The following is a 44,362-nucleotide window of genomic DNA, read 5'->3' as shown; positions in this document are numbered from 1 at the left end:
ACCGCCCTACGCGCCGACTTCACCGCCCTCACCCCTTGACCTCCATAGGAGCATCGGGATGGCGCAGGGCCGTAGGTTAGATGGGCGGTTTAGGAGGGTGATCGCCCTTATTTTCGGAGTTTCCCTCAGATTCACGAAGGACTAGATCCGTGGAAGGGGTGCCACGGGAGAAATCCAGCCAGTAGCCAGCAAATTCGGCCGGGGCACGGACAATCAAGCGATGCATACCGTTGCCAATGGGTGTCACTTGCACAAGACGACTGTCGCTCTTCGAAGTAACACCCACAGGCTGATTAAAATCCGTCTCCGGTGATAAGCGAAGCGCCTCCATGATGTTGTGTGCTATGCGTTCTACAGTTGCGCTGAGGAGTTCGAATACGTCGCCGGAGGGGTCAAGCCTGTAAGCGCACCATGCCGCTACATCATCGATTGGTCCCGGAACCTGAGCTGCTGTCGCGGCTTCGGTGGCTCCCTTGCTTGAAATGCCAAGCACATCCTCAAGAGTGCCCTGAGGGTGCAGCCAGAGGTCTGCATCTCTCCATATGGCTAAGAGTTTATCTTTTCGAACCACATGCCCTTCTGCTTCAAGGCTATCCGCCAGCCAACGACCGCGACTTCTCGGCTCTGCCCCCACTTGAGCCCGATCTGATGCGCGGATGAAAGGTCTAATCATCTCGATAGTTTTTGGCATGTCCGCCGCGAAGTCCTCGATATAACGCCGCACGACTTCCGGCGAGTTGTCCAGTGCCCTCTGGATCTCCGGAGAGAAGCACGCATCAAGGTCAGCAATGGCCCTAACGTCAAGTCCGAGCTTCTGTGAAATTTCGTACCAGAGGGCTACAGCCCCACTTCCGCCGCAGGCGACGAAGTCAGTCTGCGCTACCACTTCCTGAGGCTGCGTCCGTTGTAGTGAGGTAGTAAGGGCGGCAACGTCGTGCGGCCCCTCAACCAGCACCGGTCTGGGCGAAAAGACTAGCTGGCTGATGAGATCAGGATTTTGCTTTAGAGATGCCGTCACTCGCTCCACTTGAATCGGCAAGACGTAATCAGAAATTCGGAGGGGTTGAGATTTGGGGGCGAAGTACCAGATGGCCGCAAGGTCTTCTGCCGACTTGGGGCGCAGGAGACTCGGCTCATGCGTCACTATAATGGCCTGTCGTCCAGTTGCCCGGCACTGCTGTTCCAACTCGCCAATCCAAATTCGCGCCAAGGAGGGGTGCAGATGCAATTCTGGCTCATCAACAACAAGGCAGCGCCAGTCCGATCTGTAGGCAGCGGTAAGCAGAACAACTAGCTCCCGTAAACCGTGGCCCTCGTCTCGAAGTAGCGAGTACTCAATGTCTCCTACTCGAACATAGGGGTCCAGAAATCCTGCATCCTCCCGCAGTTCGATGATCCGTCCGAGCGCTCGGCGAATAAAGGCTGCTACTTTGAGCCAGACCTCCGGCTGGTCCCTTAATGCATATAGATTTTGGGTGGCGTAGATGACTCCTGCGTAATCTGCATTATTTGCAAAGTTATCTATGTTCTGCCGCTCTTGGCCGCCCAGCGGCACACCCCTGTAATTGTTTTGATTAGGTATGGTTCCCCAGCTGAAATCCGACGCTTTCATTAAGCCAAGCAGTCGGTCGGTTGCTAGCAATCGCCCGCCGTATGCGCGTGCAATGGCGGCAGCTGTCTTTGACTTTCCAGTCCCGTTCCGACCCACAAAATACGTTATGGGATGCGTTGTCCCGCCGAAGTTGATGTAAACACCTTCGTTTGGCTTGCTTGGGCCGCCAAACACTGAAGTCGGCGTAAGAGTGATCATAGGCAAGGCAGAGGGAGGTGTGGTGGGTGGTGGCGTTTGGTCCGGATTTCCCCCAGACATGATGGGTGACACGATGCCCTCCCGTTCAATCAGCATGGCCGCCCAGACCGCGCTATCTTCATGCATGCCTTCATTTCCGTACCGAGGCTAGGCGTAGGTGGTGAGGAGAAGGTGGCTTTGCGGGCGGGCGTGGATCAAGTTACATCAACTGGCGTATGCGAGAGAGCGTGGGTGACTAACTGAGTGACGATCGGCGCATCCATGGCCGCACCTTCGTGGAGAGTGACGCACGCGAGTCCCAAGGAGCAACGTGGAAGATGGTTGTCGTGTTGTAACGGTCGCACGTCACCTCTGCGCTTGGATCAAGAGTTGTCTGCGAGGTAGCGGAGGCAGTTTTGGCCAAAAGCGGTTAGCTGCCAGAGCGGTTGGTAGTCAACGCGCCCTAGCCCCTCGTCATACACCATGCCGAGCCCCGCGAGCTTCGCGATCAGGGCGGACAGCGCATCACCGACGCCAGACTCGGCCGCCAGTTGGTCGTTGCGCCAGACCGCGAGGTGCGAGCGTCCTGGGGTGCTGGACGCCCTCCCGAGCATGTTGTTGAGCATGGCATCTTGCGTGTCTGGCGAGGGTAGAAAGTGGGGTCCCGGACGGGAAAGCACCTCCATGACACGAAGATGTGGTCCCTCGATCTGGCGCACTGCATCGAGCATGACTGCCGTCTCATCGATGAGGTCGTGTCGGTACGCGCCATGAGCGTAGATCCGGGCCAACAAATCGATCTTGCGGTCGTCAAGCGCTCGCGATGCAGCCTCAGTGGCCAGGCCAAGAACCTCAAGCTTCCGGGGGTCGGCGAAGGCCTCGTCGACGAGTGTCTCGACTGTGGTATCTGCCTCCGTGGCGGCGATGGCACCGAAGCGCTCGACACGCTCAGCTCGAACCTGCCATTGGCGAGCCCCGAACTCGACCATATTCTCTGTGACTGCACCCGCGAAGGCCCCTACGGGAACAGCGCCGATGGCCAAGACCGGGTTGCCCGTCACCAAGCCAGCCGCAGTCAGCAGGCCACCGACGGCGGACCCAACAGTGTTGCCAGCTGTCTTCGCTACAACCGACCATGCTGGCTTCTCTACTTCGCCCATGGATGTCATTGTGACGGCGGGAAGCGAAAGCACCGCGGGCGGAAGGTGCGCTGGCTTCGGGCGGTTCGACGAGGACCAGGCCCAGGCCGTCACCAGGCCGTCGGAAGCCGATCGTGAGTGACCAACAACGACCACTGGTGTCGACATCTGCCCAGGTGGCAGGCGTGGTCGACCCGATGAACAGGCCGGCCGCAGCCGCCTTACCTGTAGTTGGTGAACTGAGGGGTAGGAGGATGGGGCCTCTCAGGCTCGTACCCAGAACTGCCAGTCATCAGGCGCAGCAGGCCACGACGGATCGGGACGCCAGCCCTGGGGCGGGACCCAACCTGCGGGCGGGGGCGGCCATCCCGGCGGAACCACGAACCGCCACTGCTGCATTGCGGCAACATCGCGCCCGGGGCTATCTGCGGTTGCCCGCTGTGCTGGCCGGGCTCCTTCAGCCGCTGGCGGCGCATCCAACCACGCATCAGTCAGCGAGCTGGCCTTGCACACGTTCAGCGTGACGTCGGCCTTGACCCGGTTGCCCTTCAGGACTGCACGAGCGGCCGTCAACATGCCGAGTTCCGAGAGGTGGGCGAGCACCGGCAACATCTCTGCTGACGTTGCCGGGCTCAAGGTGCCAGCGGGCTCCCCGTTGACTCGAACTTCTACCAGCGTTCGCGTCGATCGAGCCCGCTGCTGCTCAACCTGGTGCAACGTCACATAGATCCAGCACTCGCCCTTCGGGCTCACCAACTGAGCCAAGTGAGTCATGTGCTTCTCTTCGCCCGTCACCTGGACTATGCGGCCTTGAGGGAGCACCACGTGCAGGTCTGCCGGCGGCATGTTCGCTGGAACGATCATGTGCGGGTCAGCGAGGTCCAGGGTCACCGATCCCACGAACTGGGGTCGACGGCGCCCGTCCCAGTCTTCCTCTTCCCGCCCCCAGATGCGGGCTCGGACCTGGGGGGTCCAGCCCTGGTTGACGAGCGCCGTGAGGGCCGGCGAGTAAACCTTGGCTTGGTCTTTGGGCAGATACCCAAGGGTTTGCCCGCCATAGACGACCTTGACGGCGTTCGGGTCGAAGCGGTTGGTGGGCTCCGGGATGAGGTGCACGTCCTTCTCTACCTCAGACCCGTACTGCTTGAAGTCCGCGCCGAGTGCCGCTCGAATCTCCTTGGCGTAGTTGGACTCGCCTACGACCTCCTGGCTGCACCACCCTCGCTGGCCCCACAGGTCAAATGGTCGGATCATTGGCGGAGGCTACCGCCCCCGACCGAACCCTCGTCAGCCCAGAGCTGTACAAGTGTCAGGTATTCGACACCGCGTAGCCGAGACGTTAGACCGAGAGGCAACGGAAGCGTCGATGCCCGGGTCGGAGGGGTGACCATAGCCGGGCCGCACAGCCATGACTGTCGACAGCAACGCTGACAGCAACCGCCCCGGACGGCCGCACGCTGGCGGAGCCAGGCACGGGACGACGTTCGGAGCTTGTGGCCGTTCCCGGATATGTACGGACGCGGTGCACAGAGCTTGTAAGCGAGACGTCGCGACCTTCAGAGCACGACCGGTGCTTACCTGGGAAGCGGGTTGGCGACGTAGACGCCCTTGCCCTGCCGGCCGTCGATCAGCCCTTCGGCCTTGAGCAGCAGCATGGCGGCCCGGATCACGGTGTTGCTGACCTCGTAGTGCTCGCAAAGGGCGGCGAACGAGGGCAGCTTGTCGCCCGGCTTCAACTGGCCGGAGCTGACCTGCTCGCGGATATCCCGGGCTACCTGTAGGTAGGCGGCTTCAGACATAGGTGGTGCTCCCAGCTTGGCGGCTGGTGCAAGCAGACCACAACCCTGACTCGACTTACAACGCTATGTGTCGTAGCTGTTGACCCTGCGCACATTGCGTCCTAAGTTGCTCGTGGGGCTACCCAGCTTGGCGGCCGGGTCGTCCTGCCGTGGGTGCCCTGTCTCCGGACACGGCTGACCGGGTGCCCACGGGATCCCAAGCGTCGGCGGGAGGCGTGATGACCAGACCGAACGATGCAACTGGTTCGACCGCAGGTGGCATGCGGGGTGCCGGTTACCACCAGAGGCAGGACAACAGCCGGCGGCGCGTGTCCTACGACGAGTACGTCCTGGCGGCGGCGCTGACCCTCGCCCGCCGGCACCGGCCCGTCTGGTCATGGCAGCACTGGCGGCGCATCTGCCGCTGCGGCGGCGACCTGCCCTGCCGAAGCCGTCATCCCATCCCGATCAACCGCGGCCACTGGCCCAGCCAGGACGGGCCGCGATGACAACCCACCTCCCGATCACGCCGGGCTGGACGTGCGGCGGCTGCGGTGCCGACTGGCCCTGCCACACTCGCCGTCGAGAGCTGCGAGCGGAGTACGACCGTGCCCCGGTGCCACTCGCCCTCTACCTGGCAGCCCAGCTCGTCGACGCGGCCGAGGACCTGGGCCACGTCCCCGCCGGCCACCTGCACCACCGATTCCTCGGCTGGACCCGATGAGCATCCTGCGCCCCGGCGACGAGAAGTTCCACTACAGCGACGGCTCCCACAAGTGGATTCCGCCAGGCCCGGACTATGACCAGGAGGTCTGGGACGAGCAGGTCCGCCAGCACAAGCACGGCCACCTGAGGAACGAGCGCCCAAAGGTCCGCATCCAGCGCCTCGCCTGATGCCAGCAGTACAGCAGCGAAGTACAGCAACCGTGCCAGCCGAACCGGACCGAGAAGCCCGCCAGCAGTTCGGATGACCTCGCACCGCACCCCATCCGGCCGGCCCGCCGGCAATCCATAGGTTCAGGGTTCGAGTCCCTGGCGGCCCACTCACACGCAGGTCAAAGGCCCTGACCGGGCTTCCGAACGTCGCGATCAGGGCCGGTACGGCAGCGAAGTAGAGCAGTAGGCCGTTCATCGGTCGAGCGTTTGACCGAGCCGCTTGAGCGCGTCGCGGGTGGCCGTCGAGGACACCACCGTGTAGAGACGGCCGTCTGCCGGCCGGTGTGGGAGGACTTTCTGTACGTCTATCAAGGCGGCCCTTGACGGGCCGCACGCGCCGCCGCCTGGGCGCGTGGCCTGCGCTCCGCTGTCGCTTCACGCCGGCCACGCAACACGCCCGGCGGCTGGCGCGGAGAGCGGGAAGCCCGGGGGCCGCCGCAGACGGTAGGGCCGAGAGTGGTTGAGGTTCGTGGGCCGGCAGCCGGCCGCGCCGCGTCCGGGCGACGCGGCGCAGGGAAGGGCACGCCGGGTCCGCGGGGCGAGTCGCGGCAGCGGACCGGTCGCGGTTACTGCTGCCTCCGGCGGGGGCGCAACGACTCCAGGATGGCCGGGGCTCCGTGCGCGCGTTGCGGTCCGTGGGGTGGTTGCGCAGCGCCATCCCGCCAGCCGCCGACCCGGGCAAGCGGCTGGTCCAGGGTGCCGCCTCGCGGATACCGGTGACGTCCGGGATCAGTGCGCTGCTTCCGGTCGCGACGACGACCGCATGCTGGCGGTGAGCGAGGTCGTGGTGCCGTCCTCGCCGGTCACCTCGACGACCCGGTCGGAGCGGATCCGCCCCTGGCCGCGATACAGCGCGATCCCGGCCGAATCGAGCCAGGAGACCTGCCCGTCGTCCTTCCAACTCGAGGCGAAGGAGTCGCGACGGCGGAGCACGGCTGCCGCGTCCAGGTCGCCCGTCACCGCCTCACGAGCGCCGGGCAGCTGGCGTGCCGCCCGGAGCGCGGTCGCACTGCGCAGCAACGCCTTGGTCGGCATGCAGGTTCAGTAGGAGCACTCACCACCGACCAGTTCCCGCTCGACGATGGCGGCGGTCAGACCGCCCTGCACGACCCGATCGGCGACGTTCTCTCCGACCGGCCCCGCGCCGATGACGACGACGTCGTACCTAGCGTTTCCATGTCAGTTCGCCTTGGCGGCGCGGCCGAGGCGGATGGCCGAGATGAGGAAGAAGATGGCGCCGGGGATGGCGTAGCCGATCGCGTTGGTCAGCGCCGGGTTGTCGGCGGAGGCGGTGGCGATGAACGACAGACCGGCGAGTACGGAGATGCCACCACTGATGATCATCGGCCACTGGCCGCCCATCCCGCGGCGGGTGACACCCACGATCAGCTGAATCAGCCCGGCCACGACCGCCCAGGCACCCCACACGCGCAGGACCGCCGGGATGCCGGACGCGCCGGCGAAGGCCAGGCCGATCGCGGCGAGCAGGCTGACCGCGACGTTCACGTACAGCAGGGTGGGCGATCCGGTGGCGCGTGACGCGCGGGCGTCGATGACGGCGGCGGCCACGTCGAACAGCGGGTAGAGCACGAGCAGTGTCACGGTGAGCGGGCCGAGGTGCTTGGCGGTCGTGAACATCACGAGGGCCCAGACGATCGCGAACGCGAAGCGGACGAAGTACAGCCGCCGCAAGGCGGACGCCGTCGTCGAGAAGCCAGGTGCGGCAACGGTGGTCATGGTGGTCCTTTCGGTGGTTACTGAGGGGAAGCCGCGACCAGCGGGCGCCGTGGTCGGAAACACCACGCGGGAGAACGTTCTGTCTTGCCAACGATAATGACGGTGGCGCCGACGTGTCAAGACAGAACGTTCCACCCCCCGCCTACCCGCGACTGGTTCGCACTGGGCGCGGCCATCGAGCCACCCGCAAGGACTGGCCGGAGCCCGATGGACCGAAGGTCAAGACCGAACGTTCTATCGCTACAATGGGCTCATGGTGCGTAGCGAGACCGACATCCGGCCGTCCGAGGCGCGACAACGGCTCCTCAACACGGCGACCAGGATTTTCTACAGGGAGGGAATCCACTCGGTCGGCGTCGATCGGATCATCGCCGAGGCGAAAGTGACCCGGGCCACTTTCTATCGGCACTTCCCCGGCAAGGAAGATCTCGTCCTCGCCTATCTGCAGGCGGCCGATCAAGCCATCCGCGGCCAAGTGGACACGGCCATCACCGCCGGCCTACCGGCGCCCGACGCCCTCCGGGCCGTTGCAGAGTCGATCGCCCGGGGCATCCAGTCCGCCGGCTTTCGCGGCTGCGCCTTCCTGAACGCCGTGGCTGAATATCCCGATCCCGACCACCCCGTGCACCGAGCTGTCCTGGCGCATCGGCAGTGGTTCCTCGACACGATCAACACCTTGATGGCGAGCATCCAGAAAACCGAGGCCGAGCCCGCCGCGCGGCACTTCGTCATGCTCCGCGATGGCGCCATGGCGGCCGGCTGCCTTTTCGACCGGGTACTGATCTGCGAGACCTTCCTCCGCGGCGTCGAGGGACTCATCCGGACTCACGCCGCACGCCAACCATCCTCAGCTGCGCTTTAATCTAAGTCCTTTGACCCCGGCTCGCGCAGTTGGCGGGCCAGCAGTGCCGACGAGGTCGGTCGCCGCCAGCGCAGCGTCCAGCCCTCCGGGGAGCGGGCCGCAGCCCGGTGCGCCACGTCATCACGTCCGTCAGCCAGTGGCGTGATCTCACGGAAGCGGTGCGAAGGTCCAACCGAAGGCACGCCTACTAGGCGGGCGACGGCCGCTCCCCGGGCCGTCGCCACACCCGAACCATGTCGGCGACGACGATCCCGGCCAGGACTCCGGCGGCCGCGATCCCGGACGCCAGCGGGGACAGGCGGACCAGCGCCGGGGCCAGCGCGGCCAGCGCGAGCAGTCCGACCAGTCGGGACGGGGGCACCCGCCGGACCACGGCGTACTCGCCAGCGGCGCGCCCGGCCAGGAACAGCGCGGGTCCGCCGAGGATGACCGCGAGCCAGGCCGGGTCCAGGTGCCCCGACGGGTGGTCGATGACGAGTTCGTAGCCGACGGCCGTGGTTACGATGCCGGCCACCACGACCAGGTGGGTGTAGATCCCGAACTCAACGATGCGGCCTCGGCGTGGATGGCCGACGATCCGCGGGACCAACGCCTCGCCGGAACGGCCGAAGTAGATCCGCCACAACAGCACGGTCGTGGCGAAGGCCACCACGAACGCCACGGTCCGGCCGGCCTCGAGCGCGCCGCCGCTGAAGGTCACCCCGGTGAGCAGGATCGACTCGCCGAACGCGATGAGGACGAACTGCCGGTAGCGCTCGGCCAGGTGCTCCACGGCGATCGCCCACTGCCAGATGCGGGACCGGCCAAGGCCCGGAGTGGGCCAGCCGAGGGCGAGTCCGGCGTACTCGAAGGCCAGGGCCAGCGTCCACACCGCCACGCGGGCCATGGGGAGGATCGCCCCGACGATCCACAGCACGGCGGACACCGCGTGCCAGCAGACGATTCTGAGGCCGATGCGCCACTGCTCGTGGCCGCGGAGCAGGAGCATCAGGGCGAGCGGGCGGCCGACCTGGACCGCGACGTACGCGCCGGCGAAGAGCGGGGCTCGGCCGCTGAACGCATTGTCCACCGCCACCGCCATGAGCATGCAGCCGAACATGACCCCGACGATGATCAACTGGATCGCGGTTCGTTGCGGGTCGTACCGGCTGGTCACCCAGGCGGCGAGCGACCAGACCAGCCACAGGGCGAGCACCAGCAGCGCCGTCTGGCCGACCTCGGGCAGGAGGATCCGCCGTTCCTTGGTGAGGTCTTCGACCAGCCGCTGCGAGACCCGGCCCAGCGCGAAGACGAAGGCCAGGTCGAGGAAGAGTTCGAGGAACGTCGCTCGCTGCGGCCCATGGCCGGGCCTGCGCAGTCCCTCATCGCCCTTCGCGGTGGTCATCGGCCGCCCGTTTCCATCCGCTCTGTACCGGTCCTGAAGCAGTCGTACCACGCCGCGGGGAGGCTCGACGCCGACTCGGCGGAACCGCCGCCGCAGCGGCTAGCTGTCGGTGGTCGGCTTGTCCGTCTCGTCAGGGCATGCTCGCGTATCGAAGTGGGAGCGGAGGTCGGGGCCGACGCCACGCAACGTAGGTCACGATGGCGAACGTGATCACAAGTACCGCCGCGACAAGGACGATCAACCATCCGGATCGATCGCCAGCCTCGCGCACTCTGAGGCAAGGGTCGCTCTTGGCGTGCTGGACGCGGATGCGGTCACCGGTACCCACAGCACGGTTCGCGTCGACCGTAACGCGCAGGCGTGATTGACACACCTCGCCACGATTTGTCGTGAACTGAACCGTCAGGAAGGTTCTCGCTCCCTGTCCAGCGCCTCAGCTACTGCCTCTGATCCCCGACGCTCGTCTGCCATCGACCATGTGGCTATCGCCGTGAGCGCAACCGCAAAGACCAGACCGAACGTCGAGAACAACCGCATGAAGTTTCGGCTTGGCCGTCGGCGGTTCATGGCCGGACTCTGGAGCAGGTCAGCAACGAGGCTGGCACGGTCAACAGGGCCACCGCCGGGTGACCGGCAGCCCAGGTTGTGGGCCGTTGCCGGGCCGTCTGGGCCGTCACCGGGCCGTCAAACGCCGACCACAGATGACCAGCGACGACCAGCAGCACCGGAAGAAACAGCAGGTCAGCCGCCATGTAACGGCGGCTGACCTGATGGGCGACGGACGAGTCGACCTGTACGCCGGATTCTGGGTGGGCTCAACACGGGGAGCCACCACAGCCGGCCGGGCTGAAGGATCTACGGGTCGGTGCCCGTCATGACGCAGGCCGTACGATCTGGCGATGACTGGCATGCCATGGCCGCTAACGCTGCTTGGTCTGCCGCTGTGGTTCGGTCCCCCATTCCTGCTGCTCATCACGGTGAGCCGGGCGCGCGTGGTCCGCATCGCATCCGGTGCGATGTTGGCCGCCGCTCTGACGTTTCTCTATGCTGTCGTCGGCCAGCTGCTACAGGGACCGTGGTTGCCGACATGGATCGAAGGGCTGGTCCTCTGGGGGCCGACCACGCTGGTGGTGTGCGGTGCAGCCGTCCTGGCCGATAGGTGGATGTCGCGGCGTCAAGCCTCCGGCGTCGGTACGGGATCCGGTGCGACGGGCTCGGGACCGGTGGCCCGCCGGAGGGCGGGTCCGTTGCTGGTGGCGGCGTTCGTTGGCTGGTCGGCGTGCTGCGGCGGTTGCGTGCTCAGTCCAGCTACCGAGTTCGTCGACCTGCGTATCGACTCGCCGACACCGGGGCTCGTGCTGCCGATGCCGGCCGATCTGACGTTGGTCTCCGCCGGCCGCGACTGCGGCTCGCAGTTGTGCTCCGAGGTCTACCGGGTCGGCTCGCCCGACCAGGCCAGCGTGCCCGAGCTCACGGACCGGCTCTGGGCACACCTGGTGGGCACCAAGGGTTGGGAGCGGCTGCGTCCCGATGCCGGGTGCCAGCGACCCGGGTGGTTCATCCAGGAGGAATTCTGCCTATTTGTCGACGTCGAACAGGCTGGATCGGTCGCCGTGCTTGAGGTCCACGTGACAGGGGCCCTGACGGTCGCCTGACCGACTCGGAAGGACACATGAGACATCCCCAGTCGCAAGCAGAGCCAGACCTTCCACCCCCGGTCAGAAAGGCAGTGAGGAGGCAGCGAAACGGCCGGCGGGTGTCGACAACATGCGACAGCAATCAGCAACGTTGCCGCGTTTCGGAGTGCAAGAGAGCAGGGGATGACATCCGACGGTGCCCAGTGCCCGCGTTCGGGACGAAGGGGTCGGTCTACCTCGCCGACACGTCGTCAAATGCTGCCGGCTGCGCCGCCCGTTCCTTAGCTAGGTCGTCAATGATCCAACGCAGTGCCGACACGGCGTTGGAGTACCGAAGGTAGCGAGAATTCTGGTTGGACTTGGGCTCGCACTGCTCCCGCATCCGTCGAAGCTCACCAATCATCTGCTGCAACCGGTCCTCGTCAGTCATGGCCGAAGCCTGCCGGGTAGCGATCTGGGCGGCAATAGCTCGGTACTTCGATGCCCTCACTCGTCGCGCCGCGCTCGCCGATCGGGAGAGGATCAGGCCGCGTAGCTGGGATCGGCGACCGTCTCGGCGATGCGGGTCAGCCAGTGCAGGTCGTTGGCCCGAGATTCTGGACTGGCCCCGGAGTTGAGGATGCTGTCCAGAAATACGGCGACGTCGTCGAGGTGCCGTTCGCTGCGGTAGTAGCTCAGCATGGCCTGGTCCGGTTCCAGCGGCCCATAGCCTCGACGGAAGAGTTCGGCGCGGTGCGCGTTGATCGGGTGGTCGCCGAAGTCCTGGCTGTAGACGAACATCAGGTCCCGCTCGCGCGGCGCGAGGATCGGCGCGTCCCAGTCGACGACGTGCAGTGGACCGTCGCCGTCAGCGATCAGGTTGCCGGGGTGGACGTCGGCGTGGCAGATGACGTGTTGACCTTGCGTCACGCGGGAGCCGAGGTCATCGACCGTTTCCGACAGCCGATGCAGCGCGGCACCGTACCGGTCCCAGAAAGCGCCCAGTGCCTCGCTCGCGGCAGCCTGCCCGCCGAGAGTTTGCAGCCGCTCGCCCGCGCTGGATCGGTAGGTCTCGACCGGCAGGACCGCGGTGATGTCGGCGCTCGGCGTGACCGCGTGCAGCCGACCCAGGAACTCGCCGTACTCGATCCACTGGCGGTCGGTGAGGCCGCTGCCCCACAGACTGCCGCCGTCGTGGAACGGGTAGAGCAGCAGCCGGTAGTCCCCGAACCCGCGATCGGTTCCACCGTCCGGCAGGTCGATCGGCGCTACGACCTGCCTGACGCCTTGCGCTCGCAGAAAGCCGGGTAGCAGGACGGCCGCCGAGGTGAACTCGCCGCGGCGCATCTTCAGGAAGTAGCGCTCGCTGTCGGACGTGTCGACCCGGTACGCCCATGCCTGCCCGTCCAGCCCGACCGGCATGAACACGAGACCGGCGATGTCCATGGCCCAGGCGGCGGCCACCTCAGCCGCCAGCAACCGTTCGTCGACGCCAGGCTTGTCGATCACGGTCGGAGCGTCGCAGCCGGCAGCCCGGCCGGCAAGGCGGTTTCGCCGGCACGGAGTCTCGTACGCACGACGCGTCAGCCCTCATCCTCGTGTCGTGGTCCGACCAGCCGCCTACTTCAGGCGCCGGGACGAGATGTTCTCCTGGGCCAACAGTCGCAGCGACGCGACGAGGTTCTCGCCGAGGATGGTTCCGATCACCACGCTCTCGGCGACCTGGTCGGGATCGGTCCGGGAGGCGACTGCCGCGACCTCCAGCTCGGTGAACCGCTCAACGGCCTCCGCGTAGGGGTCCAGGAGGTCGACCAGGTGATCCTGGCCGAGCGATCGCAGGACGCTGATGGTCTCGACCAGGGTGGCGATCGCAGGTGAGTCCGGCTCGACGGCCCAGCCGCGCCGTTGGATGAGTTCCTGCACCTGCGCAGCGGCGGCCGTGCGTGCGCTGTCGCCGGCGGTCAGTTGCCGACTCGGGGTGATGGCCCGGTGCACCACCCCGATCCGTTGGTGCAGGGACAGGGTGTCGGAATCGAGCGCTTCCAGCACGGCTCTGACCCGGGCCACGGGAACCTGGCCCAGGTCGATCATGGCTCGGATCAGGCGAAGTCGATTCAGGTGATGCTCGTCGTAGCTGGCCTGGTTGGGGCTGGTCAGCTCGCCGGGCGGCAACAGACCCTCCCGTAGGTAGTACTTGATCGTCGGTACCGCCACCCCTGACTGCCGACTCAGCTCCGCGATGCGCATCCCTTGACTTCCCCTCTTCCCTGATGGAGAGTAGCACTATCCATAATCAGATAGTTACGCTATCCATTGAGAGAGAAGATCATGCTCGAAGCGATTCTGGTGACGGCCCTGCTGGGCTTCCGCCTACTGGGTGCGCTCGGTGTCCGCCGGTTCGCCACCTGGGCGGCCAGCGCGGCACACGCGATGGCGGTCATGCTCGTCGTCACCGCGTCCGCGCATTTCGTTCCGGCGAGCGTCACCGTGATGCCGAACCACGCCGACCTGGTCCGGATGGTGCCGCCAGTCCTGCCGTTCGCCGATGCGCTGGTCTACCTGACCGGCGTGCTGGAGCTGCTGGGCGCCGTGGGCCTGGTGTTGACCGCGGCCCGCTGGGCGGCCGGGATCAGCCTTGCCGCGCTCTACGTCCTCCTGCTTCCGGCGAACGTCTACGCCGCCGTCAACGATGTGCCGTTCAACGGGGGCGAGCCGACTCCGCTGTGGCTGCGAATCCCAGAGCAGGTCCTCTACATCGCCATCGCTGTCTGGGTCGCCCGATCGGCCGACAGCACCGTGGCCCGACGCGTCCTGCACCTGCCGCACTCCGACGTCGCAGGATCAGCGACCGTTGCCCGATAGCCCCTCGTCAAGCTGTTCGGAAAGGAGTTCGTCGTGCAGACCATGGCTCTCAGCACCGAGTCCCGCATGATCGCCGGGGTGGTTCTCCTCACCATCGTCACCATCCAGGTCGGCGGCTGGTTCATGACCCGAATCGCGCGGGGCGCTGTGCCGATGACCGACTTCCAGCGGTCCTTCGCGCGCGCCGGGCACGGCCATGCCGGCGTACTGGTGATCCTGAGCCTGGTCGGCCTGCTCTATGTCGACGCCACGGGCCTCACCGGCGCCCTGCTGTGGATCGCCCGGTTGGGACTGCCCGTCGCCGCGATCCTGATGCCCGCCGGATTCTTCGCCGCTTCCGCCGGCAGGAACGCCACCGGACCCAACAGACTCGTCTGTGTGCTGTGGACCGGCGCGCTATCCCTGGCTGCGGGTGTGATCAGCCTCGGCATCGGGCTGCTGACCGCCTGAGGAACCTGGTGGCCGGCTTCCGGCTACGACCACCTACCCCCACTCCCGGCGCACCGGAGGCTCCTCCGGCTCCTCGTGCGGAAGCTCGGTGTCTGTCGTCTCGACCTGCTCCTCCCGCTCGACCCGGGGCGGCAACTTGCCGAACCTGTCGTGTCGCCGGGCTTTGAACTCCTCGTCCGCCGCCCGGTCATCGCCTTCCCGGTCCTCGCTCATCGCCGACCCCCCTCGTCGAGTCCCATTGTCCCCGCCGAGGCAGCCAGAGGTGCAGAGCTCGGCAGGACGCGGCCGAGACGACGCGCCGCTCAGCCGAGCCACAGAGCGGAACCGATGACGAGCACGGCCAGCACGATCAGGACCGCGAGCAGCGCCCCGTTGCCCCGCGTCGGTCCGGACCGGGTCATCCCGTCGGCGAACCGCGAGATGTCCTGCACCTGCCCCGCCGCCGTCAGCCCGACCGTCTCCTCCACCTCCGGCAGCGGCAGCGGCCCCGACGCCGGCTGGGTCTCGCAGTGCGGCTCGATCCGGGGCGGCAACTGCCGGTAGCGGTCGTCTATGGCCCGAGTCTCGGGTCGGATGTCAAGCAGAGCGGGGCCCTGGGCGCAACCAAGATCACCGATGCTTCCGAGCAACAGGTGCGGACGGTCCGGGCGTTACCAGCCGTGGGGAGGAAATGGTCGCCGCTTCGTCACCTGTCGGCGGCACCCGGCCCCTGGTTTTCTCAGCGGTGAAAGATCACCAGAGAGAGCAGGGCTGACATGTCGATCCTCCGCCATTCCCTCGCCGCCACGGGCGCGCTTCTCGCCGCCGGCGCCGTCACGCTGGTCGACGCGTCGCCGGCGCTGGCCAGCACGCCGTCGAGCTGCTCCAGCGTCCGCCAGATCGGCACCACCCGGGTGCTCACCGTCGGTGGCGTGCAGGCGGCCTCGGTCAAGCAGTACTACGGCTGCGGCTACAACTACGCCTACATCTACGTCTGGGAGCAGTACCGCGCCACCCACTCGAACTGGGACCTCTACGTCCACGTGATCAACGAGTCGGACAGCGGCAGCGACTACGGCGTGGGCCAGTTGAGCAACACCACCCGCGCCGAGTTGTGGGGCGCGCCCGCCAACACGGCGGCGTACTGCACCCACGTGACGGGCTACCTCAACAGCACGGGTGGCTCGACCAGCACCGTCTGCTGACCGCACAGCCATGAGGCGGCCGGCCGGAAGCGCCGGCGGGCCCGCCCCACCACGGGAAGTGTCCTGCAGTGCGAACGGCCGACACCGCGTTGGCGACCCATCGGTAGCATTCAGCGGCGATGGTCCACAGCGAGCAGTCGGTGACGCACGGCCCGGGCACCACCCTCGGAATCGACGGCTGCACCGACGCCGTCGAGGTGGGGCGGGGTGGCTTCGGCGTCGTCTACCGGGCCTGGCAGCCCGACTTCGCCCGCTGGGTGGCGGTCAAGGTGCTCGCCGCCGACTGGCACGGCCCGTCCCGCGCCCGCTTCGAGCGGGAGCTGCGGATGCTGGGCCGGCTCTCCGACCACCCGCACATCGTCACGCTGCACCAGGCCGGTCGCACCGCCGCCGGCAACCCGTACCTGCTGATGGCGTACGAGGAGGGCGGCTCGCTGGGTGACCGGCTGCGCGACGGCGCGGCCGGCGACTGGCGCGCGGCGGTCGCCGGCGGCATCGCGGTGGCCGGCGCGCTGGAGACCGCGCACCGCGCGGGCGTGCTGCACCGCGACGTCAAACCCGAGAACATCCTGATCTCCGGGTACGGCGAGCCGAAGCTGGCCGACTTCGGGCAGGCCCGGCCCCGCTCGGCCCGCCCGACCGGCGCGGACGGGAGGGTGACCGCGAGCGTGCTGCACGCCGCGCCCGAGGTGCTGCGCGGCGAGCCGGCGTCGGTGGCCGCCGACGTCTACGCGCTCGCCTCGACCGTGCTGCACTGGATCCGCGGCGCCCCGCCCTTCGCGCCCGCCGACGGGGAGTCGGTGGACTCGCTGCTGTGCCGGATCGCCGTCGACCCGGTGCCGGACCTGCGCCCGCTCGGCGTACCCGACGGGGTGTGCGCGGCGTTGGAGCGCGCGCTGGCCAAGGATCCGGCGCGGCGGCCCGCGACGGCCGCCGCGTTCGCCGAGGAGCTGCGGGCGGCGCAGGTGGCGGCGGGCCTGCCGGTGAGCCCGTTCGTGCTCGGCCCGGGCGGTGACGACCCCGCCGGGCCGTGGCCGCCGCATCCCGCCGCCGGCGAGGCCGCGCCCCTGTCGCTGTCCGACCGCCGCCGGGCCGCCCTGGCGCTGTCGGCCACCGTCACGCGCCGGCCGTCGCGGGTACGCCGGCACGCGCTGACCCGCTCGCTCGGGCTGCTCGTCGCCCTGGCGACGGTGCTGGCCGCCGGGGGATCGCGGGCGCTGCCCACGCCCGCCCCGGTGGAGCTGCCGGCCCAGGTGCCCTTCGGCGAGCTGGAACTCAATGCCGAGTCCCCCGAGCAGGTGGTGGCCGTCGGCAACCGCGCCGACCGGCCGGTGCGGTTGACCGGACTGACGCTGACCGGGCCGTCCCGGGGCGATCTGCGGATCGTCGCGGACGGGTGCACCATCCGACCGCTCCCGTCGGGGGACCGGTGCGCGGTGCGGCTGGTCGCCGTCCCGCACGCCGCCGGGCCGATCCGGGCGTCGCTCGAGCTGAGCGTGGACGGCCGGCGGCTCGCCACCCCGGTCGTCGGCACCGGCCGACCCCGGCCCGCCAGCCGGGACGACGCGCCGCCCGGCCCCTGCTACGCCGACGCCTACCAGGTCGGCGCGTCCGCGTACGGGCACGCGGGCGGGCTGCGGGCGATCTCCGTCAAGCAGTACTGGTCGCCGAGCTGCCGGGCCACGATGGCGTACGTCTGGGTGTGGAAGCAGTACCGGGACAATGCGGCCACCGGCGGCGGCACCTGGACCGTCGACGTGGGGGTACGCGCCGACCGGCCCACGCCCGCCCGTCAGCACGCGGTCGGGCAGCCGTACGAGCTGTGGACCGAGCCGTACCCGTCGGCGGGGCGGTGCACCACCGCGACGGCGACGGTCACCGCCGACCGGTCGCAGGTGGCCACCACCGCGACCACCGAGCCCTGGTGCGACCGGTGACCGCCGGATACCTCGAGGTCCACGGGGTGGGCGCGGTCCGGCTGGTGCCGCTGACCACCGACGCGTTGACCATCGGCCGGGCGCCCGGCAACGAGCTGCCCATCGACAGCAAACTGGTCTCCCGGCTGCACGCCCTGGTGGAACGGTTCCCGTCCGGCTGGACGATCCGCGACCTCGGCAGCACCAACGGCACCACCGTCAACGGCGCTGCGGTGCGCGAGGCCCGGCTGCTGCGCGACGGCGACCGGGTGGAGATCGGCCCGGCCCGGCTGCTGTTCCGCGCGCCGGCGGAACTCACCGGCACCCGGACGGTGGGCGTCGAGCCGCCGCCGGCGCCCCCGGCGCTGACCCGGCGGGAGCAGGAACTGGTCGAGGTGCTCTGCCGCCCGTACGTCGAGGGCGGCACCGCCTTCCCCGAGCCGCCCACCGTGCGGGCGCTGGCCACCGCGCTCGGCGTCAGCGAGAGCGCCGTGAAGAAGCACCTGACCAATCTGTACGACAAGTTCGGGCTGGTCACCAACGACGAGCGGCGCCGGTTCCGGCTGGCCGGCGAAGCGGTGCGCCGGGGAGCGGCGGGGCTGCCCGGCTGACGTACGCGTGCCCTCCGGACCACGTCCCACGCGGCCCGGAGGGCACACCCCCCTGTTTCCTCCAGGCGTGTCGGGCCCCCGCGAAGGGTCCGCCGAAGTCGCCGGCGCACGCCTCCCCTGGTGCGCCGGGCGCCGGCCGGAGGACGTGGCCGACAGCGCCCACCAGGAATCACACCAGGCCGGGCGGCGCGGCGACAGGTGTCCGAACGGGGAGGGTTTCCGCCCGGGAGCGCTACCCTGACCCGTCGTGTCGGTGATCCGGCTGCGGTGCGCCGGCGGCTGCCGTACGACGGGGGCACGACCGTCGCCGAGGAGGTACGCGATGACCCGTCAGCGGGAGACCGTCGAGGTCGATCCGGTCCTGTTCCGAGCCGTGTACGACTCGCCCGCGGCGCTGCCCGGACGGCACCGGTGGGTCACCCCGGAACACGACGTGCGCCGGATCGAGAAGCTGCTCGGGATGCCGGCGGCGAGCATCGGGGCGCCGCTCTGGGTCAGCGGCGACGAGCCGGACTGTCCGAAGTGCGGCCGCCGGCAGACCTGGTTGGACATCATCTCCTCGGCTCTGAAGGGTGTGCACGACAAGGCGATGATCGCCACCGTCATCCTCGGCGACCGCAAGTACGTCAACACCGAGGTGCCGGACGGCATCGCCGGGGTGCACTGCGTCGACTGCCACACCCCGATCGAGGGGCTGCGCAGCTTCAAGTGCCACAACTGGGCGTACGCCTTCGAGGCGCTGGAGGCGGTGCGGGAGCGGATGGCGAACGGGGTCAGCCGGCCAGTTCCCTGACGTGGCGCAGCCCGGGCTGGCCGTCGAGCAGCACCTCACCGACCGGCGTGAAACCGGCCCGGCGCAGCACCGTCAGCGAGCCGGCGTTGTCCAGCGTCGCCGAGGCGGTCAGCCGGATCAGCCCGTACGCGTCGCGGGCCAGGTCGCACACCTGCCGTACGCCGGCGGTGGCCAGGCCGCGCCCGGCGGCCCGTTCGGCGACCCGGTAGCCCAGGTCGGCCGCGCCGTCGGCGACGTCGACCAGGTTGAACCGGCCCAGCACCTCACCGTCGTCGTCGACCAGGAGGTGGAAGTGGCAGCGGCCGGTCTCCTGCTCGGCGAGCAGTGCCGCGTGCCGGGCGTCGAACCCGGCGAAGTAGTCGTCGCCACGGTCCGGCACGCTGCGGGCGAAGTACGCCCGGTTCTCCCGCTCGAACTCCAGCAGCGCGGGAGCGTGGTCGGGCGTCAGGCGCTGGAGTGCGGGCACCCTGGCCCGCCGAGCCCCGATGCTCACCGGTCCGCAGCGCCCTGCTGCCGAACGAGCCCGGCGTGGAAGATGGCGATGCCCAGGAGGGTGGCGATCGCCGCCACCACCATGGCGGCCTCCCGGAACCCCTCGGTCAGCGCGAGGGCGACGAGGACCAGACCGGCAACCAGGGTGAGGAACGCGCCACCGCGCACCGCGTTGTCCTGCATCAGTGATTCTCCTCATTTGATCTTGTTGGGGGTGCCGGCCTGGCGAGCATCGAGAATCCCACATGCGGTGCGGGTCATGGCGACGGCTTGCACCAGCGGGACATGGCCGCGATAGCGATAGTGCCTGACGGTGCTTCTGGGGAGCATTTCGCCCCACTGCTCGGCCCACCCCGGCGCCACCACCGTGTCGTGATCGTTGACGAGCACGCAGGTGGGTGCACGCCGCTGCGGGGCGGTCACCGGCAGGATGGCGGACCAGCCGTCGGTCGCCCGTCCAGCGATCTGGCACTGCCCTGCGAGGGCACGAAAGAAGACGGGAAGTCCGCTGTCCGGAGCCCAGTGGTCGTAGCTGGCGCACATGCCTGCGACGTAGGCGCCGAGCTTCGGAGAGATTTTCTGCGAATCGAAGCGTTGCAGAAGCTGATCGGCAAGCCGCCCGATGGTCGCCCAGTCCCGGTCGTCGAGGGCCGGCAGGGCGGTGAGGGTGCGCCACAGCCACCTCTGGTTCGCGTCGAGGTCGTAGGCCGCCGCGATGGCAGCGAGGTCGACGTCACCAGCACCCATCGGTCGAGTCCGGCCGCCGATCATCCGGCCGCCGACGCGGGCCGCGGCGTTGCTGACGACCTGTGAACCAGTCAGGCGGCAGTCCAGCCCCAGTGCGCGACATTCGTCGGCGTAGCTCCGGTCGAGCGACTCCGTGAGGACGTCGGCCCGCTGTTTGAGCAGCGCGCGGCCAGTCTGGCCCGGTGGCGCGATCGGAGCGTTCAGAAGAAGCCACGCATCCGGCATCGTACGTGCGGCGGCCACCGCGGGCAGGGCTCCGAAGGACTGCCCGACGACACCCACCAGAGGCCGACCTTCAGCACTGGTGATCGCCTTGACAGCGGCCTGGTAGGAACTCGACGTCCACACCGGGACCTTGCACCGGCCCTCGTCGACAGCGACTGCCGCCGGCCGCCCGGCCGACACCTCGGCGCCGAACTGGTTCAGTCGTCCGAGACAGTCCTGTGGTCGATCGCGTCTGGTCCAGGGCTCGCGGAGCAGCAGGACGTCGTATCCGGCAATGGCGGCGGGAAGCCCCAGCGAGTCGATACCGCTACGGGTGAAAAGATCGACGCCCGGACCACCGAGCTCCACCAGGACGAGCCCGCGGCCGGGACCCGAGGCGGCTGCCAGAATGGCGTACTCCGTGATCGACCCGCCGCCGAGCTCCACGGACCCGCAGCGAATGTGCTCGATGCTGCAGAGTCGCTTGTCGGAGCCGGTCCGCACCTCGGCGGAAGCTGTGGGAGCCGGGCCGCCGGTGTCTGTCGACTGCCAGTTCGGCGCGAAGATGGCGAGCAGCCCGACCACGGCCAGGATGAGAGCCACTGCGACAAGTGCCCGAAGGGGGGCTTCCCCGAGGCGCTGCACGCCCCGGGGAAGCCGGCAACGACGTTGCATGATTCCGGGTAGCCGATCCTCTAGCAGTTCGCGCTCTGGTTGGTCGAGGCACAGTCCTTCGTGTCCTCGGTGAACCCGTGGTAGAAGGCGACCTTCTGGAAGTCATTGGCCGTGAACTTGCCACCCTGAGCCCGAGCTGCGATCCAGTTGAAGGCGCCCTCGCGGGTACCCTTCGGCTTGCCGACCAGGCCCGGATCCCAGTTGAAGCTCATGTCTCCCGGGCTGCTGTTCGCGATGGCCACGCTGTAGCGGTCGCAGTCGAGGAAGGACACGCCACTGGAGGCACCGAGGTAGCTCAGGCTCAGGCTCAGCGGGGTGGAGTTGCAATCGCCCTTGTGGTTCCCGGTGGCGGGAGACCAGTCCACCCAGTGGTGCAAGGGCGTCGAGGTGGACGGGAACGACTTGATGCCGAAGTACTTGATGCCGTAGTCCGGCCCAGTGATGTTCTTCGTGGTCACTCGAGCCTTACGCTGATAGCTCCAGTAGTCGTACTTCCGGTCCTTCTCGCCCGTCATCTTCGACTTCGACCAGGTCGCCAGCATCTCCCCGGCGGCGGTCCTGAGGATGTACTGGCCACTGCCCTGCGGCGTGAAGGAGTTGAAACCAGGCCCATCGGGAACGATGACCGAAGAGTCGTCGAAGGTGATCGTCCCCGTAACGCTCGCCTCGAGCAGAACGCCGGGCGCCTCCCCGTCAACGGACCCCTGGTGTTCCTCGCTGACCTGGACCTCCTCGACGCGGTAATCCCGCGGGACCACCATCTCCACCGTGTCCAGGGTCGTCGCATCGTCATCGCGGTCGAGCTTCAGGTAGTCGACATAGCCGGCGTCGTAGTACAGGCCGTCGGAGGCCGCTTCGGCAAGGAACTCCTGCCGAAGGGCGGCTCCGCGCGTTCGATCCGTCTCGGCGATCTGATACTCCGTCGCAATGGAGTGGTCCACGCCGTCGCTCGGCTGCGACGTGTACGTCACCGTCGAGCGCTCACCTGCAGATTCGCCACCCGGGTCGGCCGAGGCTCCGCCGATGGGAACCACGATCACGCCGACCGCGGCAGCCATCGCCATCGCGACGGCCGTGGCCGCGAATGGCCGGACACCCAAATTGAACACTTCCTTCACTGATGCTCCTTCGGGAGAAACGGATCGCCACCCCGCCACAAGGCAGGCAGCGACTCCTTCCCGGGGGCAACACTTCCCCCGTGAACCTACGGCGCATTCACCTACGCCTAAACGGATCCTAGGAGTGAGGAGTGCACATCAAGTGCCCCCAAGCATTTATTGATTTAAATTCTTGAAAGTGGGCTGGCGCATCCCCACGCAACCTTGCCAGGTCAAAGCAGTTGCGCGTCGACGACGATGCCACGCCAACAAATTCAAGGTCAGATCGCACGTATCGAATCCGATTCCGCATGCACACCGGAAAGAATCGAATAACTGAGGAACAAGCACCACATCAACCCAAGATCTACCATATGACATAAAAGCGAGACTAATGGCATTCGCACCAAACTTCGGGCAGGGCGCGCTCTCCTCTTTCACAGCGCCGGAGAAGGGAATGGCGTTACGCGAGGCGGCAATCCCACAACTGCCCGAGCACGGTCGACCCCAGTGCGGTCGTCACGCGCGGCGGGCGGGACGCCGGCCGGCCGGGGACGGCGGCTCGGGGCCCGGGTCCGGCACCGGCGGCATGGGCCGGGTCACCGCCGTCCGACCGGTGACGGTCACCGGTTCCCCGGCGTGCCGGAGCGTGACCTCGACCTCCGGGGCGGCGTCGGGCAGCTCGTAGCGGGCCTCGTCCCGGGTGAGGGTGACCCGCAGCCGCTGCCCGCGCCAGCGCAGGCCGAAGGCCAGCCGGTCGAGCCGGGCCGGCAGCCGGGGATCGAAGCACAGCTCGCCGCGCTGGTCGCGCAGCCCGCCGAAGCCTTCCACCACCGCCGTCCAGGCGCCGGCCAGCGCGGCCAGGTGCAACCCGTCGCTGGTCTTGTCGCCCAGATCCGCCAGGTCGTGCAGCGCCGCCTCGGCGAACAGGTCGTACGCCAGGTCCAGGTGCCCGATCTCGGCGGCGAGCACCGCCTGCGAGGCGGCGGAGAGCGACGAGTCGCGGACGGTCCGGGCCTGGTAGTAGGCGAAGTTGCGCCGCTTCTCCTCGGCGGTGAACTCGCCGGGGCAGCGCTGCATGGCCAGCACCAGGTCGGCCTGCTTGACCACCTGCTTGCGATAGAGCTCCAGGTAGGGGAAGTGCAGCAGCAGTGGGTAGTCGTCCTCGGTCAGCGCGGCGAAGTCCCACTCGGGCTGCTCCGTGAAGCCGGCCGCCTGCTGGTGCACGCCCCGCTTGCGGTCGTACGGGACGTAAACCGCGTCGGCGGCGGACCGCCAGCCGGCGATCTCGGCCTGGTTGACGCCCAGCTCCTCGGCGCGCCCGGGGTGCCGTTCGGCGGCGTCGGCGGCGCCGAGCAGGTTGCGCCGGGCCATCACGTTGGTGAAGAGGTTGTCGTCGACCAGGGCGGCGTACTCGTCCGGGCCGGTGACGCCGGTGATGTGGAAGGCGCCCTCGTCCGAGAAGTACCCGAAGCCGTGCCAGAGCCGGGCCGTGGCGACCAGCAGCTCCAGCCCGACCCCGGCGAGCAGGTCGTCGTCCCGGGTGGCCGCGACGTAGCGCAGCACCGCGTCGGCGATGTCGGCGTTGACGTGCAGGGCGGCGGTGCCGGCGGGCCAGTAGCCGGAGCATTCCCGCCCGCTGATGGTCCGCCACGGGAAGGTCGCGCCGGGCAGCCGCAGCTCGACGGCGCGCTCCCGGGCCTCGGGCAGGTGGGCGTGCCGCCAGCGCAGCGCCGACCGGGTCACCTCCGGCGCCAGGTACGTCAGCACCGGCAGCACGTAGCCCTCGGTGTCCCAGAGGACGTGCCCGTCGTAGCCGTTGCCGGTCAGCCCTTTCGCCGGGATGGTCCGGTCGCCCTCGGCCCGGCCGGCCTGCAGCAGGTGGAAGACGGCGAACCGGATCGCCTGCTGGAGCTCGGGGTCGCCGTCGAGTTCCACGTCGGCGGTCTGCCAGTGCCCGTCGAGGGCGCCCCGCTGGTCGGCGAGGAGGGCGTCGAAGCCGTGCTCCCGGGCGGCGTCGGCCTCGGCGACGACCAGGTCGGCCAGCTCGTTCGCCGCCATGCCGTCGACCGGCGTGCACTCGTGCGCGGCGTACTTGGTGATCCGCAGCCGGTGGCCGGGGCGCAGCCGGCCCTCGACGCACATCCGCAGCCGGTCGGGCGTGCAGTCGTCGGAGGTGGCGAAGCCCTCCGGTATCTCGGCCTCGTGGGTGACCGCGACCGCGACCCGCTGGGCGCTGCGGTCGGTGCGGTGCAGCAGCACGCCGGAGCCGCCGTCGCAGCGGTGGGCCTCGGCGTTCAGCGGGTCGCGGATCACCGAGGCGGCCCGGGGATCGTGGCGCTCCGGCACCCGCTCGTTGGCCTGCACGTCCGAGCAGAGCCGGAGTTCGACCGGCGCGTCGCCCAGCGGCTCGACCTCGTAGCGGACGGCAGCGATCGCATGCCGGGGCAGCGACACCAGCCGGGTGCTGCGGACGCGGACCCCGTGCCCGCCCGGCGAGATCCACTCGGTGTCCCGGCGCACCACGCCGGCGCCCAGGTCGAGCACCCGCTCGTGGGCGCGCAGCGTCCCGGTGCGCAGGTCCAGCGCGTCGCCGCCCACCCAGAGCCGGATCAGGGCGGCGTTGGGCGCGCTGACCACGGTGTCGCTGCGCTGCGGGAAGGCGTACCCGTTCTCCGGGTAGCTGAGTTCGCGCTGCTCGTGGAAGCCGTTGAGGTAGCTGCCGGACATGCCGTAGGGCTCGCCCTCGTCCAGCGTGCCGCGCCAGCCCACCCAGCCGTTGCTGAGCGCGAAGACCGACTCGGTCTCGCCGAGCCGGTCGCTGTCGGCCGCGGTACGCCGCACCAGCCAGTTCTCGTCACTACGCACGGAACTCCCGTTACCCGTGGTCGGCGGCCACCCAATCCGCCCGGGGCTGTGAAGTCGCTGAGACGAAGGTCAGAGCCAAACCCTCACCATCGCACGGTGCCGGCCGCCTCCGTGATTCGTACCGTCTGCCCAAGGTGAACGGGGTATGAACATTTGGTGAGGTGAGGCATGGTGCAGACCGGCAAGATTGATGTTCCCGACATCAGCGTGGAGTGGTACCGGGACATCACCGAGGTAGCTGACTCCACCCCGGCGCCGGTGCAGTGGTTCGCGGTGCACTTCACCGAGGCGGCGATCCTGCTCCTCGGCGCGCTGTTCCTGCTGGCCGCTGCGCCCCGGCTGCTGCGCGGCAAGCCGTGGGACCGGGCGGTCGCGCTGGTCGCGCCGGTCACCGTGGTCCTCGCGTACGCGTGCAGCGAGGCGCTGAAGACGGTCTTCGACGAGCATCGGCCCTGCCGGGGAGCCGCGACCGTGCTGGCCGGGCACTGCCCACCGGTCGGCGACTGGTCCTTCCCGAGCAACCACGCCACCATCGCCGGCGCGCTCGCCGCGGCCACCCTGCTGCTCTCCCGCCGCCTTGGGCTGGTCGCCGCGCCGCTGGCGCTGTTGGCCGCGCTCTCCCGGGTCTTCGTCGGCGTGCACTACCCGCACGACGTGGCCGCCGGCCTGATCCTCGGCGCCCTGGTGACGCTGGCCGGCACACCGCTGATCGCCCGCCCCGTCGCCGACCTGCTGGCCCGCCACACCACCCACCCGGACCGACTCCCGGCCACCGCCGACCACCCCTGACCCGGCGCCCACGCGCCACCGGCCCGGCCGGCAGCTCGACCGGACCGCGGCTCCGCTGGACCGCGGCTCGGCTGGACCGCGGCTCGGCTGGACCGCCGGTGATCAAGAAGTTTGCGTCTCAGGAAAGGGCTCTCCCTGACGCAAACTTCTTCATCACCGAGGGCTGCGACGGGGGCCGGGGTGGGTGAGCGGGTGGGTGAGCGGGTGGGTGGGTGGGTGGGTCAGGTGGGGAGGAGGAGGGCGGCGCAGGTGCCGAGGATCAGGAAGGGGCCGAAGGGGAGGTGGCTCGACCAGCTGACCCGGCGGGCCAGCAGCAGCGCGAGGCTGACCACCGCCGAGAGGGCGAAGGTGAGCAGCAGCCCGGCGACCAGCACCGGCCAGCCGTACCAGCCGAGCAGCATGCCCACGCTCAGCGCCAGTTTCGCGTCGCCGAGGCCGAAGCCGCGCCGGCCGAGCAGCAGCGTGGTGGCGGCGAAGGCCAGCCCCAGCGCGGCCCCGGCGGTCAGGGCGCGCAGCCACGGGCCGGGCCCGGGGCCGGTCAGCGCGGCCACCGCGAGCAGCGTGGCCGTGCCCGCCGCAGCCGGCCAGGTGAGCCGATCGGGGAGCCGGTGCACGGCCAGGTCCACCAGCGCCAGCGGCACCGCCCAACCGAGCCACCAGGCGAGCGCTGCCCGCTCGGCGAGGGTCGCCCCGGTCAGGACCAGCACCGCCAGGGCCGCGACAACGGCCAATTCGACGCTGCCCGGCGGCGCGCCGATCCGGGCCCCGCAGGCCGGACACCGGGCCGCCGGGCCGAGCCCCGGGCGCCCGAGCCCGATCGGCGCGCCGCAGCCGTCGCAGTCGGCCCGCGCCGGCGACCCCACCGGTACGGCGTACCGGGCGACGGCGAGCCGGAGCACCGGGGTCACGGCCAGGGCGGCGAGGACGCGTACGGAGAGTGATTCCGGCCCCCGTTCCGGGTGATGATCCACCGTCGACGGCGGTGGTGGATCGCTTGCGTCGGCCGGGCCGCGGTATTCGCGGGAATCCCCTCCAGTGGTTTTTTCGATGAGGGGACGGATCGGGCGAGACGCATCGACAGGTGCCATATCTTCGGGCCCGGCTGGCGGAACGGCGGGCAGGCCCGGCCGACCGTCGGCACCCGCGCCCCGGCCGGATGCGGCGACCCGCCCCAGCGTTCCGGACTCGCCCTCGGCCACCCCTGACCACCTCCGCTCATCACCCAACGTGTTCGGATGAATTGCCTCTGTTGCATCGGCGGACGTGAGCCTATGCTCGCCCCTTGGGTACGGCGCAACCCCCGTCAACAGCGTCGGAGGCCAACCGAGACATCAGGTTCCACCATTTCGTAGAAGATCCGCACAGGTAAATGCGACAGCGGTAAATCGAGGTCCGGACGGCATCATCCGGGCGCGCTGGCGCATGCCCGGAGGCCACCGGAGACGGGCCGCCGGGTGGCACCGAGGAGGGCACGGCGTTGCGTACACGGCATCCCCGCCGATGGACAACCTGCCTGGTCATCGCCACGGTGGTCGGGTCGGCGGCCGGCTGCGGCAGCGGGTCGGAGACGGCCGCCGGGCCCGCCGCCCGCAAGGCCACCGCCGAGCCCCGGCACTCGGCCGAGGAGGAACGGGCCGCCGAGCGGGCCGCGCTCGCCGCCTATTCCGGGTACCTCACCGCGTCCCGGGAGGCGAGCCGCGACAGCGACCCCCGCCACCCCGCACTCGCTCGTTTCCTGGCCGATCCGCTCCTCACCCGGGTCCGGGTGGCGATCGGCCAGGCCCGGACGCACGGCGCGATCCGCACCGGCACGTTGCGCTCCGACCCCACCGTCACCTCCGTCAGCCTGGACGCCGCCCCGCCGACCGTGGAGATCCAGGACTGCCTGGACGCCACCGGCTACCGGCTGGTGTACGCCAAGGACCGGCGGGTGGTGCCCGGCTCGGGCGGTGGCCGCCACCTCGCCACCGCGACCGCCACCCGCTACCCGGACGGCCGCTGGCTGATCAGCTCCGGCGCCGCCCACGAGGACCAGCCGTGCTGACCTGGGGAGGAGGGTGCGTCCCGGCCCGCGGACTTCGGGCCGGGACGCCCCGGCGGCTGCTCAGCACGACGCTGCTCGCCCTGCTGGTCGCGCTCGCCGCGCCGGTCCCGGCAGCCGCCGAGGGGCCGGGGCCGCAGTGCCCGCCGGGGCAGAACGACTGCAGCATCTGGGACGACGACCCGGGCACTCCCGGCGACCCGGGCGGCGGCGGGGACACCGGCGGCGATCCGGGCGGCGGCGCTGCCCCGAAGTGCCAGTGGAACGGCAAGCCGCTGCCCTGCTACAACGAGTTCCTCGGCTGGTTCAACAACGCCGACGGCTGCTACTACAAGCTGGCCGAGCCGCAGCCCGAGGCCCCCGAGGGCCAGCAGTGGTACGTCCGCACCTGCAACGGCGGCGACCTGGGCAGCCAGACCGTGGTGCTGCGCGACGCGCCGCCGCCCGGGTACGGCACCCCGCCCGACCCGGAGGAACTGGCCCGCCGCGCGTTGGCGTCGATCTCGCTGCTGCCGCCCCGGATCGCGGTGGCACCCCGCCGTAACACCGGCCCCGGCCTGGTCGGCCTGCCGGTCTGGATGTGGGCCAGCCCCGGCGCGAACTACTTCGGGCCGATCAGTGCCGCAGCGGAGGACCGCGGCCTGCGGGTGGAGATCACCGCCAAGGTCGACCGGATCGTCTGGACCATGGGCAACGGCGTCAAGGTCACCTGCGCCGACGAGGGCACCCCGTACGACCCGAAGGGGCGCCGCGCCGGAAAGACGTCGCCGGACTGCGGCTACGACTCCGGCTACCCGAAGGCCGGCACCTACCGGGTCAGCGCCACCGCGTACTGGTCGGTGACCTGGCGCGGCGGCGGCGAGAGCGGCGTGATCGCCCAGACCCGGACCAGCGGGACGACTCCGATCGAGATCGACGAGCTTCAGGTGGTTACCCGATGAGCCTGGTCACCCGCAACGGCACCCCGGTCGACGCGCCGGTCGCCCCGCCGAAGGTGCTCCGCCAGCGCCGGACCCGTCCCGGCCTGCTGGGGCTGGCGGTGCTGCTGATCGCGTTGGGCGGCCTCGGCGCGGCCTTCGCGGTCACCTCGGTCCGGGCCACCGGCAGCTACCTGGCGGTCGCCCGCCCGGTCGAGGTCGGCCGGCAGCTCAGCGCCGACGACCTGGTCAGCGTGCAGGTCTCCGGCGGGGCCGGGCTGTCCCCGGTGCCGGCCGGCAAGCTCGACGAGGTGGTCGGGAAGCGGGCGGCGGTGTCGCTCACCCCCGGCACGCTGCTGACCATGGGGCAGCTCACCGACGCCCCGCTGCTCGGCGAGGGGCAGCAGCAGATCGCGCTCGGCTTGAAGCAGAGCCAGGTGCCCGCCCGCAAGCTCCATCCCGGCGACAAGGTGCTACTGGTCAGCACCCCCGCCGACAACGACGACAGCCAGGCGCCGGGCACCCGGTTCACCGGCACGGTGATCGACACGGCCACCCCGGAGAACGACGACGTGGTGGTCTACGTGGCGCTGCCCGTCCGGGACGTGCCGGCCGTGGTGGTGCTGGCCGCCCAGGAGCGGATCGCCCTGGTGCTGGTCGAGGCGGCCTGACCATGGCGATCATCGCGCTGGTCTCGGCGAAGGGCTCGCCCGGAGTCACCACCACCGCGCTGGCCTGTGCCCTGAGCTGGCACCGGCGGCTGGTGCTGGCCGAGTGCGACCCGGCCGGCGGCACCATCCTCGCCGGCTACCTCGGCGGCGCGCTGGACGGTCCCCGGGGCATCGGCGAACTGGCCGTCGGCGAGCTGCGCGACGGCAACCTGGAGACCGCCTTCTGGTCGCAGCTGGTCGACCTGGACGCGCCGCGCCGGGAACGGCTGCTGCTGCCGGGCGTGGTCGACCCGGCCCAGGCGGGCAGCGTCAGCCCGCTCTGGCAACGCTTCGCCGACTTCTTCGGCAGCCTGGAGAAGGGTCAGCCGCCGTACGACGTGATCGTCGACTGTGGACGGCTTCAGGTGGCGGATCCACCGTGGCCGGTGCTGCGGGCCGCGGCGGTGGTGCTGCTGGTCACCCGGGCGCAGCTGCCCGATCTCTCCGCCACCCGGTCGATGATCCGGGCGATCGAACGGGACTTCGCCGAGCACCGGGTGCCTCCGGGCACGCTGCGGCTGCTGGTGGTCGGTGACGGGCACGGCAAGGGCGAGATCAGCAAGGCGCTCCGGGTGCCGGTGATCGCCACCCTGCCGGCGGACCCGCGTGCCGCCGAGGTGCTCAGCCTCGGCGGCACCGTACGCGCCGGGCGGCCGTTGATGCGCGCGGCCGGCGCGCTGGAGGTGCCGGTCCGGGCGCTGCTGGACCGCCGCCGGGCCCGGCTGGCATGGCCCGCCGCCCAGGAGGTGCCGGATGTGGTGTGAGCGGCCCGGGGAGGCACGCCATGCGGTTTGAGCCGGTCTCCCACGACCCGCGTCAGCAGCCGGCGGCGACCTCGACGATGCCGCCGCTGCCCCCGGTGAACGGCCGGCACCACCAGCCCGCGCCGCCCGTCGCGCCGCCCACCCCCACCCCGCCGCCGCGACCGAGGGTGGACTTCGCGGTGGTCCGCGAGCTGCGCCGGGAACTGAGCGAACGGCTCACCCAGTGGCAGCGCGGCCGGGAGTTCGACGCGAACGCCGAGGAGGTCGAGCGGGCCCGGCTCGCGGTCGCCGTGGTCTCCGGGTACGCCGACTCGGTGCGCCGGGCCGGCACCCCGATGGCCGCCGACGAGGAGCGGATCCTGCTCGACCAGGTCACCGCCGAGCTGGTCGGGCTGGGCCGGCTGCAGACGCTGCTGGTCGACGACACCATCGAGGAGGTGCACATCCTCGGCTGCGACCAGGTGCGCATCACCCGGCACGGTGGGGGCGTCGACTGGGTCGAGCCGATCGCCGACAGCGACGACGAACTGGTGGAGATCCTCCAGGCGGCCGCCCGCCGGGCCGGCGCGACCGAGCGGTCCCTGTCGACGTCCAAGCCGACGCTCGACCTGCAACTGCCCGACGGCAGCCGCCTCGCGGCGGTGTTCCTGGTCAGCCACCGCCCGTACGCGGTGATCCGCAAGCACAACACGCTGGACGTCAGCCTGGAGGAGATCGCCGGGTCGCGCCCCGACCTGGACGAGATGATCGACCCGCTGCTGCGCGACTTCCTGCGTGCGTCCATGCGGGCCGGGCTGAACATCATGGTCGCCGGGCTGGCCGGGGCCGGGAAGACCACGGTCATCCGGGCGTTGATGGACGAGATCCCGCCCGACGAGCCGTACGTGCTGCTGGAGGAGAGCCGGGAGCTGCTGCCGGCCCGCCGGGGTCGCAAGCACCGGGCGGTGATGAGCTTCGAGTCCCGCGAGGGGCACGGCGAGCGCGGGATGGACGGGCGACCGGCGGGCGAGGTGAGCATCGCCGACCTGATCCCGGTGTCGCTGCGGATGGGCGTGCTGCGGATCATCGTCGGCGAGGTCCGGTCCCGGGAGATCGTGCCGATGCTCCAGGCGATGACCACCAGCCGCGGCTCGATGTGCACCATCCACGCCCGTACCCCGGCCGGGGTGAGCGAGCGGATCATCGAGCTGGCGCTGGCCCACGGCCGGGAGATGACGGTCGACCAGGCCCGCCGGATGGCCGGCAACGCCCTCGACCTGATCGTCTACGTGACCGTCGAGGACGAGACCGCGATCGGCGGGCGCAAGCACCGGTTCGTCTCCCACGTGGAGGAGGTGATCGGGGTCGGCGAGGGCAACCGGATCGTCACCACCAGCGTCTTCGGCCCCGGCCCGGACGGTCGGGCCGTCCCCCGCCACCTGCCGGAACGCATCCGCGACCAGTTGCTGCGGGTCGGCTACGACGCCCGGCTGCTGACCCGCTTCATCGAGGCCGGCACCGGCGCCTGGCGCCGCCCCCGACACAGCCGACTCGGCCCGGCGGTGCGCCGGTGACCAACATCGAGCTGCTCGCCGTCGTCTCCGGGGCGGCCTGCGTCGCCGGCCTGGTGCTGGCCGTCGTCGCGCTGGTCGGCACCCGGGCACCCGCCCGTTCGGCGCCGGGGGCCGGGCGGGGACTGCGCCGGCTCTGGCTGGGCTCGGGCGCGGGCCGTCGCGCGCAGCGGGCGCACCAGGTCCGGCTGGCGGTGGCGGTGGCGGCGGGCGCGCTGGCCTTCCTGCTCACCGGGCTGCCGGTGGTGGGGCTGATCGTGGCGGTGGCCGTACCGGGGGTGCCCTGGCTGTTCTCGGTGGGCCGGGCCGAGGAACGGGCGATCGCCCGGATCGAGGCGGTCGGCGAGTGGACCCGCCGGCTGAAGGACGTCTCCGCCACCGGCCAGGGCCTCCAGCAGGCGATCATCGGCACCATCGCCACCGTCCCCGAGGAGATCCAGGAGGAGGTACGGCTGCTCGCCGCCCGCCTCCAGGCCGGCTGGACGGCCCGTACCGCGCTGCTCGCCTTCGCCGACGAGATCGGCGATCCGGTCTGCGACCAGGTGGTGGCCGCGCTGATCCTGCACCTGACCGACCGGGGCGAACGCCTCGGTGACGTGCTCGGGTCGATCGCCTCGGCCGCCGCCGCCGAGGTGGGCACCCGGCGCGAGGTGGAGGCCAAGCGCACCCAGCCCCGGTTCGCGGTCCGCTTCCTCACCGGGATGACCCTGGCCGTACTGGCGTACGGGCTGCTGAACACCGAGTACGTCCGCCCGTACGGCACCGTGTTCGGGCAGTTGGTGATGGCGGTGCTCAGCGCGGCCTTCGTCGGGCTGCTGATCTGGGTGCGGTCGATGAGCCAGCCCCCGCCGCCGGCTCGCTTCCTCCCCGCCCCCGACCCGGAGGAGGCGGTCGCGTGATCGTCAACTGGCAGCTCGCGATCGCCGTGCTCGGCGGGGCGACGGTGGGGCTGGGCCTGTTCCTGGCGGTCCGGGAGGCGTTGCCGGCCGCCCCGGCGCTCGGTCCCGCGCTGCGCCGGCTGCACCAGCCCCCGGGCACCGTCGCACCGAGCCGGGGCCCGGACTGGTTGGGCGGCTTCTCCCGCTGGCTCAGCCCGCCGCACCGGCAGCTCGCGCTGATCGACAGGACCCCCGAGCAGTACGCCCTGTCGGTGCTCGTCTCCGCCCTGATCGGGTTGGCCACTCCGACCGTACTGGGGGCGGTGCTCTTCCTCGGCGGGGTACGCCTGCCGGTGGTCGTACCGGTGCTGGGCAGCATCGGGATGGCGCTGGTCTGCGGGTTGCTCGCGCACCGCGCGGTGCTGGCGCGGGCGGACGCCGCACGCGACGAGTTCCGCGCGGCCGTCTGCACCTATCTCGACCTGGTGGCGCTGCAACTGTCGGCGGCGCACGGCCCGGTGCAGTCGCTGGAACGGGCGGCGGCGGTCTGCGACGGCTGGGTCTTCGACCGGATCCGCGAGTCGCTGCGGATCGCGCAGATGCAGATGCACTCGCCCTGGGACGAGCTCCAGGAGCTGGCCGAGCGGATCGGCATCCCGGAGCTGGGCGACGTCGGGGCGATCATGCGCTCCTCCGGCAGCGAGGGCGCGCAGGTCCACGAGACGCTGCGCAGTCGTGCCGACTCGCTGCGGGACCAGATCCGTACCGACAACCTGGCCCGCGCCGAGGGGGTGACCAGCCGGCTGGACATCCCCGGTTCGCTGCTGGTCTTCGTCCTGCTCGGTTTCATGCTCTACCCGTTCGTGGCCCGCCTGTAGGCCCCACCCCCGACAAGGAGCACGCCATGCAACTGATCGCCTACCTGCACGCCACGCTGGCCGCACGGTTGGCGGAGCTGCGCCGCGAGGGGGACCGGGGCGACAGCCCGGTGCCGACCGCGGTGATCATCTTCGGTCTGGTCGCGGCGGCACTCGCGGTCACCGCTTTGGTGATGACGCGGGCCACCGACTGGATGGACAGCGTCCCCGCCGCGCCGTGATCTCTCCGACGAGCTGGCCGGACGCACCCCGGACCGGCCGGGCGGCCCCCACCGCCCGGCCCCGGGGCGCGTCCGGCCGTCCGCACCCCGGACCGGCGACCCGGACCGCGCGCGCCGTCCCGGCCCCGGACGCCGCCGGGCCGGGCTACCCGATTCGGTCCGGCCACGCCGCAGAGCCTGACCAGGCCACCCCGCCCGGCTGGGCCGACCGGAACGGCGCGGCCGGGCGGACCGTGCCGCTCGCCGTGCGGGCCGTGCGGCGACGGCTCGCCGCCGGGGGTACGGACCGGGGCGCGAACCCGGTCGAGCTGGCCGTCGTCATGCCGGCGGTGCTGGTGCTGCTCTTCGCCTCGGTCCAGGTGGCCGCCTGGTTCGTCGCCCGGTCCACCGCGCTGAACGCCGCGCAGAGCGGGGTGAACGCGCAGCGGGTGCTCCAGGCGCCGGCCGGGGCGGGCGAGGCCCGGGCCACCCGGTTCCTCGGCGCGGCCGGTGACTGGCTCGTCGGCTGGGACAGCCCGGGGCCGACCTGCGTCACCGGACCCACCGAGGTCACCTGCACGGTCACCGGCCGGTCCCTGTCGGTCATCCCGGGCGTCAGCTTCCGGGTCCGGCAGACCGCGCACGGCACCGTCGAACGCTGGACGAACCCGTGAGCGCCGCCGCGGACGGCCGCGCCCGGGGCTCGGTCTCCATCGAGGTGGCCGTGCTCGCCCCGGCGTTCATCGCGCTGATCGTGCTGGCCGGGGTGACCGGGCGCACCGCGATCGCCGACGAGGCGGTGGAGGCAGCCGCGCACGACGCCGCCCGGGCCGCCTCGATCTCCCGGGACCCCGGCACCGCCCGCGACGCGGCCCGCGACGCCGTCCGCCGCCAGCTCGACTGGCGAGGCCTGAACTGCGCCGGCGCGCCCCGGATGACCTTCAGCGGCTCGGTGCGCGGCCGGTCGACCAGCTTCGACGCGGCGTACCGCAGCCCGGCCGGGCAACCGGCGAGCGTGACGGTCTCGGTGACCTGCGTGGTGTCCCACCGCGACCTGCGGCTGCCGGCGCTGCCCGGGATGCCGCTGCGCACCACCGCCTCGGCGACCTTCACCTCCCCGCTGGACCGCTACCGGAGCCGGGGATGACCGGTCGCGACGAGGGGCGGGTCAGCCTGTTCCTGGCCGTCGCGATGACCGGCGTGCTCGCGGTCATCGGCGTCGCGTACGACGGCGCCGGCCAGCTCCGGTCGCTGCAACGCGCCGACGACCTCGCCGCCGAGGCGGCCCGCAGCGGCGGCCAGGCCGTCGACCGGGCGCGCGCGATCGAGGGCGGCCCGAAGGAGATCGACGAGGGCGACGCGCGGGCGGCCGTCCGCGACTACCTCTCGGCGGCCGGCGCGACCGGGCACTCGGTGAGCTTCCCCGTGGTCGGCGGCGAGAAGCAGATCCGGGTACGCGTCACCGTCACCTACCGCCGGCACCTGCTCGGCCTCTTCGGCATGGACGACACCGTCACCGTCTCGGGTGAGGCCACCGCGCGGGCGCTCACCGAAGCACCGTAGGAAGGGAAGGCCGCCATGACCGCATCGCGTGGCTCCGCCGTTCGGCGGACCGGCCAGTTGCTCACCGGGTTCGGGTCGCTGGTTGTCCTGGTCGCGCTGCTGGTGGGCGCACCGGTGGCGCTGCTCGCCTTCGCCGGCAATCCGCTGCCCGACCACCTGCCCACCCTGTCGGAAGTCGGCACGGCGCTGACCAGCCGGGACGACGGTCGGTTGTTCCTGCGGGCGCTGGCCGTGGTCGGCTGGTTCGGCTGGGCGACGTTCGCCTTCTCCGTACTGGTGGAGCTGGCGGCGCAGGCGACGCGGCGACCCGCGCCCCGGCTGCCCGGGATGAGCCGGCAGCAGCGGGCCGCGGCGGCCCTGGTCGGATCCGTCGCGCTGATCATCGCGGCGAGCCCGGCGGCCAGCGCGGCGGCGGCCATGACGTACCCGGCGACGGCCGGCACCGGGCACGTGGCGACGGGCGCGACCGTGGTCCTCGTGGCACCGCCCGTCGGGTCGACGGGGACGGTCCCGGAGGGTGCCGACGCGGAGGCTGACCGGCCGCAGCCGGCCCCGCCGGTCTACCGGGTCGCCAAGGGCGACTATCTGGGCGAGGTGGCGGAGCGCTACCTGGAGGACTTCGACCGCTATCGGGAGGTGGCCCGGCTCAACCGGCTGCAGGACGCCGACCGGATCCAGCCAGGGCAGCTGATCAAGCTGCCCGCGCGGGCCGAGGACGACGGCGTGCGCAAGCACGCGACCGGACGGCTGGTGGCGGGCCCGTCGTCGCCGCGCAAGCCGTCGCCGCATCCGCCGGCCGCGTCTCCGAAGCAGCCGCCGCGCAGCACGCCGGTCCCCGACGAGCAGGCCGGGCCGGGTACGCCGGGCGGCCAGGTGGGACCGGGCGGGATTGACGCGACGCCGGGTCAGCCGGCCCCGCAGACGATGCCGCCGCAGGTGGAACGGCCGGCAGGGGCGCCGCCGGCGATGGCGGCCGGGGCGTCGCGGGCCACCGACGACGAGGGGATGAACCGGCCCCTCGCGGTCTCCGCGGTGCTCGCCGTGGCCAGCATCGTCGGCGCGCAGATCGGCGCGGTGCTCGGGCTGCGCCGCCGCCCGGTCCGGGCCGCCGCGGCCGCCCGCGCGCTGGTCTCCGGCCGCCACCGCCGCGACTGACCAGGGGTACGTGCGAGGTCAGGGCAGCTTGGTCTGGAGGATGCCGTCGACCACCCGGGTCGGCAGAAGCTGCTGGTCGTTCGCGGCCGGGCCGTGCACGACCTCGCCGCCGTTGAGCCGGAACGCGGAGCCGTGCCACGGGCAGACCACGCAGGTATGGCCGCCGATCTCCTGCACGTCACCCTCGCCGAGCGGGCCGCTCTGGTGCGGGCAGCGCTCCAGCATCACGGTGACGTCGTCGCCGTGCCGGTAGAGGATCACCGAGACGTCGTCCACCTCGCGGGTGATCAACTCGCGCTGCGGCAGCGTCGCCAGGTCGGCGATGGCCTTCCATTCGTCGGTCATCCGGTGCAGCTCGGAGATGCTCTGGCTGACCTGGGCGCCCTGCTTGTACGCCAGGTGCCCGCCGATGTACGCCCCGGTGCTGGCCGCGCTCAGCCCCAGGTACGCCAGCGCCCGCCCCATGCCGTGCCGGCCGCGCATCCGGGCGGCGAGCGAGCTGGCGTAGAACACCAGCGCGACGGAGTTGGAGGCGGCGTGCACCAGCCCGACGCGGCGCTGGTCCCGGGCCAGGGCGGCCCAGTCGTTCAGCCCGGCGACGGCGGCCGGGAGGGCGCTCACCGTGCCCAGCCCGACCAGGGTGGTCGCGGCCTTGCGCTGGCCGGGCAGCAGGTCCAGCACGGCGGCGCTGATCCAGGCGCCCACCGGCACCTGCACCATCGCCGGGTGCAGCGGATGGCCCAGCCAGACGCCGTGCAGCAGGTCACGGACCCGCTGCCCGCGCAGGGTCGACTGGACGGCCCGCTGGAGCCGGTCGCCGACCGGGTCCAGCGCGGCGTTCTGCTCGATCTTGTTCATCAGCGCTCGCACGTTCCCCGACTTCCCGGCAGATGCGGGCGCAAACCGGGCGACGGGGACGAATTCCGCCGCCCGGTCCACTCAGCGCCAGTCGTCGACCTCGGGGTGGAGGTGGCCACAGCGGGGGTACGGCCCAGGGCCGCACCCCCGCTGGATGTCAGCAGTACAGATTGACGCCCGGGTCCACGCCCAGGATCTGCGCGAACCGCTGGTAGGTGGTGACCCGGTTCTGCACGGTGGCCGGGTTGCGGCCGTCGCACTCCAGGGCGCCGTTGATGCTGCGGATGGTGCCGCCGAAGCCCTGTGAGCCGAGAATCGCCGAGTGCGCGGGCTGGCTGTTCGGACCGTTCTGGGTCATCCAATACCAGACGCCGGTCTGCCACGCCACCGACGACTCGTTCTTGACCCGGTCCGGGTTGTTCAGCAGGTCGATCCCCAGCGCGTCACCGGCGGCCTTGTAGTTGAAGTTCCAGCTCAGCTGGATCGGGCCCCGACCGTGGTAGGCCGACTGGCCCGCCGGGCAGCCGTAGGGCTGGGAGCGGTCGCAGTACAGCGGCCAGTTCGCCTGGTTCTGCTCCTCGACGTAGCGCAGCTGGCCCGACTCATGGTCGATGTTGGCAAGAAACGCCGCCGCCTCACGCTTGCGCGCGGTGGCATCGCCGGTGCCGGTGAACGCCGGATACTTGCGGGCCGCGTCGATCAGCCCGGCGTACGAGTAGAACGGGATGCGCAGCGGGAACATCTGGTTGTACTGCGCCTCGCTGACCGGGAACCCGTTGGTGCCGCCACCCGGAGGCGGAGTGGTGCCGCCCCCGCCGGAGCAGGTGTACGGCTCCCAGTACCAGGTGCTGATGACCGGGTCGTACCCGGGATTCTCGTGCTTCGCCCGGTAGTGGTTGCCGTTGGTGTAGCGCACGATCGAGCCGGCCGGGTAGAAGGTGCCCGCCGTCCAGTTCGGGTAGTTGCAGGTGCCGCCGCCTCCGCCACCACCGCCTGCACCGCAGGGACCGTTGTCCTGCCACACTCCGGAGCCACCGGTGCTGGGCGTCTCGTACTGCGTCCACCACTTCGCGGTCCAGTTCCGGCCCTGGTGCGAGACGCGCATGGAAGCGGTGTAGACCGCACTGTTGTTGTACGGCGCCGCGCAGGCTTCGGCCGCAGCCGACGGCGTGGTCGGCAGCAGCGCCGCAGCGGCACCCGCGACGGCCACGCCGACCGTCGCGATGATTGCCATCAGGCGTCTTCTGAACATGGTGGGGGCCACCTTTCGGCAGGGTCGTGGACACGACGGAAGCAGAGCATCGAGTCCCTTGGATATACCGCAGGCGAGACCTTACTGTAAACAAAGTTCTATATTCAATCCCCTTGCCTGGGTGGCGGCGGCCGACAGCCGTCATGTCCGTCCGTGACCATCCACCGCGCTGACGGGGTCGGCCACCGTCCAGGTTGTACGTGGCTCGGAATTTCTCGCCGGCGCGACACGCCCACACCATATGGTGTGTTGGCTTTTTGCCACCCACTACATCTAGGATCACTTTCACTGCTGGTGTGACCCCCCGAGGGTCCGCCAGGCGTCGACGTCCGCCAGGCGTCGCGCCGAACAGGGAACCCGGTGCGAATCCGGGACTGCCCCGCAGCGGTGAGCGGGAACGACCGCCGTCACGAGCACTGGGCCCGACGGGGCCCGGGAAGCGACGGCCAGTAGGCGAACGCGCCGGACGCGTCTGCCCGCGAGTCCGAAGACCTGCCAGCAGGGCGTGCCCACCGGGCGCGCGGACCACCTCGGGGCCTCGTGGGAGGGCCGTCGAGCCGTACGGAGCATCGCCGGCACACCGACCGGCGGCGATCCGGCGTGCCGTCGTGCCCTCCCGCGGTCCACACCGACCACCCAGGAGAGCACGTGACGGCGTCATCCACCATCGCCCCACCCCCGGTCGGGGCACTGCGGGACCTGCTGCACCGACACCACCACGACCTGCCCGACACCGACCCGGAGCGGATTCTCGCCCTGGTCTCCTCGGGGCGCACCGCCGGCGCGGACACCGACGAGCTGACCGGGCTGGCCATCGCGGCGGCGGCCGGGCTCAGCGCCGAGGAGCCCGGGTACGCCCGGCTGGCCGCCCGCCTGCTCGCCGGGCGGATCGCCGACGAGACCACCGGCCAGGGCATCGACAGCTTCAGCGACAGCGTCGCCGCCGCGTACGCCGAAGGGTTGCTGGACGCGGGCTTCGCCGGCTTCGTCGCGACGCACGCGGCCGCCCTCGACGCCCTGGTCGACCACGCCGGCGACGACGTCTTCGAGTACTTCGGACTGCGCACCCTGCACGACCGCTATCTGCTGCGTCATCCGCGCAGCCGGGCGGTGCTGGAACGGCCGCAGCACTTCTGGCTGCGGGTGGCCACCGGCCTGTCCGACACCGTGGAGCAGGCCGGCGAGCTGTACCGGCTGATGTCCCGGCTGGCCTACCTGCCCAGCTCGCCGACGCTGTTCAACGCCGGCGCCCGGCACCAGCAGCTCTCCTCCTGCTTCCTGGTCGACTCGCCTCGGGACCAGCTGGACTCGATCTACGAGCGCTACACCCAGGTGGCGAAGCTGTCCAAGTTCGCCGGTGGGATCGGCATCTCGTGGTCCCGGGTGCGCTCGCGGGGGTCGCTGATCCGGGGCACCAACGGCCGCTCCAACGGCATCGTGCCCTGGCTGCGCACCCTCGACGCCAGCGTCGCGGCGGTCAACCAGGGCGGCCGGCGCAAGGGCGCGGCCTGCGTCTACCTGGACACCTGGCACGCCGACATCGAGGAGTTCCTGGAGCTGAAGGACAACACCGGCGACGAGGCCCGGCGTACGCACAACCTGAACCTGGCCAACTGGGTGCCGGACGAGTTCATGCGCCGGGTCGAGGCGGACGCCGACTGGTCGCTGTTCGACCCGAAGGAGGTGCCGGAGCTGGCCGACCTGTGGGGCGCGGAGTTCGACGCCGCGTACCGGGCGGCGGAGGCGGCCGGCAAGGCGGTGCGGACGCTGCCGGCCCGCACGCTGTACGGCCGGATGATGCGCACCCTGGCGCAGACCGGCAACGGCTGGATGACCTTCAAGGACGCGGCGAACCGCACCTGCAACCAGGTCGGCGCGGGCGGCGGCGTGGTGCACCACTCCAACCTGTGCACCGAGATCCTGGAGGTGACCAGCGACGACGAGACGGCCGTCTGCACGCTCGGCTCGGTCAACCTGGCCGCCCACCTCGTCGACGGTGTCGTGGACTTCGCCAGGCTCGCCACGACGGTCCGGCTGGCGGTCGGGGCGTTGGACCGGGCGATCGACCGGAACTGGTTCCCCACCGAGCAGGCGGCCACCGCGCACCGGCGGTGGCGGCCGCTGGGGCTGGGCGTGATGGGGCTGGCCGACGTCTTCGCCGCGCTGCGCCTGCCGTTCGACTCGCCGGCGGCGCTGGCGCTGTCCACCCGGATCGCCGAGGAGATCGCCCTGGCCGCGTACGACGCCTCTGCCGACCTGGCGGCGGAGCGCGGCGCGCACCCGGCGTACCCGCTGACCCGGGCGGCCGGCGGGGTGCTGCACCCGGACCACTGGCCGGACGCCCGGCCCACCCGGCCGGAGGCGTGGGCGGCGCTGCGGGAGAAGGTGGCCCGACACGGGCTGCGCAACTCGCTGCTGGTGGCGATCGCGCCGACGGCCACCATCGCCTCGATCGCCGGCTGCGCCGAGTGCGTCGAGCCGCTGGTCTCCAACGTCTTCAAGCGGGAAACCCTCTCCGGGGAGTTCCTCCAGGTCAACCGGCATCTGGTCGCCGACCTGAAGCGGCTGGGCCGGTGGACCCCGCAGACCCGGGACGCGATCAAGCGGGCGGACGGCTCGGTGCAGGAGCTGGACCTGCCGGCGGAGCTGAAGGCGCTGCACCGCACCGCCTGGGAGCTGCCGCAGAAGGCGCTGATCGACCTGGCCGCCGCCCGCGCCCCGTACGTGGACCAGTCGCAGTCGCTCAACCTGTTCCAGGCCAGCCCGACCATCGGCCGGCTCTCCTCGATGTACGCCTACGCCTGGCGGGCCGGGCTGAAGACCACCTACTACCTGCGGTCCCGGCCGGCGACCCGGATCGCGCAGACCACGGTCGCCACCGCGCCGGCCGCCGCCCCGGTGCCCTCGCCGCGACCGGCGGCACCGGCCCTGCTCACCCTGTCCGTCGGCGAGAGCGACGCGGTCGCCTGCTCGCTGGAGAACCCCGAGATCTGCGAGGCGTGCCAGTGACGATGCTGCTCGACCCCGGCATGGACCTGACCCTGCGACCGATGCGCTACCCGGACTTCTACGAGCGGTTCCGGGCCGCCATCCGCAACACCTGGACGGTGGAGGAGGTGGACCTGGCCTCCGACGTACCCGATCTGGCCACGCTCTCCGCCGGCGAGCGGCACCTGGTCCACCGCCTGGTGGCGTTCTTCGCCACCGGCGACTCGATCGTGGCGAACAACCTGGTGCTCAACCTCTACCAGCACGTCAACGCGCCCGAGGCCCGCCTCTACCTCTCCCGCCAGCTCTACGAGGAGGCGGTGCACGTCCAGTTCTACCTGACCCTGCTCGACACCTACCTGCCCGATCACGACGAGCGGGCGAAGGCGTTCGCGGCGGTCGAGCACATCCCGTCGATCCGCGACAAGGCGGAGTTCTGCTTCCGCTGGATCGACTCGATCGGCGGCCTGCACCGGCTGGAGACCCGGGCGCAGCGGCGGGCCTTCCTGCTCAACCTGATCTGCTTCGCGGCGTGCGTGGAGGGGCTGTTCTTCTACGGCGCCTTCGCCTACGTCTACTGGCTGCGCTCGCGTGGGCTGCTCTCCGGGCTGGCCACCGGCACCAACTGGGTGTTCCGCGACGAGTCGATGCACATGGAGTTCGCCTTCTCGGTGGTCGACACCGTCCGCGCCGAGGAGCCGTCGCTGTTCGACGAGGCGATGGCGGACGAGGTGCGGGCCATGCTGGACGAGGCGGTGACCGCCGAGCTGGCCTTCGCCCGGGACCTCTGCGGGGACGGCCTGCCGGGCATGAACACCGCCGACATGCGCCGCTACCTGCAGTACGTGGCGGACGCGCGGCTCGCCCGGCTCGGCCTGCCGCCCGCGTACGGGTCGACGAACCCGTTCCCGTTCATGGAGTTGCAGGACGTGCAGGAGCTGACCAACTTCTTCGAGCGCCGGGTGTCCGCGTACCAGGTGGCGGTCGGCGGTGAGGTCAGCCTGGACGACGACTTCTGAGGGCCCATAGCCTCGGCCCATGCCTGTCCACCGGCTCGATCTCCTCGACGCCCGGCGGATCGCGGTGCGCGCCCAACTGCTGGACGCGCACCGCCCGCCGGACCTGCTGACCGTGGTCACCAGGTTGACGTTCCTGCAACTGGATCCGACGGCCGCCGTGGCGCCCAGCGCCGATCTCGTCGCGTGGACGCGGCTGGGCGCCGGGTACCGGCCGGAGGACCTGCGACAGGCGGTGGAGCGGGACCGCACCCTGTTCGAGCACAAGGCCATGGTGTGGCCGACGGCGGACCTGGGGCTGCACCTCGCCGAGATGGCGGCGTGGCCGCCGGAGGGTTCGCGCAAGCACGCCTGGCTGGCGGCGAACGCCACCTTCCACCGGTTCGTGCTCGACCTGCTGCGCGACTCCGGGCCGCTGCTCTCGCGGGAGGTGCCGGACCGCAGCGAGGTGCCGTGGCCGTCGACCGGTTGGACGAACAACCGCAACGTCACCCAGCTGCTGGAGATCCTCGCCGCCCGGGGCGAGATCGCCGTCTTCGACCGGGTCGGCCGGCAACGCCGGTGGGACCTGGCCGAGCGGGTCTACCCGGCCGGCACGACGGCCCTTCCGGCGGACGAGGCCCGGCGGACGCGCGACGCACGGCGGTTGCGTTCGCTGGGCATCGCCCGGGCGGCGGTCGTCGGGGAGGCCGGTGAACCGGCGCAGGTCGAGGGCACCGCCGGCGGGTGGCGGGTCGACCCGGCGGCCCTCGGTCAGCCGTTCGCCGGCCGTACCGCGCTGCTGTCGCCGTTCGACCGGCTGATCCACGACCGGAAGCGGACCCGGGAGCTCTTCGACTTCGAGTACGTCCTGGAGATGTACCTGCCGAAGGCGAAGCGCCGCTGGGGCTACTTCGCACTGCCCGTGCTGCACCACGACCGCCTCGTCGGCAAGGTGGACGCCACGGCCGACCACCGCGCCGGAATCCTGCGGGTGCACGCGATCCACCAGGACGTCCCGTTCGACCCCGACGTCACCGCGGCGGTGGACGCCGAGCTGGCGGCGCTGGCGGACTGGCTCGGCCTGGCCGCGGTCAGCGTGGCGTGAAGAGTTGTCGTCGCTGGGACGACGACAACTCTTCACACAGTTCGCGACGGGTCAGCGACCGCCCACCCAGCGATCGGTGTGCAGGGCCTCGGCCAGCGGGCGCTTCTGCCGCCAGCCGTGCCGGGCCAGGTCGGGCACCTGCTCCAGGTGCGTCACCGGCCCCACGCAGAGCCAGGCCACCGGCCGGATGCCGGCGGGAATGCCCAGCAGGTCGGCCAGGAACGGCTCCCGGTAGAAGGAGACCCACCCGACGCCGAGACCCTCGGCGGTGGCGGCCAGCCAGAGGTTCTGGATGGCCAGGCAGACCGAGTAGAGGCCGGCGTCGGCGATGGCGTGCCGGCCCAGCACGGCCGGGCCGCCCCGCGACGGGTCGTAGGTCACCACGATCGACATGGTCGACTCCAACACGCCGTCGATCTTGATGCGGGCGAACCGTGCCGCCGCCTCGCCGGAGAGGGTGGCCGCGAAGGTGTCCCGTTCCGTCCGGACGTGCTCGTGGAAGCGGCGGCGCAGCCCGGCGTCCCGGACCAGGACGAAGTCCCACGGCTGCGAGTAGCCGACGCTGGGCGCCGCGTG

At 70.8% G+C, this 44,362-nt stretch carries 47 protein-coding genes, 1 pseudogene and 1 riboswitch (1 of these 49 running past the window's edge); of the genes and pseudogenes, 27 read left to right on the top strand and 21 right to left on the bottom strand.

What is annotated here, in order from left to right:
• Positions 1-76 precede the first annotated feature (76 nt).
• The 4 genes from V6U89_RS18040 to V6U89_RS18025 all read right to left on the bottom strand — a co-directional run bounded on the left by V6U89_RS18040 (position 77) and on the right by V6U89_RS18025 (position 4,727).
• Positions 77-1,936, bottom strand: a complete 1,860-nt coding sequence (locus V6U89_RS18040; RefSeq protein ID WP_334572386.1) for an ATP-dependent nuclease — start codon at positions 1,934-1,936, stop codon at positions 77-79.
• 236 nt (positions 1,937-2,172) lie between these two features.
• Positions 2,173-2,949, bottom strand: a complete 777-nt coding sequence (locus V6U89_RS18035; RefSeq protein WP_334572385.1) for a hypothetical protein — start codon at positions 2,947-2,949, stop codon at positions 2,173-2,175.
• Between the two features lie 243 nt (positions 2,950-3,192).
• The gene (locus V6U89_RS18030; RefSeq protein WP_334572383.1) at positions 3,193-4,182 is read right to left on the bottom strand and encodes an HIRAN domain-containing protein; all 990 of its coding nucleotides are present in this window, start codon (positions 4,180-4,182) and stop codon (positions 3,193-3,195) included.
• A gap of 320 nt (positions 4,183-4,502) precedes the next feature.
• The gene (locus V6U89_RS18025; protein ID WP_026268779.1) at positions 4,503-4,727 is read right to left on the bottom strand and encodes a winged helix-turn-helix domain-containing protein; all 225 of its coding nucleotides are present in this window, start codon (positions 4,725-4,727) and stop codon (positions 4,503-4,505) included.
• A 218-nt stretch (positions 4,728-4,945) separates the two neighbouring features.
• Here V6U89_RS18025 and V6U89_RS18020 point away from each other — a divergent pair, with 218 nt between their 5' ends.
• From V6U89_RS18020 to V6U89_RS18010, 3 genes and pseudogenes are all read left to right on the top strand, one after another.
• Positions 4,946-5,215: a hypothetical protein gene (locus V6U89_RS18020; protein WP_334572382.1), complete on the top strand. Its 270-nt coding sequence runs from the start codon at positions 4,946-4,948 to the stop codon at positions 5,213-5,215.
• Positions 5,212-5,427: pseudogene (locus tag V6U89_RS18015) on the top strand (flavin reductase); the annotation flags it as partial. The gene V6U89_RS18020 and the pseudogene V6U89_RS18015, both read left to right, overlap by 4 nt.
• The gene (locus V6U89_RS18010; RefSeq protein ID WP_334572380.1) at positions 5,427-5,600 is read left to right on the top strand and encodes a hypothetical protein; all 174 of its coding nucleotides are present in this window, start codon (positions 5,427-5,429) and stop codon (positions 5,598-5,600) included. The pseudogene V6U89_RS18015 and the gene V6U89_RS18010, both read left to right, overlap by 1 nt.
• Positions 5,601-6,371: 771 nt before the next feature.
• Here the strand turns inward: V6U89_RS18010 and V6U89_RS18005 are convergent.
• On the bottom strand, positions 6,372-6,677 hold the full coding sequence (locus tag V6U89_RS18005; RefSeq protein WP_334572379.1) for a hypothetical protein: 306 nt from the start codon (positions 6,675-6,677) through the stop codon (positions 6,372-6,374).
• Between the two features lie 144 nt (positions 6,678-6,821).
• On the bottom strand, positions 6,822-7,514 hold the full coding sequence (locus V6U89_RS18000) for a hypothetical protein (protein ID WP_334572378.1): 693 nt from the start codon (positions 7,512-7,514) through the stop codon (positions 6,822-6,824).
• 118 nt (positions 7,515-7,632) lie between these two features.
• Between V6U89_RS18000 and V6U89_RS17995 the strand changes: the two genes are divergently transcribed.
• Positions 7,633-8,241, top strand: a complete 609-nt coding sequence (locus tag V6U89_RS17995; protein ID WP_334572377.1) for a TetR/AcrR family transcriptional regulator — start codon at positions 7,633-7,635, stop codon at positions 8,239-8,241.
• A 187-nt stretch (positions 8,242-8,428) separates the two neighbouring features.
• Here the strand turns inward: V6U89_RS17995 and V6U89_RS17990 are convergent, their stop codons facing one another.
• Entirely contained in the window at positions 8,429-9,625 is a 1,197-nt protein-coding gene (locus V6U89_RS17990) for a low temperature requirement protein A (protein WP_334572375.1), read from the bottom strand.
• An 899-nt stretch (positions 9,626-10,524) separates the two neighbouring features.
• Between V6U89_RS17990 and V6U89_RS17985 the strand changes: the two genes are divergently transcribed.
• On the top strand, positions 10,525-11,280 hold the full coding sequence (locus tag V6U89_RS17985) for a hypothetical protein (RefSeq protein ID WP_334572374.1): 756 nt from the start codon (positions 10,525-10,527) through the stop codon (positions 11,278-11,280).
• 214 nt (positions 11,281-11,494) lie between these two features.
• Here the strand turns inward: V6U89_RS17985 and V6U89_RS17980 are convergent, their stop codons facing one another.
• The 3 genes from V6U89_RS17980 to V6U89_RS17970 all read right to left on the bottom strand — a co-directional run bounded on the left by V6U89_RS17980 (position 11,495) and on the right by V6U89_RS17970 (position 13,488).
• Positions 11,495-11,692, bottom strand: a complete 198-nt coding sequence (locus V6U89_RS17980; protein WP_334572373.1) for a hypothetical protein — start codon at positions 11,690-11,692, stop codon at positions 11,495-11,497.
• Positions 11,693-11,784: 92 nt separating this feature from the next.
• The gene (locus V6U89_RS17975; protein WP_334572372.1) at positions 11,785-12,750 is read right to left on the bottom strand and encodes a phosphotransferase enzyme family protein; all 966 of its coding nucleotides are present in this window, start codon (positions 12,748-12,750) and stop codon (positions 11,785-11,787) included.
• 111 nt (positions 12,751-12,861) lie between these two features.
• On the bottom strand, positions 12,862-13,488 hold the full coding sequence (locus V6U89_RS17970; RefSeq protein ID WP_334572371.1) for a MerR family transcriptional regulator: 627 nt from the start codon (positions 13,486-13,488) through the stop codon (positions 12,862-12,864).
• 81 nt (positions 13,489-13,569) lie between these two features.
• Between V6U89_RS17970 and V6U89_RS17965 the strand changes: the two genes are divergently transcribed.
• Both V6U89_RS17965 and V6U89_RS17960 read left to right on the top strand, forming a co-directional pair.
• Positions 13,570-14,103 (top strand): DoxX family protein, encoded by a 534-nt coding sequence (locus V6U89_RS17965; protein ID WP_334572370.1) that lies wholly within the window; start codon positions 13,570-13,572, stop codon positions 14,101-14,103.
• A 42-nt stretch (positions 14,104-14,145) separates the two neighbouring features.
• Positions 14,146-14,553, top strand: coding sequence for a hypothetical protein (locus V6U89_RS17960; RefSeq protein WP_334572396.1), 408 nt, complete (start codon positions 14,146-14,148; stop codon positions 14,551-14,553).
• A gap of 33 nt (positions 14,554-14,586) precedes the next feature.
• On the opposite strand, the gene V6U89_RS17955 is transcribed toward V6U89_RS17960, so the two are convergent.
• Positions 14,587-14,766 carry a hypothetical protein gene (locus V6U89_RS17955; RefSeq protein ID WP_334572369.1) on the bottom strand — a complete coding sequence of 60 codons (180 nt, stop codon included), beginning with the start codon at positions 14,764-14,766 and terminating at the stop codon, positions 14,587-14,589.
• Between the two features lie 89 nt (positions 14,767-14,855).
• Positions 14,856-15,182 (bottom strand): hypothetical protein, encoded by a 327-nt coding sequence (locus V6U89_RS17950; RefSeq protein WP_334572368.1) that lies wholly within the window; start codon positions 15,180-15,182, stop codon positions 14,856-14,858.
• Between the two features lie 126 nt (positions 15,183-15,308).
• On the opposite strand from V6U89_RS17950, the gene V6U89_RS17945 reads away from it, so the two are divergent.
• The 4 genes from V6U89_RS17945 (at position 15,309) to V6U89_RS17930 (ending at position 19,057) form a co-directional block, all read left to right on the top strand.
• Positions 15,309-15,737, top strand: coding sequence for a hypothetical protein (locus V6U89_RS17945; protein ID WP_334572367.1), 429 nt, complete (start codon positions 15,309-15,311; stop codon positions 15,735-15,737).
• A 119-nt stretch (positions 15,738-15,856) separates the two neighbouring features.
• Positions 15,857-17,674, top strand: coding sequence for a serine/threonine-protein kinase (locus V6U89_RS17940; protein ID WP_334572366.1), 1,818 nt, complete (start codon positions 15,857-15,859; stop codon positions 17,672-17,674).
• Entirely contained in the window at positions 17,671-18,264 is a 594-nt protein-coding gene (locus V6U89_RS17935; RefSeq protein ID WP_334572365.1) for an FHA domain-containing protein, read from the top strand. Before V6U89_RS17940 ends, V6U89_RS17935 begins: the two co-directional genes overlap by 4 nt.
• A gap of 322 nt (positions 18,265-18,586) precedes the next feature.
• Positions 18,587-19,057 (top strand): hypothetical protein, encoded by a 471-nt coding sequence (locus V6U89_RS17930; RefSeq protein WP_334572364.1) that lies wholly within the window; start codon positions 18,587-18,589, stop codon positions 19,055-19,057.
• Here V6U89_RS17930 and V6U89_RS17925 read toward each other — a convergent pair.
• The 5 genes from V6U89_RS17925 to V6U89_RS17905 all read right to left on the bottom strand — a co-directional run bounded on the left by V6U89_RS17925 (position 19,038) and on the right by V6U89_RS17905 (position 25,140).
• Positions 19,038-19,550, bottom strand: a complete 513-nt coding sequence (locus V6U89_RS17925) for a GNAT family N-acetyltransferase (RefSeq protein ID WP_334572363.1) — start codon at positions 19,548-19,550, stop codon at positions 19,038-19,040. The genes V6U89_RS17930 and V6U89_RS17925 overlap by 20 nt on opposite strands.
• Positions 19,547-19,732: a hypothetical protein gene (locus tag V6U89_RS17920; protein ID WP_334572362.1), complete on the bottom strand. Its 186-nt coding sequence runs from the start codon at positions 19,730-19,732 to the stop codon at positions 19,547-19,549. Before V6U89_RS17920 ends, V6U89_RS17925 begins: the two co-directional genes overlap by 4 nt.
• A gap of 12 nt (positions 19,733-19,744) precedes the next feature.
• The gene (locus V6U89_RS17915; protein WP_334572361.1) at positions 19,745-21,103 is read right to left on the bottom strand and encodes a hypothetical protein; all 1,359 of its coding nucleotides are present in this window, start codon (positions 21,101-21,103) and stop codon (positions 19,745-19,747) included.
• Positions 21,104-21,195: 92 nt separating this feature from the next.
• Positions 21,196-22,293: a hypothetical protein gene (locus tag V6U89_RS17910; protein WP_334572360.1), complete on the bottom strand. Its 1,098-nt coding sequence runs from the start codon at positions 22,291-22,293 to the stop codon at positions 21,196-21,198.
• A gap of 498 nt (positions 22,294-22,791) precedes the next feature.
• Entirely contained in the window at positions 22,792-25,140 is a 2,349-nt protein-coding gene (locus tag V6U89_RS17905; protein WP_334572358.1) for a glycoside hydrolase family 65 protein, read from the bottom strand.
• Positions 25,141-25,308: 168 nt separating this feature from the next.
• Between V6U89_RS17905 and V6U89_RS17900 the strand changes: the two genes are divergently transcribed.
• Entirely contained in the window at positions 25,309-25,929 is a 621-nt protein-coding gene (locus V6U89_RS17900; RefSeq protein ID WP_334572357.1) for a phosphatase PAP2 family protein, read from the top strand.
• A 221-nt stretch (positions 25,930-26,150) separates the two neighbouring features.
• On the opposite strand, the gene V6U89_RS17895 is transcribed toward V6U89_RS17900, so the two are convergent.
• A complete protein-coding gene (locus V6U89_RS17895; protein ID WP_334572356.1) occupies positions 26,151-26,900 on the bottom strand; it encodes an A24 family peptidase in 750 nt (249 codons plus the stop codon).
• 506 nt (positions 26,901-27,406) lie between these two features.
• Here V6U89_RS17895 and V6U89_RS17890 point away from each other — a divergent pair.
• The 12 genes from V6U89_RS17890 (at position 27,407) to V6U89_RS17835 (ending at position 36,585) form a co-directional block, all read left to right on the top strand.
• Entirely contained in the window at positions 27,407-27,973 is a 567-nt protein-coding gene (locus tag V6U89_RS17890) for a hypothetical protein (protein ID WP_334572355.1), read from the top strand.
• Positions 27,967-28,911: a hypothetical protein gene (locus V6U89_RS17885; protein WP_442933942.1), complete on the top strand. Its 945-nt coding sequence runs from the start codon at positions 27,967-27,969 to the stop codon at positions 28,909-28,911. Before V6U89_RS17890 ends, V6U89_RS17885 begins: the two co-directional genes overlap by 7 nt.
• Positions 28,908-29,558, top strand: a complete 651-nt coding sequence (locus V6U89_RS17880; RefSeq protein WP_334572354.1) for an SAF domain-containing protein — start codon at positions 28,908-28,910, stop codon at positions 29,556-29,558. The genes V6U89_RS17885 and V6U89_RS17880 overlap by 4 nt, the downstream gene beginning before the upstream one ends.
• Positions 29,559-29,560: 2 nt before the next feature.
• Positions 29,561-30,361, top strand: coding sequence for a ParA family protein (locus V6U89_RS17875; RefSeq protein ID WP_334572353.1), 801 nt, complete (start codon positions 29,561-29,563; stop codon positions 30,359-30,361).
• A 20-nt stretch (positions 30,362-30,381) separates the two neighbouring features.
• Positions 30,382-31,914: a CpaF family protein gene (locus V6U89_RS17870; RefSeq protein WP_334572351.1), complete on the top strand. Its 1,533-nt coding sequence runs from the start codon at positions 30,382-30,384 to the stop codon at positions 31,912-31,914.
• Positions 31,866-32,810: a type II secretion system F family protein gene (locus tag V6U89_RS17865; RefSeq protein ID WP_442933944.1), complete on the top strand. Its 945-nt coding sequence runs from the start codon at positions 31,866-31,868 to the stop codon at positions 32,808-32,810. The genes V6U89_RS17870 and V6U89_RS17865 overlap by 49 nt, the downstream gene beginning before the upstream one ends.
• A complete protein-coding gene (locus V6U89_RS17860) occupies positions 32,810-33,667 on the top strand; it encodes a type II secretion system F family protein (protein WP_334572394.1) in 858 nt (285 codons plus the stop codon). The genes V6U89_RS17865 and V6U89_RS17860 overlap by 1 nt, the downstream gene beginning before the upstream one ends.
• Before the next feature lie 26 nt (positions 33,668-33,693).
• Positions 33,694-33,888, top strand: coding sequence for a hypothetical protein (locus V6U89_RS17855; protein WP_334572348.1), 195 nt, complete (start codon positions 33,694-33,696; stop codon positions 33,886-33,888).
• A gap of 233 nt (positions 33,889-34,121) precedes the next feature.
• The gene (locus tag V6U89_RS17850) at positions 34,122-34,541 is read left to right on the top strand and encodes a TadE/TadG family type IV pilus assembly protein (RefSeq protein WP_334572393.1); all 420 of its coding nucleotides are present in this window, start codon (positions 34,122-34,124) and stop codon (positions 34,539-34,541) included.
• On the top strand, positions 34,538-35,014 hold the full coding sequence (locus V6U89_RS17845; RefSeq protein WP_334572346.1) for a TadE/TadG family type IV pilus assembly protein: 477 nt from the start codon (positions 34,538-34,540) through the stop codon (positions 35,012-35,014). Before V6U89_RS17850 ends, V6U89_RS17845 begins: the two co-directional genes overlap by 4 nt.
• Positions 35,011-35,430 carry a hypothetical protein gene (locus tag V6U89_RS17840; protein WP_334572344.1) on the top strand — a complete coding sequence of 140 codons (420 nt, stop codon included), beginning with the start codon at positions 35,011-35,013 and terminating at the stop codon, positions 35,428-35,430. Before V6U89_RS17845 ends, V6U89_RS17840 begins: the two co-directional genes overlap by 4 nt.
• A 15-nt stretch (positions 35,431-35,445) precedes the next feature.
• Positions 35,446-36,585 (top strand): LysM peptidoglycan-binding domain-containing protein, encoded by a 1,140-nt coding sequence (locus tag V6U89_RS17835; RefSeq protein ID WP_334572342.1) that lies wholly within the window; start codon positions 35,446-35,448, stop codon positions 36,583-36,585.
• An 18-nt stretch (positions 36,586-36,603) separates the two neighbouring features.
• Here V6U89_RS17835 and V6U89_RS17830 read toward each other — a convergent pair whose 3' ends face one another.
• Together V6U89_RS17830 and V6U89_RS17825 are read right to left on the bottom strand one after the other, a co-directional pair.
• Positions 36,604-37,443 carry a Rieske 2Fe-2S domain-containing protein gene (locus tag V6U89_RS17830; RefSeq protein ID WP_334572341.1) on the bottom strand — a complete coding sequence of 280 codons (840 nt, stop codon included), beginning with the start codon at positions 37,441-37,443 and terminating at the stop codon, positions 36,604-36,606.
• A 157-nt stretch (positions 37,444-37,600) separates the two neighbouring features.
• The gene (locus V6U89_RS17825) at positions 37,601-38,695 is read right to left on the bottom strand and encodes a glycoside hydrolase family 19 protein (protein WP_334572340.1); all 1,095 of its coding nucleotides are present in this window, start codon (positions 38,693-38,695) and stop codon (positions 37,601-37,603) included.
• A gap of 350 nt (positions 38,696-39,045) precedes the next feature.
• A riboswitch (cobalamin riboswitch) is annotated at positions 39,046-39,189 on the top strand.
• 154 nt (positions 39,190-39,343) lie between these two features.
• Here V6U89_RS17825 and V6U89_RS17820 point away from each other — a divergent pair.
• From V6U89_RS17820 to V6U89_RS17810, 3 genes are read left to right on the top strand one after another with little or no spacing between them, the layout of a single operon-like run.
• Positions 39,344-41,704 (top strand): ribonucleoside-diphosphate reductase subunit alpha, encoded by a 2,361-nt coding sequence (locus V6U89_RS17820; protein WP_442933941.1) that lies wholly within the window; start codon positions 39,344-39,346, stop codon positions 41,702-41,704.
• A 2-nt stretch (positions 41,705-41,706) separates the two neighbouring features.
• Complete coding sequence (locus V6U89_RS17815) at positions 41,707-42,702, top strand: ribonucleotide-diphosphate reductase subunit beta (protein WP_334572391.1); 996 nt, start codon at positions 41,707-41,709, stop codon at positions 42,700-42,702.
• A gap of 19 nt (positions 42,703-42,721) precedes the next feature.
• Complete coding sequence (locus tag V6U89_RS17810; RefSeq protein ID WP_334572339.1) at positions 42,722-43,786, top strand: DNA glycosylase AlkZ-like family protein; 1,065 nt, start codon at positions 42,722-42,724, stop codon at positions 43,784-43,786.
• 51 nt (positions 43,787-43,837) lie between these two features.
• Here the strand turns inward: V6U89_RS17810 and bluB are convergent, their stop codons facing one another.
• Positions 43,838-44,362, bottom strand: partial view of a 5,6-dimethylbenzimidazole synthase gene (gene bluB / locus V6U89_RS17805; RefSeq protein ID WP_334572338.1) — the 3' portion only. Its footprint extends 102 nt past the window's final position; 525 of the gene's 627 nt are visible here — the last part of the coding sequence; its start codon lies beyond the right edge, outside the window; its stop codon occupies positions 43,838-43,840.

This window comes from Micromonospora sp. CPCC 206171 (assembly GCF_036906755.1).
GTDB lineage: Bacteria > Actinomycetota > Actinomycetes > Mycobacteriales > Micromonosporaceae > Micromonospora > Micromonospora purpureochromogenes.
Note: the sequence above shows the minus strand (reverse complement) of the source record. Positions and strands in the feature narration are given on the sequence as shown.

Excerpts from the sequence above, each read along its gene's own strand:
- V6U89_RS17880 (WP_334572354.1), top strand. The coding sequence starts at position 28,908 with ATGAGCCTGGTCACCCGCAACGGCACCCCGGTCGACGCGCCGGTCGCC.
- V6U89_RS17870 (WP_334572351.1), top strand. The coding sequence starts at position 30,382 with ATGCGGTTTGAGCCGGTCTCCCACGACCCGCGTCAGCAGCCGGCGGCG.
- V6U89_RS17835 (WP_334572342.1), top strand. The coding sequence starts at position 35,446 with ATGACCGCATCGCGTGGCTCCGCCGTTCGGCGGACCGGCCAGTTGCTC.
- V6U89_RS17940 (WP_334572366.1), top strand. The coding sequence starts at position 15,857 with ATGGTCCACAGCGAGCAGTCGGTGACGCACGGCCCGGGCACCACCCTC.
- V6U89_RS17815 (WP_334572391.1), top strand. The coding sequence starts at position 41,707 with ATGCTGCTCGACCCCGGCATGGACCTGACCCTGCGACCGATGCGCTAC.
- V6U89_RS18030 (WP_334572383.1), bottom strand. The coding sequence starts at position 4,182 with ATGATCCGACCATTTGACCTGTGGGGCCAGCGAGGGTGGTGCAGCCAG.
- V6U89_RS17830 (WP_334572341.1), bottom strand. The coding sequence starts at position 37,443 with ATGAACAAGATCGAGCAGAACGCCGCGCTGGACCCGGTCGGCGACCGG.
- V6U89_RS17855 (WP_334572348.1), top strand. The coding sequence starts at position 33,694 with ATGCAACTGATCGCCTACCTGCACGCCACGCTGGCCGCACGGTTGGCG.
- V6U89_RS17825 (WP_334572340.1), bottom strand. The coding sequence starts at position 38,695 with ATGTTCAGAAGACGCCTGATGGCAATCATCGCGACGGTCGGCGTGGCC.
- V6U89_RS18025 (WP_026268779.1), bottom strand. The coding sequence starts at position 4,727 with ATGTCTGAAGCCGCCTACCTACAGGTAGCCCGGGATATCCGCGAGCAG.
- V6U89_RS17960 (WP_334572396.1), top strand. The coding sequence starts at position 14,146 with ATGGCTCTCAGCACCGAGTCCCGCATGATCGCCGGGGTGGTTCTCCTC.
- V6U89_RS17810 (WP_334572339.1), top strand. The coding sequence starts at position 42,722 with ATGCCTGTCCACCGGCTCGATCTCCTCGACGCCCGGCGGATCGCGGTG.
- V6U89_RS17955 (WP_334572369.1), bottom strand. The coding sequence starts at position 14,766 with ATGAGCGAGGACCGGGAAGGCGATGACCGGGCGGCGGACGAGGAGTTC.
- V6U89_RS17875 (WP_334572353.1), top strand. The coding sequence starts at position 29,561 with ATGGCGATCATCGCGCTGGTCTCGGCGAAGGGCTCGCCCGGAGTCACC.
- V6U89_RS17985 (WP_334572374.1), top strand. The coding sequence starts at position 10,525 with ATGACTGGCATGCCATGGCCGCTAACGCTGCTTGGTCTGCCGCTGTGG.
- V6U89_RS17990 (WP_334572375.1), bottom strand. The coding sequence starts at position 9,625 with ATGACCACCGCGAAGGGCGATGAGGGACTGCGCAGGCCCGGCCATGGG.
- V6U89_RS17965 (WP_334572370.1), top strand. The coding sequence starts at position 13,570 with ATGCTCGAAGCGATTCTGGTGACGGCCCTGCTGGGCTTCCGCCTACTG.
- V6U89_RS17920 (WP_334572362.1), bottom strand. The coding sequence starts at position 19,732 with ATGCAGGACAACGCGGTGCGCGGTGGCGCGTTCCTCACCCTGGTTGCC.
- V6U89_RS18005 (WP_334572379.1), bottom strand. The coding sequence starts at position 6,677 with ATGCCGACCAAGGCGTTGCTGCGCAGTGCGACCGCGCTCCGGGCGGCA.
- V6U89_RS17945 (WP_334572367.1), top strand. The coding sequence starts at position 15,309 with ATGTCGATCCTCCGCCATTCCCTCGCCGCCACGGGCGCGCTTCTCGCC.
- V6U89_RS18040 (WP_334572386.1), bottom strand. The coding sequence starts at position 1,936 with ATGCATGAAGATAGCGCGGTCTGGGCGGCCATGCTGATTGAACGGGAG.
- V6U89_RS17995 (WP_334572377.1), top strand. The coding sequence starts at position 7,633 with ATGGTGCGTAGCGAGACCGACATCCGGCCGTCCGAGGCGCGACAACGG.
- V6U89_RS18010 (WP_334572380.1), top strand. The coding sequence starts at position 5,427 with ATGAGCATCCTGCGCCCCGGCGACGAGAAGTTCCACTACAGCGACGGC.
- V6U89_RS17980 (WP_334572373.1), bottom strand. The coding sequence starts at position 11,692 with ATGACTGACGAGGACCGGTTGCAGCAGATGATTGGTGAGCTTCGACGG.
- V6U89_RS18035 (WP_334572385.1), bottom strand. The coding sequence starts at position 2,949 with ATGGGCGAAGTAGAGAAGCCAGCATGGTCGGTTGTAGCGAAGACAGCT.
- V6U89_RS17840 (WP_334572344.1), top strand. The coding sequence starts at position 35,011 with ATGACCGGTCGCGACGAGGGGCGGGTCAGCCTGTTCCTGGCCGTCGCG.
- V6U89_RS17900 (WP_334572357.1), top strand. The coding sequence starts at position 25,309 with ATGGTGCAGACCGGCAAGATTGATGTTCCCGACATCAGCGTGGAGTGG.
- V6U89_RS17930 (WP_334572364.1), top strand. The coding sequence starts at position 18,587 with ATGACCCGTCAGCGGGAGACCGTCGAGGTCGATCCGGTCCTGTTCCGA.
- V6U89_RS18020 (WP_334572382.1), top strand. The coding sequence starts at position 4,946 with ATGACCAGACCGAACGATGCAACTGGTTCGACCGCAGGTGGCATGCGG.
- V6U89_RS17970 (WP_334572371.1), bottom strand. The coding sequence starts at position 13,488 with ATGCGCATCGCGGAGCTGAGTCGGCAGTCAGGGGTGGCGGTACCGACG.